We start from the raw sequence: 57,671 nt of genomic DNA on the forward strand, positions 1-57,671 counted from the left end.
TTTCATCTTTTCTTTTATATTGGGGGGTGCTGTTTTTTTGGGGTGGGTTTTGTGGGTCATTTGCCCTGAGTTTGTCAGGGGGCGGGGCCGTGCCCCCGCGGATTCCCGCGGGGCCCGGCCCTTCCCTCTTCACGGTGATGCGGAGAAGCGTCACGCGTACTGCGCGAGGAGGCTCTTCGGCCGGATGTCCGTCCAGTTCAGCTCGACGTAGGCGAGCGCGTCCTCACGGCCGACCGCCTCAAGGACGACCTCCCAGCCTGCGGGAACGTCCGCGAACGTCGGCCACAGGGCGTGCTGGCCCTCGTCGTTCACCACGACGTGGAAGGTGCCCTCGGTGTCGTCGAAGGGGTTCGTCATCTCGGTCTCCTTGAATTCTGCGAATGTGTGCGGGAGTCTTCTGGCTTTTTCGGCCGGAATTTCAGTGCGTGTGCGAAATACTGAACGAATCGAGCTTCCTGGCGAGCGTACGGCCTATCGCCCGCAGCGCTTCGGGTTCCGTCATGGCGAGATGGGTGGAATCCACGGACTGGTTCTCCAGCGGCCCTTCGAGGAAAGGGCGCCAGGAATCCGCGAGTTCACCCGGGGCCTCGCCGGCCCGGTGCGCGGTGAAGAAGACCGTGTCCGTGACGGCCCGCCGGGGCACGTAGCGGCTCATCAGCTCCCCGTGAGTGCGGGAGGCGCCCGCCACCGCCCGAAGCTCCGCGTCGGTGAACCCGGCGAGCACCGGATCCTCCCGGCGCAGCGCCTCGATCGCGGCGGCGACCGCCACCGGGTCCGACAGGTCGGGACCGCCGGCCGCGTCCGCGAGGGCGCGGGCGTGCCCGGGGGTGCCGGGGCCGGTCCGGTGGACGTCCATCAGGGCGAGCAGTTCCACCCGCTCGCCGAGCTCCGCGAGCCGTACGGCCATGGCGTGCGCCACCGTGCCGCCGAAGGACCAGCCGAGCAGCCGGTACGGACCCCAGGGCTGCACGAGCCGGATCCGCTCCACGTACTCCTCGGCCATCTCCTCCACGCTCCCCGGCGCGTACCCCGGTTCGCCCAGGGCGCGGGCCTGGAGCGCGTACAGCGGCTGGTCGTCGCCGAGGTGCCGGGCGAGGCCCGCGTACGACCAGCCCACCCCCGTCCCCGGGTGCACGCAGAACAGCGGCCGGCGGCGGCCCCGCGTGCTCAGCGGCAGCAGCACCCCCATGGCACCGCCGTCGGCGCCCTCCTCCTCGTGCGCCCGGAGCAGCCCGGCGACGGTCGGGGTGCGGAAGAGGTCGCGGACCCCGCGCTCCACACCGAGGACGGTCCGCATCCGGCTCACCAGCCGCACCCCGAGGAGCGAATGGCCGCCCAGGGTGAAGAAGTTGTCGTCGATGCCGACTTCCGGCACACCGAGGATCTCCGCGAACAGGCCGCACAGGACCTCCTCGCGGGCGCTCCGGGGGCGCCGTCCGGCGGTCGTCGCGGCGCGCCGCTCCGGCGCCGGGAGGGCCCGGCGGTCCGGCTTGCCGTTGACGGTCAGCGGTACGGCGTCGAGGACGACGACCGCGGAGGGCACCAGATGCGCGGGCAGTTCGGCGGCGGCCACCGCCAGGACCTCGGCCCCGGTGACCGTACCGCCGGCGCGGGGGACCACGTAGCCGACGAGTTCCTTCTCGCCCGGCCGGTCCTCGCGGACGACGACCACGGCCTGTCCGACGGCGGGGTGGCGGGCGAGCGCCTCCTCGGTCTCCCCGGGCTCGATGCGGAAGCCGCGCAGCTTCACCTGGCCGTCGGCGCGGCCGAGGAACCGCAGCTCGCCCTCGGGAGTCCAGCAGACCAGGTCGCCGGTGCGGTACATCCGCTCACCCGCGCCGTACGCGTCCGGCACGAAACGCTCGGCCGTGAGCGCCGGGCGTCCCACGTACCCCCGGGCCACATGGGAACCCGCGACGTACAGCTCTCCCGGCACCCCCGGCGGCACGGGACGCAGCCGCTCGTCCAGGACGTAGCCGCGGGTGTTGTCCATCGGGCGACCGAGGTACACCCCGGGCAGCTCCCGGTCCGCCGTGCCGAAGCGCTGGTTGTGCGAGGCGAAGGTGGTCTCCGTCGGGCCGTAGGAGTGGACGACGACGGTGTCCGGGCAGTGCGCGAGGACCCGGCGCAGCGCGCTCGGGGAGGCCGTGTCCCCGCCCGTCCAGACCTCCTTGAGCAGGCGCAGGGTGTCCAGGCCCTCGTCGGCCATCACATGGAACAGGCCCATCGTGAAGTAGGCGGCGGTGACCCCGTGGGCCCGGACCGTGCGGTCGAGTTCGGCCAGGTCGGCGCCGTCGCCGGGGGCGATCACCAGCTCGCCGCCGCGCAGCAGCGGCACCCACAGCTCGTACGTGGAGGCGTCGAAGCCGATCGCCGAGTGCACCAGCATCCGGGCGTGATGGGCGACGTTCCACTCGCGGTCGGCGGCGAGCGCGGTCACGTTGGCGTGGGTGACCCCGACGCCCTTGGGCCGGCCGGTGGAACCCGAGGTGAACATGATGTACATGAGGTCGTCGGCGGCGACCGGGACACCGGGAGCGCCCGGCACGTGAGCCGCCTCGCCGTGGGCGTCGGCCACCACGACCGGCAGCCCCGCCGCCACGGAGGCCGAGTCCTCCCGCGAGGAGTCCGTGATCAGCGCGCGGGCCCCCGAGTCGGCGAGCATCATCGCGATCCGGGCATCCGGCAGCGCAGGGTCCAACGGGACGTACGCCGCACCGGACTTGAGGGCGGCGAGCGCCGCCACGATCAGCAGCGGGCCGCGCTCCAGGAGCACACCCACGGCCGGGCGCGGACCGGGGGCGGCGGCGATCAGCCGGTGCGCCAGGGCGTCGGCCCGGGCGTCGAGCTCCGCATAGGTGAGGGTCTCCGCGCCGAAGGTCACGGCGGGGGCGTCCGGCGTACGGCGGGCCCGCTCGGTGAGCAGGACGTGCACCGGCCCCGGACCGAACGGCCCCTCGGCGGCGGTGTCATGGGCCGTGTCGTTGTGCTCCTCGACCAGCAGCCGCCGCTCCTCGGGCGTCAGCCGACCCAACTCGGCCACCCGCAGCCCGGAATCGGCCGCCACCGCCTCCAGGGTCGCCCCGATCCGGCGGGCTAGCAGACCGGCCGTCGCCGCGTCGTACAGGTCGGTGGCGTACTCCAGACCGCCGGAGAGACCGGCGGGGGCGCCGTCCGCGCCGTGCGTCTCCCACAGGGCGAGCGTCATGTCGAACTTGGTGGAACCGTTCTCCACCGGAACCGGGGTGCCGGCGAGCGCCGCGTCCCCGAGCCCGGCCGTGTAGTCCTGGTGGAGCTGCACGATCACCTGCACCAGCGGGTGATGGGCGGTGGAACGGCGCGGGTTGAGCTGCTCGACCAGCCGGTCGAAGGGCAGCTCCTGATGGGCGTACGCGGCGAGGTCGGTGTCCCGGACCCGGCCGAGCAGCTCCCGGAACGACGGGTCGCCCGAGGTGTCGGTGCGCAGCACCAGGGTGTTGACGAAGAAGCCGACGAGCCCGCCGAGCGCCTCGTCCTCCCGTCCCGCGGCCATCGTGCCCAGCGGCAGGTCGGTGCCCGCGCCGTGCCGGGTGAGGGTCGCGGCGAGCGCCGCCTGCACCACCATGAACAGGGTGGTGCCGGTCTCCCTGGCCAGCCGCGTCAGCGCGGCGTGCACCCCCGGCCCGACGTCCACCGGGACACGGGCGCCCCGGTGGGTGGCCTCGGCCGGCCGGGTGCGGGCGACGGGCAGTTCGAGGACCGGCGGCATCCCTGCCAACTGGCGCTCCCAGAAGGTGAGATCCCGCTCGCTGCGGCCGTCGAGCGCCGCGTCGAGCTGCCAGAGCGTGTAGTCGGCGTACTGGACCGGCAGCGGCTCCCAGCCGGGGTCCCGGCCGGCCAGCCGGGCCGCGTAGGCCAGCGACAGGTCGGCGAGCAGCGGCCCGGTGGACCAGCCGTCACCCGCGATGTGGTGCAGCAGCAGCACGAGCACCTGGCCGCTGCCGTCGTCGGGGGTGATCAGCCAGGCTCGCAGGGGCACGTCCCGTGCCAGGTCGAAGACATGCCGGGCGGCCGAGGCCAGCGCCTCGTCCAGCTCCGCCGAGGGTACGTCCGCGACCTCCAGGACGGGCCGGACGCCCTCCAGGACGTGCTGGTACGGCTCGCCCTCGACGGCCGGGTATACGGTCCGCAGCACCTCGTGCCGGGCGGCGACGTCCGCGAGCGCGGCGTCGAGCGCGGAGGGATCCAGGGGGCGGGCCGGCCGGAGCACGATCGGGATGTTGTACGAGGGACCGGCCCCCTCCAGCTCGTTCACGAACCACAGACGGCGCTGCGCGTACGACAGCGGCAGACGCTCGGGTCGCCGGGAGGCCCGGACGAGCGGGCTGCGGCGCAGTCCCGTACGTCCGGCGGCCGTGCCCTCGGGAGCGGCCCCGTGCCCGCCGTCCGAACCGGAGGCGTCCGTGTCCTGGGCCGTCGCGCCGGAGGCGGGCGATCCTTCCGTACCGTCCGAGCCTTCCCCGCCCTCCGCGATGCGGCGGGCCAGCCGGGCCGGGCTCGGCGCGAGGAACAGGTCACGGATGCGGACCTCGACGCCGAGGAGCGCACGGATGCGGTTGCAGAGCCGCACCCCCGACATGGAGTGACCGCCGATGGAGAAGAAGTCCTCGTCCGCGCCCACCCGTTCGATGCCGAGCACCTCGGCGAACAGCCCCTGAAGGGCCTCCTGGTGCGCGGCGGCGGCCGGTCCGGAGCCGTCCGCGGCGCTCCGCGCCTCAGCCGCCTCGCGGGCTGCGGTCAGCTCGGCGACGGCCGTACGGCGCGCTTCGAGTCCGGCCGTGTCCTGCGGTGACAGCAGCGACAGCGCGGCGGGACGGGTGGCGGGGTCGGCGGCGCAGGCGCGCAGCACCCGCTCGAACACGTCCAGCAGCAGCCGGGCGGTCGGCCCGTCGAAGAGGTCGGTCGCGTACTGGAGCCAGATCTCCAGCCCGTCCGCCGTTCCCGCCTCGTCCCGGCCGTCGAAGCAGGAGGCCATCAGATCGAACTTGGCGACCCGCAGACCACTGTCCGCGAAGCGCCCGCCCAGCCCCCCGAGGGCGAACGCGCGCTCCCCTCCCGGAGCGCCGCCCTGCACGGTCAGCATCACCTGGAACAGCGGGTGCCGGCCGAGGGAGCGCTCGGGGTTGAGCTGCTCCACCAGGGCGTCGAAGGGGAGTTCCTGATGGGCGTACGCGGCGAGGTCGGCGTCCCGGACCCGGTCGATCAGCTCCCCGAAGGTCGGCTCGCCGGAGGTGTCGGTGCGCAGGACCAGCGTGTTGACGAAGAAGCCCACCAGATCGCCCAGGGCCTCGTCGGAGCGGCCCGCCACCGGGGTGCCGAGCGGGATGTCGCTGCCGGAGCCGGTGGCGGCCAGGGTCACGGCGAGCGCCGCCTGGAGCACCATCAGCATGCTGGCGCCGTGCTCGGCCGCGACCCGGGCCAGCCGGTCCTGGATGTCGGCGTCGAGCCGGGCGGTGACCGTGGCCCCGTCGTGGGAGGGCTCGGCGGGGCGCGGCCGGTCGACGGGCAGCCGCATGGCGGCCGGGATCCCGGCCAAAGCGCCCTGCCAGTAGGCGAGCTGACGAGACATCAGGCTCTCGGGGTCGTCGGCCTCGCCGAGGAGTTCGTGCTGCCAGAGGGTGTAGTCGGCGTACTGGACGGGCAGGGGCTCCCGGTCGGGGGCCCGACCCGCGAGACGGGCCGTGTAGGCCTCCGCCAGGTCGCGGAGGAGCGGCTCGACCGACCAGCCGTCGCCGGCCACGTGGTGCAGCAGGAGGACGAGCGTGGACCGGCCGTCGCCGCCGTCGAGGAGGCGGGCCCGGAAGGGCCGCTCGCGGGTGAGGTCGAAGGGCTCGGCGGTCCGCGCGGCGACCCGCCCGGCCAGCTCCTCCGGGGCGCACCGCTCGACGGTGAAGACCGGTGCGGCGGCGTCCAGGACGTGCTGGTACGGCTCGCCGTCGGCGGCCGGGAACACCGTCCGCAGCACCTCGTGGCGCTCGACGAGATCCGTGAGCGCGGCGGCCAGCGCGGCAGTGTCCGGCAGCCCTTCCAGCTCCACCACGACGGGCATGTTGTACGTCGCCGAGGGGCCCTCCATACGGCCGAGGAGCCACAGACGGCGCTGCGCGGCCGACAGCGGAACCCGGTCGGCCTCGTCGAGGAGGACCAGCGTCGGACAGGGATCGGTGGTCCGCAGCACCTTCCTGGCGATCTTCCCCGAACTCGTCCGGGGCAGCTCGGGCACCAGCGCGACCGTGCTCGGCACGGCGGCGGCCGGCATCGACTCCCGCACCAGAGCGCGGAGTTCCTCGGCCCCGACCCCCGGCTCGACCACGGCGAAGGCGACGAGCCGCTTCACACCGGCCTCCGCCTCCTGGGCGACGACGGCGACCTCCCGGACCCCCGGGTGGCCGGAGAGCACCGACTCCACCGAGGCCGGGTCGATCCGCTGGCCGCCGATCTTCACCTCGTCGTCGACACGGCCGTGGTAGTCGATCTGGCCGTCGGCGCGGAAGCTCGCCACGTCCCCGGTCCGGTAGGCGCGCTGGCCGCCCAGGGTGGTGAACCGACGGGCGTTCAGCTCGGGACGCCCCAGGTAGCCCAGCGTCAGACCACCGCCGAGCAGCCAGAGTTCGCCCTCGACGAGGGCGCCCCGCACACCGGGCAGCGGCCGGCCGATCGGCACCGGACCGCCGTCGTAGGCGGACAGGTCGGCGACCGTGGCGACGACGGTGGTCTCCGTCGGCCCGTACACGTTGAGGAGACGGACCCGGTCGCGCACCGTCCGGCACCACTGCGCCACCCGCTCGGGCAGCGCGGCCTCGCCGTAGATCAGGACCGTGCGCAGGCAGTCCGGAAGGGTGACGAGACCTGCTTCGAGGGCGTAGACCAGCTCGTGCCAGTACGCGGCCGGCAGGTCGAGGACGCTCACCTCGTGGGTGGCGCAGCCCGCGAGCAGCTCCCGTACGTCGAGCATGTCGTCGGTGCGGAGCACCAGGACGCCGCCGCCGCCGAGGGTGCAGAAGATCTCCTGCACGCTGGCGTCGAAGTGCAGCGGGCTGAACTGGAGTACCCGGGCCTCGCCGTCGATCCCGTACGCGGGGGTCGCCCCGGCCACGAAGTGGGCCAGCGAACCGTGCCCGACGACCACGCCGTTGGGCGTCCCGGTCGAGCCCGAGGTGTAGATGACGTACGCCGCGTCGTCGGGGGCGCCCGGGCCGCCGAGCACCAGCTCGCCCCGCGCGGCGACCTCCGCCGGCTCGGGCGCTTCGGCCCCGCAGGCGTCGGAGAGGATCGCGGCGTTGCGGGCGTCCGGGGCCTGGATGTCCAGGGGCAGATACGCCGCGCCGGTCCGCAGCACCGCGAGCAGACCGACGATCGCCCGCGGACCGCGCGGCCGGTGCACCGCGACCAGCCGGCCGGGGCACGCGCCCTGCGCGGCCAGCTCGGAGGCCCGTTCGGCCACCGCGACGGCCAGCTCGCCGTACGTCAGCCGCTCGTCGCCGTGCACGAGGGCGAGCCGCCCGGGGTCCGCCGCGACCCGCGCGTCGATCAGGTCGAGCACGCGCGGCGCGGGCCGCACCGCGGGGCCGCCGTCGAGGAAGATCGGCTCGGGTGCGGGCATCGTGAATCCTCCAGGCGGGAACGGGATGGGGGCGGGGCCGGGGGCGTCGTCCGTGCCACTCGCCTCCGTGCCTCCACGCTAGGCGCGGCCCACCGGGGGAGCGGGCAGTCCTCGCGGCAGAATCGAGGGGCGATACTGCCGCCGGAGCGGTGGTTGCCGCCGGACCAGGACCCGCCGGACCAGGACCCGCCGGAGCCGGTCCGGTACGGATTGCCCGGAGCCCGGAGCCCGGAGCCCGGAGCCCGGAGCCCGGAGCCCGGAGCCCGGAGCCTGGAGCCCGACCGTGCTCTCCCCCTGTCGGGGTCAGCCCTCGTCCCTGCCCAGCACCTCGTCCAGCCCCACCGCCGGGCAGCCCAGCGCGTCCGTCAGTGCCCGGCGCTGGCGCTCCGTCAGTGCCGGCAGGAACACCGCCGCGTCGGCGGCGGTCCGTGCACAGGCCTCGGAGACCTCGCGGACCTTCCCGAGCCGCAGCAGCGTCCGCGAGGAGAACGGCAGCGCCATCCTCGCGGCCCCGCCGTCCGAGACACCGCGCCGCTGGGTGAACCGGCCCACGACCCGTGCTCCGCGCGCGGTCAACGCCTTCGCGGCGGCCTCCATCAGCGCCCCGAAGCCCTTCTCCTTCGCGGAGAAGTACCCGACCAGCACGACCCGGGCACCCGCGACCTCCGGCGGCCCGGACGGAAACGGGACCGGCGCCCGGCCCGCTCGGCGGGCCGGGCGCCGATCCCGCCGACGACCGTGCTGCATGAACCCAGGTTAGGGGGACACTCCCTGTCAGGCGGTGGGCACCCGCGCCCCGCCCCGCGTACGGCGCCGCAGCGCCGGCGTCTTCGGCGGGGTCTGCGCGGCCGGCTGGGCGAGGCGCGCGGCCAGCGCCGCCACCGTGGGGTGCCGGAACACCTCGCGCAGGGTGATCTCGCGGCCGAGGTCCGCCCGTACCCGGTTCACCAGCTGCACCGCGAGCAGCGAATGCCCGCCCACGCGGAAGAAGTTGTCGTCCGGGCCGACCGCGCGCCCGTCGAGCAGCTCCGTGAACAGCGCGCCCACCTGCTCCTCCCACGGCGCCCCGCCCGTGGCGGCCTTCGCGGCCGGCTCGTGTCCGGGTTCCGGGAGGGCGTCGACATCGGTACGGCCGTCCGGGGTCAGCGGCAGCTCGGGCAGAGTCACCACCGAGGCCGGGACCAGGTACTCCGGCAGCCGCTCGGCCACCCAGGCCCGCAGCGCGGGCCCGTCGGCCGCCACGGCGCCGGGCCGCCCGACCACGTAGGCGAGCAGCCGGTCCTCGCGGACGGTGGTGACGGCCTCCGACACCGCGGGATGCGCGGCGAGGGCCGCCTCCACCCGCCCGGGCTCGACGACGTAACCGCCCACCGTGGTGTCGCCGAGCACGCGCAGGACACCGTCGGTGCCGCGTACGCCCCGCCGTCCCGTCGGCAGCGGCACCGCGCCGCGCTCGTGCAGCTCGCCCGGCACTCCGACCGGAACCTGCCGCAGCCGCCGGTCGAGAAGAAGGCCGCCGGTGGCGTCGTCGCCGCCCGCCGGGTCGCCGTACACCAGGTCCTCCACCCGCTGCTCGGGGTCGGCCGCGACCGCCGTAAGGGTCGCGACCAGCCGCTCCGTGAGCAGCGCGGCCGTCTCCGGGCCGAAGAGGTCCGTCGCGTACTCCAGTACGCCGGTCAGTTCCCCGGGCTCGCCGGACCGGTCGCGGCCCGCCGTCAGCGCGAAGGTCAGGTCCGTCTTCGCGGTGTGTGCCCCGAACGGGACCGGTGTGCCCGACAGGGCCGTGTCCGCCGCCGCGCCGCCGGCCGTGTGCACCTGGAGCATCACCTGCACCAGCGGGTGGTGGGCGGAGGACCGGTGCGGGTTCAGATGCTCCACCAGCCGGTCGAAGGGCACGTCCTGGTGGCCGAAGGCCGTCAGGTCGGCCTCCCTGACCCGGCCCAGCAGCTCGGTGAAGCGCGGATCGCCGTCGGCGGAGGTCCGCAGCACCAGCGTGTTCACGAAGAAGCCGGCGAGCCGGTTCAGGGCGTCGTCGCCCCGCCCGGCGACCGTGGTGCCCACGGCGACGTCGGGTCCGGCCCCGTGGCGGCTCAGCAGCGCCACGAGCGCGGCCTGCACCACCATGAACAGGGTCGTCCCGGTGGCGAGCGCCGTGCGCGCCAGGGCCCGATGGGTCTCCGCGTCCAGCCGGAAGGGGGCGAGGGCGCCCCGGTGGGTGGGCTCGGCGGGGCGCGGCCGGTCGGTGGGCAGCGCGATCAGCGGCGGAAGTCCTTCCAACGCCAGCTTCCAGTAAGCCAGTTGGTCAGCGAGAAGGCCTTCGCCTTCGCCAGGCTCGGAGCCCTCGCCGTCGCCGAGGAGTTCGCGCTGCCAGAGCGTGTAGTCCGCGTACTGGACCGGCAGCGGCTCCCAGCCCGGGGCGCGGCCCGCGAGCCGCGCCCCGTACGCCTCGGAGAGGTCGGCCAGCAGCCGGTCGGTGGACCAGCCGTCCCCGGCGATGTGGTGCACGAGCAGCACCAGGACCTGGCCGCCGTCCTCCGCGCAGTCGATCAGGGTGGCCCGGAAGGGGATCTCCTTCGCCAGGTCGAAGACGTGCCCGGCCGCCGCGTCCACCTCGGCAGCCAGCCCCGCCGCGTCCCCCGCCCGTACGAGGCCGAGGACGGGCCGTACACCGGTCAGGATCTCCTGGTACGGCTCTCCCGCCACCGTCGGACAGACCGTGCGCAGCACCTCGTGGCGCTCCGCCACGTCCGCCAGCGCCGCCGCGAACGCCCCCGGCACGAGCGGTCGTTCCAGTCGGCGGACCAGCGGGATGTTGTACGTGGCGCTGCGTCCCTCCAGCTGCCCCACGAACCACAGGCTCCGCTGGGCGTACGAGAGCGGCAGCCGCTCGGGCCGCTCGGCGGCCGGGACCGGACGCAACGCCGGACGCTTTCCCGCGCCGCCGCCCCGCTCCTCCATGCGGCGGGCCAGACCGGCGGGCGTCGGCGCCAGGAACAGGTCACGGATGCCCGCCTCCCTGCCGAGGACCGCGCGCACCCGGTTCATCAGCTTGCCGGCGAGCAGCGAATGCCCGCCCGACCGGAAGAAGTTGTCGTCCGCGCCGAGCCGTTCGAGGCCGAGCACCTCCGCGAACAGTCCGCACAGGATCTCCCCGAGCGGGCTGACGGCCGCACCGTCACCCGATGCGGCCCCCGCCCCGGCTCCCGTACGCGACTCGGCGGCGCGCCGCTCCGCCTCGGCTGCGGCCAGCCGCTCGTGCCGGGCGGTGAGCGCCGCCCTCTCCTCCCCGTCGACCAGGGCGAGTTCACCCAGCCGGGCGCCCGGACGGCCGGCGAAGGCCGTGAGCGCGCGGACGTACAGATCGAGGAGGAGACGCGCGGTCCCCTCGTCGAACAGGTCCGTCGCGTACTGCACGCCGACCTCCAGACCGTCGGGGTCGCCCGCCGGCCCCTGCCGCTCGGCGCACACCACCGTCAGGTCGAACTTGGCCGCCGCCAGGTCCGAGGTCTCCACCGTCCCCATGACCGGGCCGAGCGCCGTCAGCGCCGGGGCGTCGGCGCTCTGCATGCTCAACATCACCTGGAAGAAGGGATGATGGGACAGCGCCCGGTCGGGATTGAGGTGTTCCACGAGGAGGTCGAACGGCAGCTCCTCGTTCGCGTACGCCGCCAGGTCGGTGTCCCGCACCCGCGCCACCAGCTCCGCGACCGTGGGATCACCGGACAGTTCCGTCCGCAGGGCCAGGGAGTTCACGAAGAACCCCACCAGGTCGTACAGATCCTCCTCGGGCCGCCCCGCGACCGGCGTCCCGATCGCGATGTCCTCGCCCGCGCCCGCCGCCGCGAGCGCCGCCGCGAGCGCCGCCCTGACCACCATGAACAGGCTCGCCCCCGTCTCCCTGGCCAGTCCCAGCAGTCCCCGGTGCTCCTCGGCGCCGACCTCCGCGGTGACCGTCCCGCCCCGGTGGCTGGGCTCCGTGGGCCGCGGCCGGTCCGCCGGAAGCGGCGTCACCGGCGGCAGCCCCTCCAGGGCCGCCGCCCAGTGGTCCAGCTGCTCGCGGGCCAGACTGTCCGGGTCGGCCGGGTCCCCGAGGACCTCGTGCTGCCACAGCGTGTAGTCGGTGTACCGGACCGGCAGCTCCTCCTGCTCGGGCGCCGCCCCAGCGAGCCGGGCCGCGTACGCCTCCGTCAGGTCCCGCAGCAGCGGTCGGAGCGACCACCCGTCCGTGGCCACGTGATGGAGCAGCAGGACCAGCACCGAACCGGGCCCGCCCTCGGGCATGAACAGTGCGGCACGGAAGGGAAGCTGGGTGCCGATGTCGAAGGACTCCCGGCCGAAGCCGGCCACCAGCTCCTCCAGGGACGCCGCCGGGCACTCCCGTACCGCGAGGGTGATGTCCGGCTCCGCCACGACCTCCTGGTACGGCTCACCGTCCGGACCGGCCGGGAACACCGTGCGGAGCACCTCGTGCCGCCGGGCGAGATCCCCGAGCGCCGCCCGGAGCGCCGGAAGCTCCGGGACCCCGTCGAGCCGCAGCACGACCGGCGCGTTGTACGTGGAGGACGGGCCGTCGAGCCGGTTCAGGAACCACAGACGGCGCTGGGCGAAGGACAGGGGGATCACGGTCATCCTCGGGGGTGAAGGAGCGGCTACGGGAAAGGGGAGGGAGGGGATGGCGGTCGCAACGCGGGCCGGGGCCGGGCGGGGGCTCAGATCCCAGCGGGCGGGCCCACGGCCCGGCGACGGCTCAGGCGTCCTCGGTGGTGGCGAGCAGTTCCTCGATGTACCCCGCCAGGTCGCGCAGGCGCGGGTTCGCGTAGACGGCCTTCACGGGAAGCGCCACCTTCAGCTCGGCCCGTACCCGCGACACCAGCTTGATCGCGAGCAGCGAATGCCCGCCCAGCTTGAAGAAGTTGTCCTCGGGGCCGATCCGCGAGGCGCCCAGCACCGTCGCCCACACCCCGCCGATCAGCCGCTCGACCGTCCCCGACAGCTCGTCCATGGCGGCGGCGTCGGCAGGCGCGGCCGTCCCGGGCGTCGGAGCGGGCAGCGCGGCCCGGTCCAGCTTGCCGTTCTGGGTCGTCGGGAAGCGGTCCATCGCCACGAACGTCGACGGCACCATGTACGCGGGCAGTTCGGCCGCGAGCAGTTCGCGCAGCCCCTCCGCCGACACCTCCGCGCCGCCGGCCGGGCGGTAGTACGCGACCAGGCCAGGAGTGCCGGCCGGGTCCTCCCGTACGATCACGGCGGCCTCGGCAACCCCGGCGAAGCGCGTCAACGCGGTTTCGATCTCGGGGAGTTCGATCCGGTGGCCGCGCAGCTTCACCTGGCCGTCGGCGCGCCCCAGGTACACGAGGCTGCCGTCCGGGAGCATCCGGCACAGGTCGCCGGTCCGGTACATCCGGCCGCCGCCCGCCGGGTCCTCGACGTCCGGGACGAACCGGTCCGCCGTGAGGGCCGGGCGCCGCCGGTAGCCGCGGGCCACCCGGGGCCCGGCGAGGTACAGCTCCCCGGTCGCGCCCTCGGCCACCGGCCGGAGCCGTTCGTCGAGGAGCCGCATGCGCAGGCCTGGCAGGACCGTCCCGATGTGCGGCTGCCGTCCCGGCCCCTCGATCCATCCGGCGGTGGAGTCGACCGTGCACTCGGTGGGCCCGTACAGGTTCACCGCCCGTATCGTTCCGTCCGCACTCCGTCCGGCGATCCGGTCCCACAGCGCGGGGGGAACCGCCTCCCCGCCCACGAGGAGGGTGAGCGGGCGCGGCCCGCCGTCGGCGGTGAGCAGGTCGAGCAGGGGGTCGGCGTGCGAGGGCGTGAGGTCCAGGTCCGTGAGCGCCTGAGTGTCCACGAACGCGGCGAGCAGCGCCGGGTCCCGCCGGGTCTCCTCGTCGATCATCACCAGGGCGTCGCCACGGCACAGCCGGACCCACTGCTGCACGGAGGCGTCGAAGGACGGGGACGCGTTCCAGCCCACCCGGCCGCCGTCGGTGACGGCGATGCCCGCCTCCTCCAGCTCCGTGAGCAGCGCGGCGGCGGCGGCCCTGCCGACCTCCACACCCTTGGGGCGCCCGGTCGAGCCGGAGGTGTAGATGACGTAGGCGAGCGCGTCGGCGGGCACCGGAACCGGCCGGAAGACGTCGGAACCGGCCGTGGGCGCGCCCAGCTCGGCGGCCGTCAGATGCGGCACGCCCTCGGTGAGCGGCTCGGCTCCGGCCCCGGCCGTCACGACGAGGTCGGCGCGGGCGTCCTCGACCAGGTAGCGGCGCCGGTCAACGGGCAGGTTCGGGTCGACGGGCAGATAGGCGGCCCCGGCGGTGAGGGTGCCGATCAGCGCGGCGACGAGGTCCGCGCCGCGCGGCAGGCACAGCGCGACCACGCTCTCCGGGCCGACGCCGAGGCCGGCGAGCCGGCCGGCGATACGGGCGGCCTCGGCGCGCAGCCCGGCGAAGTCCAGCTCGCGGTCGGCGGCGACCACGGCGGTACGCCCACCGGGAACGGCGGCGAGCCGGGTGAGCAGATCGGCGGGGAGGGCGGCAGCGGCCGGTGCGGGGGAGGCGGTGACGGGGGAAGCGGTCACGGCGCTGGGCGCGGCGGCGGCGCTCGCGGGCAGAACGGTGGTCATCTCGGGCTCACTCCCCGTACAGGGCGGTCGAAGGGGCGGTCTCCGGGCGGCAGTCGGCCAGCGCGACCGGCTCGCCCATGGCGACGAGGATCTTCCGGTCGCCCGCGTAGGCCTCGCGGCCGTGGGCGCAGAGGATGTTGTCGACGAGCATCAGGTCGCCGCGCTGCCAGGTCTCGCGCACGGTGACGCGGTCGTACACGTCGTTGATCGTGTCGACCTCGGCGTCGGTCAGCGCCGTCCCGTCACCCAGATAGGTGGAGAACGGCAGGCCGTCCTCGCCGTACGTGTCGAGCAGGACCTCACGGACGTCCTCGTCGAGGGTGCGGCCGTTCCAGAACGCGAAGTGGTTGAACCAGACCTTCTCGCCGGTCACCGGATGGGTGACGATGGCCGAGCGGCGCTGCGTGGTCCGCATCGAGTCGTCGTCCAGCCACTCGTACCCGACGGTGTTCTCGCGGCAGTACGCCTCGGCCACGGACCTGTCCTCGGTGGCGAAGGTCTTGTACCAGGGGAGACCGGCCAGCTCGGAGTAGTTGCGCACCAGGAGCCAGCCGGCCCGCGCGAACCGCTCGGCCAGCTCCGGCGGGAGCAGCCGCAGGGCCTCGCGCATGTCGCCGACCGTGGTGGCCCCGCCCTCGGCGGGCGCGGTGACGCAGCCGAAGAGGAGGACACCGGGGAAGTCCAGGGTGTAGCTGTTCTCGTTGTGCAGCCGGATCGGCTGGACGGCCGGCAGGTCGGTGGAGGAGAACACACCCTCGCCGAAGTCGGTGCGCGGGGTGGCCTTCTCCTTGTACCCGGCGCGCTCACGGATCAGGGCGTCCCGGGCACGGGCGAAGTCGGCCGCGTCGGTGACGGGCAGCCCGCGCAGCAGAACGGCGCCGGAGCGGTGCAGCTCGGCCTGTACGTCGTCCCGCCGGCTGTCGAGCCAGGCGGCTGCCTCGGCCATGGAGCCGAAGGAGGGGGTGTGGACGACGACGGGCCTGCCGGGTTCGCGGACGACGTCGAGCGTCGGCGCCGTGGTCGATTCGGCGTAGGTGGTCATGGGAGTCCTCGGATCGGTGGGTGCGGAAGGAACGCGGGGGAGGGGGTGCGGCGCACGGGCGAGAACGCGGACGCGTACTCAGACCGCGCTGGGGGCCGGGGCCGGGGCGACGGCGGCGTCGAGCACCGGGTTCACCAGGGCGAAGAACGCGTCCAGCTGCTGCTGGAAGTAGAAGTGACCGCCGGGCAGCACCTCCGTCGTGAAGGCGTGCTCGGTGACCTCGCCCCAGTGACGCAGGTTCTCCGCCGGCGCCACCGGATCGGCGTCACCGCCGATGACGGTGACCGGGCAGTCCACCCGGGCCGCCGGGTCGGCGCAGCGGTACACGTCGTCGATGGCGAAGTCCGCGCGGATCGACGGCAGCACGATCTCCCGCAGCTCCGGCTCGTCGAGGATCGAGTCGTCGGTGCCGCCGCGCTCCTTGATGGCCGCCACCAGGGCGTCGTCGTCGAGGAGTTCGGGATGCACGGCGCACGGGTTCGCCAGGAACGGGGCCCGGCAGGCCGAGGCGATCAGGGCACGAGGGGTACGGCCGGCCGCCTGGAGGGCGCGGACGACCTCGAACGCGACCAGGGAGCCCATGCTGTGGCCGAGCACCACCAGCTCACCCGCGTCGGCCGGCAGCGCCTCCACCACCGGCCCGGACAGGTCGTCCACCGACTCCGGCAGATCCTCGGAGAAGCGCGCCCCGCGGCCCGGGTACTGGCCGATGAGCAGGCGTACGTCCGCCGGCAGGTGCGCCCGCCACTCGGCGTACGCGTGGGCGTTGCCGCCCGCGTGGGGGAGGACCAGGAGCGACAGCCGGTGCGGCCCGCTGCCGGGCAGGTCCCAGACGACGTCCTCGGGCGCGGGGCGCGGGTCGTGGTTCATGAACTTCTCCGATCGGTGTGGGTGTCGCCGGGGGTACGGCGGCGCAGCGCGGGCCTGGCCCGCTTGGCCGGAGCGGCGCTCCGGGCCGCCACGTGCGCGGCGAGGGCCGCGGGAGTGGGGTGCAGGAAGACGTCGCGGGTGGTGAGCCGGGTGGTGAGGACGGAGTCGAGCGCGGTCGCGATGCGGCCGGTGAGGCGGGCGGCGAGGAGGGAGTGCCCGCCGAGGTCGAAGAAGTTGTCGTCGGCGGAGACCGGGCCCGCCGCGTCGAGCACGTCCGCGAACAGGGCGCACAGGGTCCGCTCGACCGGCGTGCGCGGGGCGCGGCCCTCACCCGCGGCGCGGGACGGGGCGTCGACCCGGGGCAGGGCCCGCTTGTCGATCTTGCCGTTGGCGGTGAGCGGCAGCCGTTCGAGGACGGCGATCCTGGCGGGCACGAGGTGCTCGGGAAGGACACCGCGCAGCCGCTCCCGCAGCGCGAGCGGGTCGAGGGCGGGGCCCGCCGGGTCGGCGACGACGTACCCGACGAGGATCTTCTCGCCCGGCCCGACGCCCGGCCCGTCGCCCGGCCCGCTGTTCTGTCCGCCGCCGGGCCGGCGCGGGCCGCCGTCCGTGCGGACCAGGACCGTCGCCTGGGCGACGGACTCGTCCCCGAGGAGGGCCGCCTCGACCTCTCCGGGCTCGACGCGGAAGCCGCGTATCTTCACCTGCTCGTCGGCGCGCCCGAGGTATTCGAGGGCGCCGTCCGCCCTGCGCCTGACCAGGTCTCCGGTGCGGTAGAGGCGGGTGCCGGGGGGTCCGTAGGGGTTGGGGGTGAAGTGGGTGGCGGTGGTGGTGGGTTGGTGGTGGTAGCCGTGGGCGAGTCCGTGTCCGGTGAGGTAGAGCTCGCCGGTGGTGCCGGGGGGTGTGGGGTTGAGGTGGGTGTCGAGGATGTAGGTGTGTTTGTTGGTGAGGGGGGTGCCGATGGGGTGGGTGGGGGGGGGTGTGGTGGTGGGTTGGATGGTGTGGGTGGTGGTGAAGCCGAGGGATTCGGCGGGGCCGTAGCCGTTGGTGATGGTGAGGTGGGGGTGGTGGGTGTGGAGTTTGTGGGTGTGGGTGGGGCTGGCGGGTTCGCCGCCGGTGTAGGTGGTGTGGGTGGTGTTGAAGGTGTGGGGGTGTTCGTCGGTGAGGTAGTTGAAGAGGCTGGAGGAGAGTTGGAGCATGGTGATGGGGTGTTGGTGGGTGAGTTCGGTGATGTGGGTGGGGTCGGGGCGTTGTCCGGGTTGGAGGATGGTGGTGCCGCCGTGGAGGAGGGCGCCCCAGTATTCGAGGCTGAAGGCGTCCCAGGAGACGGGTGAGCATTGGAGGAAGGTTTCGGTGGGTCCGAAGGTGCAGTAGGTCTGGTGGGTGAGGGTGGAGACGAGGTTGCGGTGGGAGGAGAGGATGCCCTTGGGGCGTCCGGTGGATCCCGAGGTGAACATCACGCAGGCCACGTCGTCGGTCGTCACCACCGTCTCAGGGTTGCTCGTCGGCCGTGCGCCGATCGCGTCCGCCTCCCGGTCCACCAGGACCGTGTGCCACGCACCCGTCAGGCGGCCGGCCTGCCGGCCGTCGCTGACCAGCACGGCGATCCGGGCGTCCGACGCCGTGTTCGCCAGTCGTTCGTCGGGGAACTCGGGGTCCAGGAGGGCGTATCCGGCGCCGGTCTTGATGACGGCGAGTACCGCGACGGCGAAGGCGTTGCTCCGTTCGAGCAGGACACCGGCGAGGTCTCCCCGGCGCAGCCCGGCCGCCGTCAGGTGATGCGCGAGCCGGTTCGCCCGCTCGTTCAACTCGCGGTAGCTCAGGGTCTCTTCACCGAAGACGACGGCCGGGTGATCGGGCCGAAGCCGGGCCTGCTCCTCGAAGAGCTCCGCGAGCGTCCCGTCCCCGATCTCGGCCTCGACGCCCCGGCCTTCCGCGAGGAGTCGCCGCCGCTCGGCCCCGTCCATCAGCTCGAACCGGCTGAGCCGCTGCCCCGGGTCGGCCACCGCCTGCTCCAGGACCCGCCGCAGCATCGAGGCCGTCCGTTCGACGGTGGAGGCGTCGAAGAGGTCCGTGGCGTACACCAAGGCGCCGGTCAGACCCGTTTCGTCGTCCCCCGAGAGCAGGAACTCCAGGTCGAACTTGGCCGAGCCGTTGGACACCGGCGCGGTTCGCAGGGTCCGCGCCCCAGCGAGCACCGGCCCCGGCGTCGCACCGCTCTCCAGCGCGAGGCACACCTGGAACAGCGGGTGCCGGGCCAGCGAACGCACCGGGTTCACCGCCTCCAGGACCAGGTCGAAAGGCGTGTCCTGATGGGCGTACGCGTCCAGGTCGGCCGCCCGGACCCGGCCGAGGAGTTCACGGAAGCTCGGGTCGCGGGAGGTGTCGGTGCGCAGCACCAGTGTGTTCACGAAGAAGCCCACCAGGCGCGCCAGTTGCTCGTCCGGACGGCCGGCGACCGGGGCGCCGAGCGCCAGGTCCGTGCCAGCGCCGAGCCGGGTGAGCGTCGCCGCGAGGGCGGCGTGCACCACCATGAAGGGCGTGCACCGCTCCCGGCGCGCCAGCGCCGTGATCCCCGCGTAGAGGTCGGGTCCGAAGTCGACCGGCACGAGGCCGCCCCGGTGGGTGGCCACCGCGGGCCGGGGCCGGTCGTGGAGCGGCCCCAGCTCCTCAGGAAGTCCGTCGAGGGCGCGGCGCCAGTGCGCGAGGTCCCGGCCCAGTGGGCTCTCCGCGTCCCCGGGATCACCGAGCACCCGCCGCTGCCAGTGCGCGAAGTCGGCGTATCTGACCGGCAGTTCATTCGCCCACTCGGGGGCGGCGCCCGCCCGCCGGGCCGCGTAGGCCGTGGACAGGTCCGCGAAGAGCGGGGCGAGCGACTGGCCGTCCGTCGCGATGTGGTGCAGCAGCACGAGCAGCTCGTACCGGTCCGCCCCGAGATCGAACAGCGTCACCCGCAGCGGGCACTCCACGGCCAGGTCGAAGGCGTGACCGGCCGCCTCCGTCACGGCCTCGTCGAGCCCCGCCGGGTCCACCTGACGGCACTCGAACACCAACCGCTCCGCATCGGCCGGCAGGACGCGCTGCCGGGGCTCGCCGTCCACCCGTACGAACACCGTCCGCAGCGGTTCGTGGCGTGCCGACAGATCCGCGAACGCGGACCGCAGCGCCCCGGTGTCCATCTCGCCTTCGAGCCGTACGGTCATCGGCACGTTGTACGAGGTGCCGCCCTGCTCCATGTCGGAGATCAGCCACAGTCGCTGCTGGGCGAAGGAGAGCGGCGGCAGCTCGCAGATGCGCTGCTCGGCGGTGAGCGGCGGCAGGGCCGGACGGCCGCCCCGGTCGGCGAGCCGTGACGCGAGCGCGGCGGGCGTCGGATGCTGGAAGACGTCCCGGATCGTGAGCCGGGCGTCGAGCGTCGTCGCGATGCGGCCGGTGAGGCGGGCGGCGAGGAGGGAGTGCCCGCCGAGGTCGAAGAAGTTGTCGTCGGCTGTCAGTGACCGGGGAACGTCGAGCACCTCGGCGAACAGCCCGCAGAGGATCTCCTCCACCGGGGTGCGCGGAGCCCGGCCCCCGTCGGCGGTGACGGCGGTGTCGAGCGCGGGGGCGGGCAGGGCCCGCTTGTCGATCTTGCCGTTGGCCGTCAGTGGCAGCCGGTCCATGACCACGACCACCGCCGGGACCATGTGCTCGGGCAGCAGCGTCCGCGACCAGGCGCGCACCTCCTGCGGTCCGGGCGCCGGCCCGTCGGTGCCGCTGCCGGTGCCCGTGCCGGCGCCCGTCGGCTCGACCGTGACGTAGGCGACGAGCTGCGGGGCCCCGTGCCGGTCCGGGTGGGTGAGGACCGCCGCACGGGAGATCCCGGGGTGCCCGGTGAGGACCGTCTCGATCTCGGTGGGCTCGACGCGGAAGCCGCGGACCTTGACCTGGGCGTCGGTGCGGCCGGCGTAGTGGAGACGGCCTTCGGAGTCCCAGTACGCCAGGTCTCCGGTGCGGTAGAGGCGGGTGCCGGGGGGTCCGTAGGGGTTGGGGGTGAAGTGGGTGGCGGTGGTGGTGGGTTGGTGGTGGTAGCCGTGGGCGAGTCCGTGTCCGGTGAGGTAGAGCTCGCCGGTGGTGCCGGGGGGTGTGGGGTTGAGGTGGGTGTCGAGGATGTAGGTGTGTTTGTTGGTGAGGGGGGTGCCGATGGGGTGGGTGGTGGGGGGTGTGGTGGTGGGTTGGATGGTGTGGGTGGTGGTGAAGCCGAGGGATTCGGCGGGGCCGTAGCCGTTGGTGATGGTGAGGTGGGGGTGGTGGGTGTGGAGTTTGTGGGTGTGGGTGGGGCTGGCGGGTTCGCCGCCGGTGTAGGTGGTGTGGGTGGTGTTGAAGGTGTGGGGGTGTTCGTCGGTGAGGTAGTTGAAGAGGCTGGAGGAGAGTTGGAGCATGGTGATGGGGTGTTGGTGGGTGAGTTCGGTGATGTGGGTGGGGTCGGGGCGTTGTCCGGGTTGGAGGATGGTGGTGCCGCCGTGGAGGAGGGCGCCCCAGTATTCGAGGCTGAAGGCGTCCCAGGAGACGGGTGAGCATTGGAGGAAGGTTTCGGTGGGTCCGAAGGTGCAGTAGGTCTGGTGGGTGAGGGTGGAGACGAGGTTGCGGTGGGAGGAGAGGATGCCCTTGGGGCGTCCGGTGGATCCCGAGGTGAACATCACGCAGGCCACGTCGTCGGTCGTCACCACCGTCTCAGGGTTGCTCGTCGGCCGTGCGCCGATCGCGTCCGCCTCCCGGTCCACCAGGACCGTGTGCCACGCACCCGTCAGGCGGCCGGCCTGCCGGCCGTCGCTGACCAGCACGGCGATCCGGGCGTCCGACGCCGTGTTCGCCAGTCGTTCGTCGGGGAACTCGGGGTCCAGGAGGGCGTATCCGGCGCCGGTCTTGATGACGGCGAGTACCGCGACGGCGAAGGCGTTGCTCCGTTCGAGCAGGACACCGGCGAGGTCTCCCCGGCGCAGCCCGGCCGCCGTCAGGTGATGCGCGAGCCGGTTCGCCCGCTCGTTCAACTCGCGGTAGCTCAGGGTCTCTTCACCGAAGACGACGGCCGGGTGATCGGGCCGAAGCCGGGCCTGCTCCTCGAAGAGCTCCGCGAGCGTCCCGTCCCCGATCTCGACCGTGACACCCGCCCGCTCCTCAAGCAGCAGCCGACGCTCGGCGGGTTCGAGCAGGTCCAACTCCCTTACCGTGCCGTCCATTCGGTCCAGCGCCGTATCCACGAAGCGCAGGAAGCGGTCCTGGTGATCGGCCACGGCCGCGAGGTCGCAGACCTCCGGTGCCGCGTCGAAGTCGACCCGCACACCCACCTCAGGCCCCCGGTCGTACACCCCGATCGCGAGGTCCTCCACCGGTCCGTTGCTCAGGTTGTGCGTCAGCGTCGGCTGCCCCCCGAAGTCCAGCTCGGGCGCGAAGGCCATGATGTTGACCAGGGGCGCGGTCAGGCGCCGTGCCCCTTCGCCCAGGCCCAGGTCGCGGCACATGTCCTCGTACCGGGTCCGCTGGTGCTTCAGCCCGTGCCGTGACTCCGCCACCACCGACCGCACCAGCGCGGAGAGCGATCCGCCCGGATCCACCGTCAGCCGCAGCGGCACCACGTTCGACGCCATCCCCGGGGTCCGGCGCGAGAGTTCGGTGGTCCGCCCCGTCACCGGAAGGCCCAGCATCAGATCCGTACGCCCGCTGATCCGGTGGACGTACGCGGCGACCAGCGTCACCATCAGCATCGGCCAGCGGGTGCGGTGCGCGCGAGCCACCTCGCGCAGCCGCTCCGCGCGCTCGGGGTCGAGCACCGCACTCCGGCGCACGAACGGCACCCCGTCGTCCGGCACGCCCGTCGTACGGCCCTCGGCGATCCGAGGGGTCTCCGGGGCGCCGGCCAGGTGCTCCGCCCAGTGGGCGCGCTCGGCCGCCGCCTCCGGCGAGGACCGGTGGGCGGAGTCCTCGGCGAGCAGCTCGGGCAGCGCCCCGAACGGCGTCGGGCCCCAGGGCTCCCCGGCCAGCGCCTTCCCGTACAGCTCGGTGATCCGCTGGTCGAGCAGGGACGACGCCATCCCGTCGAGCACGACGTGGTGGTAGCACTTGACGTAGAGGAAGTGCTCCTCGCCGAGCTTGACGAGCGCGTGGCGGGTCAGTTCACCGGCGGCCAGGTCGTAGGGGGCGGCGAGACAGCGCCTGACCCACGTACGGCCCTCCGCCTCCGGGTCGGCGGCGCCGCTGAGGTCCACCGACTCGATGCGCCGGTCACCCGGCTCGGCGTCCAGGATCTGCCAGACGCCCTCCTCGTCCGCCTCGGTCCTGCGGATCCGGAGCACGTCCGCCTCGCGGACCAGCTGGTACCAGGCGGCGGCGAACAGCTCCTCGTCCACCGCGCCCCGGATCTCGTGGTACTCGCCGATGTTGTAGCGGCGACCGGTGGGGTCGAGGTGGTGCGCCATCCAGATGTCGTGCTGCGCTGCCGACAGCGGCAGCCGCACGGCTGTCGCACCGGGGGCGGTACCAGCATCGGACGCCATGAGCGAGCTCCTTGTGAGAGACGGGGGTGCGAGGGCCGGCCGACTCCGGGGCGTTCCGCGCACCAACCGGCCGATGTCATCCAAACCCGGGGGCCCCGCCACGGGCGGCAGTTGCCCCGGCACTCCGGCAGCAGCTCAGTGCGTGGCGGCAGCCATAGCGGCGGGCCCGGCACCTTCGACCCCGGCGCGGTCGCCCACCGCGCCCACCCCGTGAGCCTCATCGGCCCCACCAGCCCCGATGGCCCCGTCGGTCGCACGGTGGAACGCGCGGACCAGTTGCAGCACCCGGAACCGGGACCGGCCGGCCTCGTGGCTGGGCCGGATCACCCCGCTGATCAGCAGGTCCCTCACCATGCGCCCGCACTCCGGCAGCCCGAGCCCGGTCAGCCGGACGATCTCTTCGAGCCCGAACTCGCCCTCGTCGTCACCACCGCCCGCCCCCGGCGTCCTCGCGCACAGCGTGGCGAGCAGCTCCCGGTGTCCGGCGGGGAGCCGGACCAGAGCACGGCGCAGCGCGGCCCGGAACCGCAGTCCGCCGTCGCCGCCCGCGAGGTGGTCGAGCAGCGGCGCGGGGTCCCCGTCCACGCTCGCCCGGAGCGTCGCGAGGTCGCAGACCGCCAGCCACGAGGCCGCCGCACCCAGCGCCATCGGATGTCCGTCGAGCCGACGGCAGATCAGAGCCACCTCGGCCAGATCTGAGCCCTGGAGCACGAACTCCGGCCGCACCCGGCGTACATGGTCGAGGAACAGCCTCACCGAGGGAGAGGCGATCGCCCCCGACGGCTCCGTCGAACCGGGCGAAGGCGCGGTGGGAACCTCCAGCGGGCCCAGCAGGAAAGGGCGTTCACCCGGCACCTGCCACGGCTGCTCGGAGGTCACGAGGAGTCTGAGACCCGGGCACTCCCGCATCAGCCCGGTGAGCCGGTCGAAGCGGGATGCCCGCTCCGGAGCGCCGTCGAACACCAGCAACACGGCCCGGTCCCCGACCAGTTCGGAAAGCGTCTCCCCCTGCCCGGCCTGCCCCTCGCCCTCGCCCCGGTCCCTGCCCTCCGGCGCGCCGAAGAGGTGCTCCACGGCCGCGCGGACCAGCCGGTCCGCCCGCCCGGCACCCGCCGCCTCCAGATAGTCCCGGGGCGCACCCGGGAAGGCGTACCAGAGCACCGGAAGCCCCGCCGCGTACAGCCGGTTCGCCACCTCGAGGGCCACCCGGGTCTTGCCCACCCCGCTCAGCCCCACCACGTTGACCAGACGCTCCGCCGAGGTGGACAGCTCCCTCACCATCGCCTCCGTCTCCGCGTCCCGGCCCGTGAGCCCGTGCAGCGCGGTCGGCGGGGCCGGCGGCTCGGCGTCCAGGAAGCTCCCGGCGGACCCGGTGGAGCACCGCCCCTGCTGGGCCGCCGCCTCCAGCGCGGTCCGGGCGCGGGAACCGAGCCGCAGCGCGTCCGCTATCAGCCGTACGGTGTCGGTGCGCGGACGCCGGGCCTTGCCCTGCTCCAGGTCGCGGATGGCCCGCACGCTGATCGTGGACAGGTCGGCCAGCTCCCGCTGGGTGAGGCCGATCCGCAGCCGGTGGCTCCTGATGAGGGCGCCGAGGCGGGCGCTCCCTTGCGTGGTGGAGGGGCCTGCGGCTGCCGCGGTGGACGGGCCGGTCATGCTCATCTGCGCTCCCGCGAGTCGTGGTGGGGAACCCCCTGGGCAGGTGCTGGCCGGTGCCCCTCCTCGTGGGGGCGGTCACCGTCCGGTTCCTGTTCCCATCGTTCGACTCGCGCTATCGGCGGAACATCACCCCGGCAATGGAGCGGGGAAAGCGGTCGCTATCACGGCATCACGCCGGTCCGTGCCGTGATAACGCGGGGATAGGGGCGGGGGCGGTACGGGGATTCCGGCGCTTCCTAGTGTGGTGCCCACAGAGAACGAAGCACGAAGCGGAAACAAGAACCAGGCACCGCACCCACACTGGAAGGGACCACTCAGATGAGCCTCACCAAGGCCCTCCGTACCGCTCTCCTCACCGCCGCCGTCGCCGGCGTGGCCGTCCTCGGCACCCAGGCGGCACACGCCGAGGACGTCACCACCCCCTCGGGTACGACGCAGACCGTCCCGGACGCCCCGCTCGGCGGTGCCGCCGAGCCGACGCCGACCCCCACCCCGAGCGCCACGAACAACGACCCCTGGGACTGACCCGGCCGGCCGACAGGCCACCGGTCCGGACCGACAGTCGACCTGCCGGCCCGACAGCCATCCGGGCGGCCCCCCGGCCGCCGCGTTCAACGTCCGAGGAGCAGTTCCGTCTCCCGCAGTTCCGGGCCCATGTTCCGGTCCCGGAAGGTCTGGGCGGCGCTCTCCAGAAGTCCCCTCGACCGGTCCCGCTCGCCCGAACGGGCAAGCACCCGTGCCAGGTCGAGCCGTACCAGCGCCGATCCGCCCTGGTCCATGATCTGTTCGCGCACCGTCAGCGAACGGTCGTAGAAGTCCCGCGCGAGACGGTCCAGGCCCATGGCCGCGTGCGCCTGGCCCAGGTCCCGCAGCAGATGCCCCTCGCCGATCACGTCACCGCGCTCACGGCACAGTTCCAGCACCTCGCTGAAGGTGCGGACCGCCTGCTCGTGCTCGCCCCGCCCGTACAGGAGCTGCCCCACCCGGCGCAGCGTCCGTGCCTGACCGCCCGTGTAGCCCACCGAGCGGTAGATGCCCAGGGCCTCGTCCAACTGGGACTGGGCGGTGGAGTCCTGGCCGCGCCGCATCCAGATGTGCGCGCTGTGGGTGAGGACGTTCGCCCGCCCCACCGGGTCCTCGGCCCGGTCGAAGTCCGCGAGCGCCAGCCCGTAGAGGTCGAGCGCCCGGTCGTCGGCGCCGCGCAGCCGGTCCAGGAGGGCGAGGTCGCGGCGGCACAGGGCGCGCCCGTGCGCGTCGTCGAGCTCCGCGAACAGACCCAGCGCGGTGGTCAGGTCCTGCCGGGCCTCCTCGTGCTGGCTGCGGCTGAGGTGCAGCGAGCCCATCGAACTCAACAGGGCAGCCGTGCCACGGGTGTTGTCCGCCAGTCTGACCGCGGCGAGCGCCTGCTCGTGGCTCTGCTCCCACAGGTCGTGATGGCCGCGCACCTCGAACAGCGTCACGAGCGTCGTCGCGAGGTCCCAGCTCAGCTCGTCCATCCCCTCCCGGGCGGCGTGCTCCACCGCCTGGCACAGGTTGGCCTGTTCGCTGTCCAGCCACTCCAGCGGATCGACGAGCAGTTCGTCGACGACCGTGCGCGGCGGCTGCCAGCGGGGCGCCCGGCCGTGCAGAAGGGTGAAGTCCCCTCCGTAGATCCGCCGGTGGGCCTCTTCGGCGAGCGCCATCCAGCCGCCCATCATGCGACCGAGCGCGGTCGACTGGGCGGCCGGCTCGTCGTGGGCCGCGAGCTGCTCGCGCGCGAACACCCGGATGATCTCGTGGAACCGGTACCGGAAGCCGCCGGTCGACTCGACGCCCACCACATCGAGCATCTGCACGTCGACGAGGGGTTCGAGCAGGTCGGAGGGGAAGGGACGGCCGTCGTCGAGGAGGGCGCCGGCCAGCCAGCCCGGCAGGGTGGGCCCCTGGGCGAGGCTGAGCAGCCGCAGCAGCTTCCGCTCCTCCGCGCCCAGTCCGTCGTGGGTGAGCGACAGGCTGGCCCGCATGGTCATCTCGCCGTGGGTCAGCTCGTCGAGCCGGTGACGTTCGTTGGCCAGCCGGTGGACCATCGAGGCCAGCGTCCAGTGCGGGCGCGCCGCCAGCCGGGCCGCCACGATCCGCAGCGCGAGCGGCAGCCCGCCCACCGTCCTGATCAGCGCCTCGGCGGCCACCGACTCCCTGGTCACCCGGTCGGGACCGATGACCCGGACGAGGAGTTCCAGGGCGCGCTCGGTGTCGAGGACGTCCAGCTCCACGCGGTACGCGCCGGGCAGCCCCGTGATCCGCAGTCGGCTGGTCACCAGGACCGCGCAGCTGCGGGTGCCCGGAAGCAGCGGCCGGACTTGGCTCTCCGAGGCCGCGTCGTCGAGGACGACGAGCACGCGCCGGGTGGCGAGCAGCGTCCGGTACATCTCGGCCCGCTCGTCGAGCGACTCGGGGATCACCGGGCCGGGGATGCCGAGGGCCCGGAGGAAACGGCCGAGCACCTCCGCCGCCGTGGCGGGAGCGGCCGTGGTGCCGCGCAGGTCGCAGTACAGCTGACCGTCGGGGAAACGATTCTCCCCGATGCGGTGCGCGATGTGGGTGGCCAGGGTGGACTTGCCGGTGCCGGGCTTGCCGACGATCACGGCGACCCCCACCGCCCGCCGCTGCCCGTCACCGATCAGGGCGCGCTCGATCGCGCCCATCTGCTCCTCGTCACCGACGAAGTCGGCGGTGTCGGCCTGGAGCTGGCGCGGAATCTCCTCGCCCGCCCCGGCCACGGCCACCGGGGCCGTACGCGACGGGGGAGCCGCGAGGGTTTCCGGAGCCTCCGTGGCCGGCGCGGCGGACGCTCCCGACGCGGGTCCGGCTGCCGATCCCGCACGGGCGGCGTCGATACCGGGGGTGCCCACGGTGCCCGAGAGCCCGGTGCTGCCCACGAGGCCGCTGGTGCCCAGGCCGCCGGTGCCACCGGCGTGACCCGCGATGCCGCCACGCGTCCCACCGCTCGTGATGCCGGATCCCGACCCCGTACCGCCGTACGTCTCCGCGCCGGGAGACGACTCCGCGCCCGGGTACCGTCCGGACCCCGAACCGGCGCCGGGTCCGACGCCCGACCCCGATCCCGCCCCCATCCCCGTCCCCGACCCCGTCCCCGATCCCGTACGGCCGTCCCATCGGCCGTCGTCGGCGGTGCCGTCCGCACGCCGTCCGGACAGCCGGTCGGCATCGCGCCCCGCGCCCGCGAGTCCGTTTCCGGTGGCGGTGTGGCCGGGGGGTGTCGATCCGATCCGGTCCTCGGCACCGGCCGAACGCAGCGAAGGATCCCCGGAGAGGATCGCGGCTTCCAGCCCGCGCAGTTCCTCGCCGGGTTCGAGGCCGAGTTCCTCCACGAGGAGTTCCCGGCCGATCCGGTACGCCTCAAGGGCCTCGGCCTGACGCCCGGAGCGGTACAGGGCCAGCATCAGCTGGCCGCGCAGCCGCTCGCGCAGTGCGTGCTTCCGTACCAAGAGCTGGATCTCGCCGACCAGTTGGTGATGGCGCCCGAGGTCGAGTTCCAGATGGATACGGGTCTCCACGGCCGTCAGCCGTTCCTCGTCCAACTGGAGGGCCTTGCTGCGGAGGGTGTCGCACGTGACCCCGTCGAGGCCCGACCCCTGCCACAACTCCTCAGCGGCCCGCAGTCGTTCGACGGCCTCGGCCGGACGGCCGGACCGGAGCAGCGCACGCGCCTCCGCCACCTCGCGGGCGAAGAGAGCCGAGTCCACGCTCTCGCCGTCGGTCTTGAGCACGTACCCCGGCGGCCGGGTGGTGATGGCGGCGTCCAGTCCGGCCCCCGCGAACAGCTTCCGCAGCCGGGACACACAGATCTGCACCTGCGTACGGGCGGTGTCCGGCGGCTCGTCGTCCCAGATCAGATCGACGAGATAGTCGGTGCTGACCACCCGGTTGGCCTCCAACAGGAGGGCGGCCAGGATGACTTCCTGCCGGCCGGGCGGCACACGGACCGGCCCTCGCGGACCGGTGACCTGTAACGGCCCCAGGATGCGGAAGACCGGGCCTTCAGAAGCGGGGCGTACTCCGCTGACGGAGTCGGGCATACGTCTCCCAGGTCGGGGTCCGGCGCTCGGAGAGGGGTGATCGAGGCGACTGCCGGGTCAGTCTCCTGGAACCGAACGGCTTTTGTCCATGCCGTGGAGTTTCCGTGGGGAGCGTGTCGCTGCTGTCCGGTGATAGCCCTGCGATAGTTCGGGGTTGCACGGCCGGAGCAGAGTGTCCGAGGACGCACGAAAGGACACGGCCGGTGAGCAGCAGCGAAGACAGTGAGCGGGGCGGCGGGCGCGAGGTGGGCGGCATGGTCACAGCGGCCGGGGTCGACCACGTACGGCTCGCCTATCACTACCTCGACGACGGCGATGTGGACGGATTCGGATCGCTTCTCCACGAGGACGTGGAGCTGCGCCGGCCGGACGCCCCGCCGGGGCAGGGCCGCGCCGAGGTGCTGCGGATGCACCGGGAGGGCCTGGTGCCGCCCGCCCGTCACACCCTCGACCGGATCGTGGCCGAGGGGGACAGCGTGGTGGTGATGGGCCGGGTCGGTGAGCTTCCCTTCGTCGACGTGTTCACCCTGTCGCCGGAGGCCATGCTGCGCGGCTGTCGCCGCTACTACCACGTGGCGCCCTGAGGGGGCCGTGACCGGTCCGCCGCCGGGGAGAGGTCTGTCACCGGCGGCGTGACCTCGGTGGCGGCGACGCCGTCGGCACCGGGGCGTCAGGGATGCGTGAACACACCCGCCATCCGTGTGTCCGGATTGCTACTCATCCCGACGATCGCACCCCCGTCGGCGCGGTTGGCACGCGCGTGCGCGCCCGCGTAGCCCTCGTCGGTGAGGAAGATGCCGATCGCCGCGATCCAGTCGTCGACGGCGCCCGTCGCCGGGTCGTGGACCGGCTCGGGGTGCGGAACGACGCGTTCCTGCGCCACATAGCCGCCGCGCTCCACGGCGACCCGCAGCGCCTCGGCCCACTCGGCATCGGTGGACTCCCAGCCGACGCACGTGTCGAGACCGCCGTACCCGGCCCCCGGCTTGAGGATGAGCCGCTCCCGCCGCTCCCGGCAGAGATCCACCAGATCGCCGTCCCCGGAGCCGTACCCGGAGCCAGGGCCGGGACCAGAACCGCCCCCGCCCAGCGCCCGGCTCCACGGCAGGACCCGTTCGACGAGCGCCCGCTCCGCCGCGTCGAAGGAATCGCTCCAGCGCGGGTCCGTCAGCAGCGCGAGCGCGCTCTTGTTCGCGTAGTAGCCGCTCTCCAGGGACGTGAAGAGCACGGTCCGGCCCGCCTCGTGAGCCCGGAAGAACGGTTCCGCGGCCTCCGGGCCCTCCGGATCCGCCAGCAGCTGACCGGCGGCGAAGTTCCGCAGCACGAGGTCCAGCGGAGTGCCGTCGAGGGTGAGTTTCCCGTCCGCCCGGGTGCGTACGTCCCCGATCTCCCCGATCCGCAGGTCGAGACCCTGCTCGGCCATCGCCTCCACCGTGGCCCGCATCAGCCTCCCGTACGGGGCGACACCGCCGCGTCCCTCGATCAGCCCGATCACCGGCTCCGCGCCACCGGACAGCGCCGGCCTCGCCCGGTCCCGCAGGACGGCCGCCGTGCGCGCGGCGATGTCGACGTGGCCGAGCCCGTGCTCGCGCGCGAAGGCACCGAACTCGGGGACCCCGAGCAGCCCTCGGTTGAACACGGCCATGTCGAGACCGCCGACCTCGCTGCCGAGGTTGAACTCCAGGAGCTTGTACGCCGTGCCGTCGTGGTAGGCGTCGGCGCGGCCCAGCTTCGCGGGGACCCCGGACCCGCCCCGGCGGAGCAGCGCCGCGAGCGCGGGACCGATCCCGATCTCCGCCGCGTACCGGTCGAGATCACCGTCGAAGAGCCGCAGCGGCAACGACACCAGGAGGTCGAAAAGGCCGTCCAGGTCCCGGGCGAAGGCCACCGTCTCGGCGGCGCTCACGAACCACGGCCGGGGCAGCAGATGCGCGCGCCAGGCCTCGTCGAAGGCCGGCGGCAGTTCGGCCCGCGCGACGGCCTCGGCGAGTCCGCCGTCCTCGCGCAGGCACGCGTCCACGTAGATGCGGCTCAGCTTGCTCATGTACGTCGCTCGCCTCACTGGAGAGATCGGGTACGTGTGCGGAAGTCGAGCAGACTACCGGAGGCGCGGTGCGCGCTCCCGGCTCAGTACCCGACGCGCACCCCCGAGACCGCATGACGGTCGGTCAGGCCGCCCGTGGCGCCGGAGAATCCGACGAGCACGTTCCGGGGCAGCGTGACCGCCACGTCGATGACCTGGGTGCCGTCCACGAGGACCAGGAGGCGCCCGGCGGCGGTGACGTCGACGTCGATCACATGGCTGCCCGTCCGCAGGGCCGGTACGGCCGTCGACGTCGCCGCGTACCGCAGGGCCGAGCCCGTTCCCCCGGTGGCGACCGCCACGAAGTTCGCCGAAGGATCCCCGGGATTGCGGTAGGTGTCCAGGGTGACCGCCACGCCGGGCAGACCGCTGAAGCCGAGCCCGCCGCCCCCGCCGCCCAGCGCCCTGGGCGTCGTGCGCGACGCGTCGAGCAGCAGCAGGGCCATGCCGTCGGCACCCGTGCCGCCCGAGAGGGTGGCGGTGAAGCGGGCCCTCAGCCGCGCCGAGGGCACGGCGGTCGCCTGGACCGCCGAACCCGTCAGAGCGGGCTGGGCGGGGGTGAGGAGGAGGGAGGTGCCGGACACGGCTGCGCTGCCGTTGTACGTCCACCCGTTGGGGCCCGGCGGCGGCAGCGCGTACGAGGTGGCGGTGATCGCCGCACCCCGTACCGCGTGGATGTCGGTCACGCCGCCGGTCCCGCCCGTGAAGGCGAGCAGCGCCGTCGGCGGCAGCGCGGCGACCGTGGTCCGCAGCCGCTGGACGCCGTCGACGGAGACGGTGACCGTCTTCCCGGTGACGCCGACCGCGACCGTGTGGGTGCCCGACCGCAGGTTCGGCACGCTCGACGTCGTCGCCGCGTACGTCAGGGTCGAGCCGGTGCCGCCGGTGGCGACCCCGACGAAGTTGGCGGAGGGGTCACCGGGGTTGCGGTACGTGTCGAAGGCTACGGCCACGCCCGGGAGCCCGCTGTAGGCGAGGCCGCCACCCACGCCGCCGAGCGCGGCCGACGTGGTCCGGGCCGGGTCCAGCAGCGAGAAGGTGAGCCCGTCGGCGCCGGTTCCACCGCCGATGACCGTGGTGAAGGAGGCCTTGAGCCCGTCGGTGAGCACCGGCACGGGCCAGACCGCCGAACCCCGCTGGGACGCGGTCGCCTGGGTGAGCTGGAGGTCGTTCCCGGAGATCCGCGACGAGCCGTTCAGCTTCCAGCCGCCGGCGCCCGGCGACGGCACGGTGACCACCGCCCCGGCGGCGCCGGAGCCCTTGAGCGACTCGTTCTGCGGGCCGCGCCCGTCGTTCGAGGTCAGCTCGTAGGCGGCGGTCACCGCCCCGATCGAGGTGGGGGAGAAGGTGACGGCCTGGTGCACCACGTCCTCGGGCCCGAGGACCTGACCCTCGCTGATCGGATTGGTCACATGGAACGGCGCCGCCGGCGGCTTGGCCTTGGTGATGGTGAGCGGGATGTTCCCGGTGTTGCTGATGTCGAAGGTCCGGGTCACGGACTCCCCGACCTTCACCGCCCCGAAGTCCGTGGACGTGGGCGTGACCGTGAGCTGCGCCCGCCCGGTCACCGCCTCACCGGTCAGCGCGACCGACGCCGTGCCGTTCGGCCCCGTGACGGCGAGCGTCCCGGTGTTCTGTCCGGAGGACGTCGGCGCGTACGCCACCTGCACCATGACGGACTGCCGGGGCGGCACGACCGTACCGGCGGGCGGTGGGTCGGACGCCGAGAACGGAGCGCCGGGGAGCGAAACCCCGGAGACCGTCTCGTCCGCCGTCCCGGTGTTGGTGAACGTCACCCCCAGCGCCTTGCGGGTCGTCGTCGCCACCGTCCCGAAGTCCAGCGTGCCCGGCGACGCGACCAGACCCGGCTTCGTCCCGTACCCGGTCAGCCCGAGCGCACTGTCACCGAGGTCCGTCGTGAACGTCAGGGCCGAGGTGTCGGGTCCGGGAACCGTCGGCGAGAACGCCACCCGGACGGTGTACGACTCGCCCGCCCGCAGCGTGCGCGGCAGCGCGTCGGCCGAGGCCGAGAACGCGCTGCCCGCGGGCGTGCCCACCCCCGTGATCGTCACGTCACGGGACGCCGTGACCGTCGCCGTCACCGAGCCCGTCCCGCCGACCGCGACCTCGCCGGCGTCCACCGGCTCACCCGTCAGAGCCGTGTTGGCCGGCCGCCCGAAGGCCTTCACCTGGCCGTCCCGGGTGCCCACGTAGATCCGCCCGCCGTCCGCGACCGGCACCGAGAACTTCGCCGCCACCCCGATCGGCGCCGACCAGCGCAGCCGCAGCGCCCCGTTCACGGGCACCGCGTCGTAGGCGCGCAGCTGCCCGTTGGCACCGTTCGCGCCGTCCGCCGCGACGGCCCACACCAGCGCCGAACCCGGATTCGTGCCCGTGGACGTCACGATCGGAGACCCGGAGGTGTAGCCGAACAGCGCCGCGCTGCTCCCCGTGTCGCTGAGCGCGGGCAGCCCGGAACCGGTGAGCCCGTACGCGAAGGCGCGCAGCGGCGCCCGGCTCCCGACGGTGTACACGTAACCGCCCTGGCCGCCGTACGCCGCGGGATGCCCCCAGACGCCCTCGTACGGCCCGAACGTGCCGAGCACCTTGTCGGTGCCTCCCGCGCCCTGGCTCCGGCCGCCGAGGTCGTCCCGGTCGAGGAGGAACAGCCGCCCGTCCTTGCCGATCTGGACCAGCAGCCGCGGATTCCGGCTCGTACCGAAGGCGGGTCCCGGCAGGGCCACCGGACCGCCCGAACCCAGGTCCGTGTCGTTCTGGTCGAGCAGCGGCGCGTCGGAGGGGCTGAAGAAGTCCTGCGCCGACATCGTGCCGTCGCTGTTCACGCCGAGCCGGACCACCGACTCCGCGAGCTGCCCCGGCGGCCGGTTGCCCGGACCCGGCGCGGGGGAGACACCGTTCCCCGTCGAGAACAGGATGCGGCCGGGACCGTCCGAGACCAGCCCGCCCCCGCTCATCCAGATGCCAGCCATCCCGTTCGCGGACGAGTCCTCGGTCGCCCAGAGCGTCGTCCGGCGCGTCGTGGTGCTGACACCCAGGACGTACCCGACGTACGGGCCCCGGTCGCAGTGCGAGGCGAAGGCCGCGTACACCGAACCGCCCATCAGGAGCAGCCCCGGACGCTGGGCCGCCGTGTACGGGTTGAACGCCCGGCCCGGATCGTTGACGGGCGCGCCCGCCACCTTCACCGGCCAGCCCGACCGCTCGGCGCCCGTCGCCGGGTCGAGGGCGTGCACGTACCAGCTCGGGTGTTGGACGTCGGGGCCGTCGTTCACCTTCGCCGTCAGATACACGGCGTTGCTCGCCGGGTCGTACACCGGGGTCGAGGTGACCCCGACGTTCGGTACGAGGTCCCCGCAGTTGACCGCCGAAGCGGGCCAGGGCGCGCCGAAGTCCTTCGTCCAGCCGATCCTGCCGGTCGCCGCGTCGATCCCGTACACCTTGTTGTTCTCCGTCGCCGCCACCAGCGTGTGGCCCACGACCAGCGGCTGCGCGTACACCTGGCCGTCGACGGTGGTGGAGAACTGCTGCCCGAAGTCCGAGGCGGACACCTGCTCGGGGGCGAGCCCCGGCTCGTCCGGGTCCCACCCGGTGCGCAGGTCGTCATGGGAGATCGTCGTCCGGTCGGCGGCCGGGGCCTGCGCGAGCGCGGGCGCCACCGGACGCGGCACCGGGGCGCGCGCCACGACGGCGGCGGCGGGCCGCACACCCGCCGTGCCCACGGTCGCGGCAGCCAGGGCCAGTGTCAGGAACTGGGCGATCGCCCTGCGTCGGCCGGCCATCTGTCCACCTTCGGGCTCGAGGCTCCGCGAGAGCACGCGTGCGTGCATGAGGGTTCACGAGAACACGCGCGGGCGTACGGGGCTTTACGGGAAGAACACGAGTCGGCGCACGGGGACGAGGAGCAGCGGCCCCGACGGCCCATCGTGAACCGGTCCGCCCGGCGTGCCCACACTCGTGACCGGCCGCATCCGCGAGGTCCACCCGAACGGAGGCCGCCGCCTACCGCGTTAGCGGAACGTGAGTGAGACGTGAGTGACGGCCGGGACACTGATCCCCGACGTCCGGTCCGGGACCGGTGCCCGCCCCACGGCCGTGGCGCCGGTGCTCGACGTCCGCACAGACCGGATCCGGGGCGGGCCGTGGGGGCCCGCCCCGGATCCCTTCCGTTCGGCCCCGGGGCGGTCAGGGGCTCCCCGCCGGGGCCCCCGCCCCGGCGCCGACGCACCGCCCGCGTAACACCCCCCTCCAGGAGGCAGCATGCAGCGACGGACGTTCCTCAAGGGCTCCCTGATCGGCGCGGCGGTCACCGCCGTCCCCCTCGACGCACTCCTCGCGGCCGGCGCGTCCGCCGCCGCGCCGACGGACCCGGTCACCTCGCTGAGCGCGCTCCAGAGCGCGATCGACAAGGCCGTCCCCGGCGACCGGATCGTCCTGGCCAACGGCACCTACACCGTCCCGGCGGGCGGCGTCATCAAGGTGACCGGCCGGCACGGCACCACCACCGCGCCGATCACCATCGTCGCGCAGTCCCGCGGCGGCGCCGTACTGCGCGGCGAGCGGAGCTTCGTCTTCGACGACTCCAGCAACATCACCGTCAGCGGCTTCTCCCTGCGCCAGAGCGGGACCCTGACGATCCCCGTGAACAGCACCGGCATCCGGCTCACCCGCAACGACTTCCAGTTCGCCGAGGTGACCCCCGTCGACTGGGTCCTCGTGGAGGGCGACGACGCCAAGCTCGACCGGAACCACTTCCACGACAAGACCACCGAGGGCATCTTCGTCGTCATCGACGGCCCCGGCACCACGGAGATCGCCCAGCGCACCCAGATCCTCAGGAACTACTTCTCCGACCACAGCTACGCCGGAGCCAACGGCGGCGAGTCGATCCGGCTCGGCGTGAGCAGCCGCGCGCTGTCCGACGCGGACGCCAAGGTGGAGTACAACCTGTTCGAACGGTGCGACGGAGACCCCGAGGCGATCTCGGTGAAGTCCTCAGGCAACACCATCCGCTACAACACGATCCGGTCCAGCCGCGGCGGCATCGTGCTGCGCCACGGCAACGGCACGACGGTGGACGGCAACTACCTGATCGGTGGCAAGGAAGGCATCCGCCTCTACGGCAACGACCACGTGATCGTCAACAACTACCTCGCCGACCTGACGGTCCGCGCCCTCGTCATCGGCAGCGGCACCACCCGCGACCACACCTCCGGGGAGACCACCGACGAGCGGCGCGGCAACGACGCCTGCGACCGTGCGGTGATCGTGCACAACACCCTCCGCAACAACAAGAGTTCACTCTCGGGCGAGACCCGGACGTACGAACCCCGGGACGTCGTCGTCGCCGACAACCTCCTCGTCGGTGACTCCGGCAGCCTGGTCGCCATGGGGGCGACGACCCACTTCACCTGGCAGAGCAACATCCTGTGGGGCGCCGCCACCGCCGGCACGATCCCGGCCTCCGGCTACACCCGGATCGACCCCCGCCTCACCGCCTCCTCGGACGGCGTGTACCGCCTCGCCGCGGGCAGCCCCGCGATCGACGCCGCCACGCTGACCGGCACGTCCGTCCCGGAGGACATCGACGGGCACGTACGCGGCACCGCACGCGACATCGGCGCCGACGAGTACTCGACCCTGGCGCCGACCCGCCGTCCGCTCACCCCGGCGGACGTGGGGCCGAACGCGGCCTGAGGTAAGCGGACTCGGCGTCCGAGGCTCCGAGGGGCGAAGACCGGTACCGGGTGCGGCCCGCGTGGGCGCGTGTTCCGGCTTCGGTCCGGACCTCTCGGGGTGGGGGCGTCAAGCTCTGCGTATGGACCTGGAGCTGAGGCATCTGAAGACGATCCGGGCCATCGCGGACGCGGGGAGTCCCACCCGCGCCGCCACCGTCCTCGGACTCGCGCAACCGGCGCTCAGTGCCCAGCTCAAGAGGATCGAACGGGCCCTGGGCGGCGTCCTGTTCGAGCGCGGACGGGGGGCGTACGGATCACCGCCCTCGGGGGCCTGGTCCTCGACCGGGCCCGGGTCGTGCTCCCCGCCGTCCGCGAACCGCACGGAAGAAGCCGTGCGGTTCGCACGGGAGGGCGCCGAGGGGTACCCACTTCGGCGGCACCCACGGACCGCTCCTCGGCAGCCTGGTCGACCGGATCGCCCGCACCGACCCGGGGGCCCCGGCCTCCACGTACACCTCGTGGTCGGAGCGGGAGATCGCCTGCGGAGTCGTCGCCGGACGGCTGGACTTCGCCCTCGTCGGGGTCTGCGGCGAGAGCGGCCCGCCCGAGGCCGGCCGGCTCGCCTGGACGGAGGTCGCCCGCGATCCGGTGTACGTGATGCTCGCCGCCGACCATCCGCTGGCACCCCGTGCCGAGACCGACCTCGCCGAACTGGCCGCCGAGGCCTGGACCGACGTACCCGGCGACGGCTGCTTCGGCGACTGCTTCGCCGCCGCCTGCGTCCGCGCGGGTTCACCAGGCCCAGCCCGGCTGGGAGCCGTCGAACGTCCCGGCCCTGTGGCAGCGCCTCTGACGGCCACCGGTCGCCGACCGGGGTGCCGCGAGCCCGAGGGGGGTGTCGCGGCACCCCTTCCGTGTCCCCCGTATGATCACGCGATCATGATCAACACGGGTGCTTCGCGGGGGAGTCGGCGTATGAGCGGGTTTCGGAAGGCAGTGGCCGCGGCCGTCCTGGTGACGGCTGTCGCGGGATGCGGATCCGGCGCGTCCCCGGGCGGTACGCAGACGGCGGGTACGACCTCGGGCGGTGAGGCCGCGGCCGGCGGGCCCTCGGCCGGAGGGGCGAAGGCCGCCGGCGCCGGGCCGGCGGGCGAGAAGCTCGCCGCCGACCCCGGCACCCGCTACAAGGCAGTCGCCGTACCGGAACTCGAAGGCCTCGTCTGCGACGAGGGCGACGGCGGCTTCCACTACGGCAGCGACCTCGACATGAGCGTCACCGGCGACGAGGACCTCAAGGAGATCGAGGGCGACAGCCAGGACATCGCCGACGAGGTGTCCTGCTTCGGCGGCCGGAGGAACGTCCTCAGCAAGGGCACGATCTCGGCCGCGGCGCCCATGTTCACGGCCAGGACCCATCTCTACGAGAACGTGCCGGACCCGGCCGCCGCGCTGAAGAGGATCTTCGACGCCTCCACGGAACTCGCCACGGGCTACGGCCGCAACTTCACCGGCAAGGTCAGGACCGCCACGAGCCCCACCCTCGTCGTGAAGTGCCGTCAGAACGTCACCGACACCTTCCCCATGACCACCTGCTTCTGGGCGAACTACGGGGCGGCCGGCGTCGTCGACTTCTTCCCGGCGGACGGGCAGTACCTCCCGATCGACTCCGCCGTCCCCTGGACCCGGGACTTCGTCGCCGGCGCCCTGCGCACGTGACCCCAGGGGCGTACGACTCGGCCGTACGCCCCTCGGCTCAACCCCCAGCCGCCCGGGGCGATGTCAGTGGCCCGTGCCAGGATCGGATCATGATCGCCTCGCTGGAATCCCTGGTACCCGTCAACGGCAGGGCGCACGTCTCGACCGCGTACGCCGACTGGGTCGCCGCCCACGACCCGGGGGCGGCCTCGGTCGCGCGCGAGCTGATCGAGGACATGGGAGCCGAACTCAGCCGGTCCTGGACCAAGCCCGGCGCCTTCGTCGGCGCCATGGCCGCACGGGCGCGACGGCTGCCGCCCGCCCACCTGCCGTGGTTCTGGGACACCGTGGGACACCGGCTGATCGGGTACGGGAGCCGGCCGGGCGGCAGGGCGTACGTGGCGGCCCGAGCCGCCGAGGCCCAGCACGGGCTGCCCGTGGATCCCGCCTACCGCCGCGCCAACGGGCTGCTGTTCGCCACCGGCGGGGCCATGCCGGCGAAGGAGTTCGGGGCCCATCAGCGCTTCCTCGCGGACACCCTGGAACCGGTCGGGGCACACGCGGCACTGGACGCCTTCCTGCGCGCGTGGGCCGGGTCGAAGGCCGACCTCCCGGCAGACCTGGTGCGCCGGGTACGGGCCTCCGCGAAGGCGGCCGGGCACGGCGAGGAGGAGGTCGCCCGACTGGTCGGAGCCATCGTCTCGGTCACCCGTGAGAAGTCGGTGCCCGACGCACTCCTCACCGCCGCAGAAACGGTCCTGACAGCCCATCCGCCGACCGACGAGGTCGCGGCAGGGCTCCTCGGCGTCTTCCCGGAGAGCGTCACCGACGGCGGGCCGTGGCTGCGGATGCTGATCGCCTGCGGGGCGACGGACGCGCTCGAAGCCGGCCGGGTGGTCCCGGAGGGCGGACTGCACCACTGGGTCGGCCGGTTCGTCCACATGTACCAGTACGCGCGACAGTCCGGCGGCGGCGTCGGACGGCAGCCGCTGCCGCCGGAGTTCCTCGACCTGGTCGGCCGGCTGGGCCCACGCCTGCGGGCGGCGGGCGAGCCGGTGACCGTGCACACCACCCGGCACTACTACCAGGGCTTCGACGCCGACGTCCTCGACGCCTGCCTCGCCGCAGGCGCCACGGTCGTCGACCCCGGGCCCGAGGTCCGGATGCGCTTCTGGGGCGAGCGGTCCCGGCGCGACCTCGCCGCCCTCGCCGGCGACCCGGTGTTCGGCCCCCGGCTCGAAGGGACCGTGCACGCGGACCTGAGGTGCGACCGGTTCGGCACGCGCGTACGCAAGCCCGGCTCGGCGGTGACGCTGCTCCCGGGCAACGAGGGCATCGCCCACGAAGTGGCAGGCCGGGTCGGCAAGCTCGTCGAGACGGTCGGCGGCGGGGGCCTCGCGGGCGCGGAGGAGGCCGTGGCCGAACTGGAAACGGTCCTGGACCGCCCCACCGTGACGGCCCTCGGCGGAATCGCCGAGGCCCTCTCGGAAGCGGACGCGGCGGGCGCGCTGCGACGCTCCCTCGCGGCGGGCCTGCCGGAGGAACTGGCTTGGCCGGCCCTGGAGGCGGTGTACGCGGAGTTCGCGGCGGATGCGGCGGATCTGGCGGACGCGGCGCGGGCGGACTCGGCGGACGGCTCGGGGGAGACCTTGGCGGACAGCCCGGTGGACGGCGTCGGGGCCGCCGGTCTGCCCGGTGTGGCCGGGGTGACCTCCACCTGGCCGGTGCTGACCGTGTTCGGTCGGGACCGCGCGGTCGCCGTGGCCCCGGACGGGGTGCGGGGCTCCTGCGCGTTCACCGTCCCGGAGGCCTCGACCATGTTCGCCGTCCACTACGTGGGCGGCTCCTTCCTGGTCGGCTGGACCCTCAAGGAGAACCCGCACCACTGCGACACCGCCGTCTGGGCCGACCGACCCGACGAGCCGTTCACGCCGGACGAGGTGGGGGGCCTCGTGCCCTTCGGCGGCAAGCTGCACGGGGCGTACGGCTTCCAGTTCGAGACCGCCGACGGCGGCGGCCGGCACGGCGGTCTGCGCGCGCTGAGGCCGGGTGGCACGGGCGGGATCGACCGGTATGAGCTGCAGGTCGGTGACGGATCGCGGATCTGGACCAACGGCGTGTACGAGAAGAGCCCGTGGCGGGCCGTGGACGCGGTCGGCGGCGAGCCCCGGGAGGGCATCGACCCGCCTGAGTTCCCCGGCCACGAACAGGCAGTGGCACCCTCCCAGGAGGGGATGGCCCTCGCGCCGGGAGCGCTCCACCTGGCCCCGCTCCCTGCGGGCCTCACCGATTCGCCCCTGGGCAGCCGGGACGGCCTGGTGGGGACCCGCGTGCTGTTCCGCACCCGGCACCGCGACCCCGCACCCGACCACTACCTCCTCGAGAGCATCGACGGGCGCTCCGCCGGCTTCGGCATCGACCGGCAGGGCCAGCGGCCCTGGGGCCTCTGGGCGCCGCCGGAGAGCAAGGCGGCAGGCACGACCCCCGGCGGCCCGGCGGCGGAAGACGTGACCGCGCGCGTGGCGCACGGCACGGAAGTGGGCGGCGGCGCGGTGGACGCGTCGGAGCGTCCGGCGGACGTCGTGGTCCTCGCCGAGGCGGAGACGCCGACCGGCGTGCGCGCGTACACCTCCGACGGCGTACTCCTCTGGGAGCTGGACGGCCACCACTCGCCCGCGCACCCCCGGGTGCGGCCCGCCCGGCGCGTCACCGTCTCCGGCGGCGTCGCCCTGCCACCCGCCTTCTGGTACCTGCTGCGGACCCGTGACGCCGCCGGATCCCGCGCCCTGAGGACCGTACGGAGGCAGACGGCGGACAACCTGCTCGCGGCGGCACGCCACGGAGCGGAGGCGCTGCGCACGGCCGTCGCGCGCGAGCTGCCGCAGATCACCGAACCGGTCCTGGTCGACGCCGTGGCGGCGGTCGCCGGGCGGGCCGCGCGCGTGGAGGAACGCCGCCTGGCCCTGCACCGGCGGGTCACCCTCCTCGCGGAGGCGCCTCCGGCCCTGCCGCGCGGGTCCGCCCCGGACACCGAGCTGGTGCCCGCGCTGTTCGGCCTCGCCGCGAGCGGGGAGCGCGACACCTGGCGGCGGACCCCGGACACGGCGCTGCCGGCGACACTGAGCGCGCTGGCCGCCGACGGCGCCTGCCTGGCCGGGACGATCGGGGAGGAGGTCCGGCGCCTCTCACCGCCCGCGCCGCCGCACGACTGGTCGCAGCTGCTCGGGACGATCGACGCCGTGGCCTGGCGGGCGGCCGTGGCGCCGACCTCCGACAACGACCGGGCGGCGCTGCTCGCGCTCCTGGACACCTGGGCCGACCAGCCGTTCGCCCGCCCGGGCAGCGGATGGTGGGCGGGCCGTACCTCCGACGCCGAGGCACTGGAACGGCTGCGGGAGAGCGGGACACCGGTCGCGTCCGCCGCCGCATGGGACGGCGGATCGGTGAACTGGTTCGTGGCACCCGCCACGGAACAGGGCGGTGATCCGGTGCCCACGGCCTGCGCCGGGGCGCGGCTCGTCCGCGTGGAGCGGGACGACGCCACCAGACTGCGGCAGCTGATCACGGCGATCGAGACGCACGGCCCGCTCCCGCTGCCGGAGTCGTCGGCCGCGCGGTTCGCCGAACTGACCGGTGTACGCCGCTCCCTGGCCCGGCTGGTGCTCGCGGGTCTCGTCGGCCGGGACGACCGGGACGAGGACCGGACCCTGGCGCGCAAAGCCCCGTACAAGGCGACGCCCCTGACGGTGGAGGCGTACGAGGAACTGCGCGGACGGCTCGGCTACGCGGGCCGTAGGGCCGTCCTGGCCGCCGCGATGCCGGAGGACCCGGCCGAGCTGTGGCGTCCCGGCGGGAGGGAGGCGGCCGTGGCCCGGATGGCCGGGGCATGGTGCGAACGGGTCGGCACGCTGCCCGCCGTCCACGACGAGGCGGCCGACGCACTCGAATCCGACCTGGGCCTCCCGGAGGTGTGGGCACGGCGCCTGGCCGGCGGTTACGAGGCGGCCCGGGACGCGACGGTGCCCGCCGCCGACTGGGACCTCGCGGCACCCTCGTACGGCCTCGGCGTCGAGGTGCGGGCCCTGCCGCCGGAGGGCGTCGAAGCGCCCTACGGCACCCGGGTCGGGCTGTCGCTCGGCGAGACAGCGAGCGCCCTCGTCTGGGCGTGGACCGACCGGCCCGCCGGTGATCCCGCGACAGCGGGCGCGACCGCCCTCCACGAGCGGCTGCGGGCCGAACTGGCACGCCCGGAACTGCTCCTCGAACTGCCCAGGGTCTGGGTCAGGGACGCCTCGGAGCGGATCGCCGAGCGCTTCGGGCCCGGACGGCTCCCGGTGTCGATGGACCGGCGCAAGGACAAGGGCGAACGGCCCTCCATGACCGCGTACGACTCCGGGCCCCTCGTCGTGTGCGCACCCGGCGGCACCTCCTTCCTCCGCCCCGCGCGGTGCGCCGACCCCGAGGTGTGGCGGCGGGTCCGGGAGGTCACCGACCTCGGCGAGGAGCTCGACCGGGTGGCACTCCTCCTCGAAGGCGGCGGACTCGACAGGATGATGCGCCGGGCCCGCTCGGGCGCGGTCCCGGACGGCGCCTATGAGGCGGACCCCCGCCGTTCCTGCCCGGAACTCGTCGCCCGCGCGGCCGAGGAGTTCGGCGTCGGTACGGACGCCGCCGCGCTCTACCTCCAGATCGCGACGCTCGCCGCACCCACCGACCGGAACGTGCGGAGGTGGAACGGCTGGACGACCAAACGGCACGCGGAGGTGCGCGCGGAACTCCTCACCACCGGCGCGGTGACGGAGGCCAAACGGGCACGGGCGGGCCGGACGGTCTTCCTGCCCGGCGAGTGGACGGAACTGAAGGCCCCGCACCTGCCCCTGGAGACGGTCAAACTGGCGAGCCACCAGGTGAGACCGCTGTGGGGCAACCAGATCGAGGCCCCGTTCGTACGGATACTGCCGACGGCACCGCTGCACGAGATGTTCGCCGAGGCGTGGAAGCGCGGTGGGGAGGGGCGGACCTGAGCAGGGGGACGACGGGCGACGGGGTTGAGCCCGACGCCCGGCGCCCGGCGCCCGGCGCCCGGCGCCTTGAGCACGGCTTCCTCGGCGGCGAACCGTACGGCGTACCGCTCGGCTGAGTCGGTCACGCGAAAGACGGCCACCGGTCGGCGGCCCAGTCCCGCCGGCTCGCCCAGCCGGAGGGCGGCCCGACTCCCTCGCGGCCTTCCAGCTCCGGCGCGTCGGGCTCCTCGAAGAGGGCCCGCGCGTGCCGGAAGTCGGTCTCGGCCATCGGGAGCGCCCCCTCGGGTGCGAGGGCCCGGCGACGGGTGATCCGGGTGCGTTGGGTCTCCTCGTCCACCGACACCCGGATCGTGTCAAGTGGGCCGGGCCTACGACCACCGCATTCTCCCCCAGACCTCGGCCGGGATCCGCGCTGGCTATGCTGCCGATCATGACCAGCGGTGCATCCCCTGAGCGGCTCGCCGTCCTCGACGCCATGGCGTTGACCTCCGATCCGGGGCTGGAGGCCGCCTTCCCGGAGTCGGCCCACCGGATCCTGGCGGATCTCGTCAGCGGCGGTGCCGCACTGGGCTGGGTCGAGCCACCCTCGCGGGACGAGGTCGAGGAACTCCTCCGCCATGTCCTCTCCGCGGTACGGGCCGGAGACGCGGCCCTGCGCACCGCCTACCTCGGCCGCCGGCTGGTCGGGCTGGGCTACTGGCAGCGCTACGCCCGACCGACCCATCGGCCCCACGCCGATCTGGAGAAGATCGCGGTGGACGCGGCTGCCCACGGTCGCGGTGTCGGCCGGGCGCTGACCGCCGCCTTGGTCGCCGACGCCAGGGAGGCGGACATCGAGGTCCTCACCCTGGACGCCCGGGGCGACAACACCCACGCCCTGCACCTCTACCGGACACTGGGCTTCACCGAGTACGGCCGCCTCCCCGACTTCGTCGCCGTGGGCGAAAGCCGTTACGACAAGGTCTTCTGCGTACTGGACCTCCGCCGCGAGGGCTGACCGCACACGAGGGCGCGGCGACACCCCCGGCACTGTGTGATCCCGCATACGAGGCGGTCCTGGCGTGTGTGGCGGAGACGGACCGTTCGGGGCCGCGCCGACCGGAACGAAGCGGTGAGGTGCGGCGGAGCTTGCGTCTCCCGTAAGGGGAGACATCAGGGTGAGGGGCATGGACGGCGAGACGCTCTACTCGATCGGCGATCTGGCTCGGCGTACGGGCCTGACGGTGAAGGCCATCAGGTTCTACGCCGATTCCGGGATCGTGCCACCGGCAGACCGCACCCCTGCGGGCTATCGCCGCTTCCCTTCCGATGCCATCGCCCGCATCAGCCTCGTACGCACCCTGCGTGAGCTGGGCGTCGACCTGACCACGATCCGCAAGATCATGGAGCGGGAGATCGCGCTCGCGGACGTCGCGGCGACGCATGCCGAGGCCCTGGAGCTACAGATCCGGGTCCTGCGGCAGCACCTCGCCGTGCTGACGGCGGTGGCCAGACGCGGTTCGACTCCCCAGGAGATGACGCTCATGCACAAGCTCGCACGACTGTCCGAGGCCGAACGGCAGCGCTTGATCGACGACTTCCTCGGCTCGGTGTTCGACGGCCTGCGTGACCATCCCGTGCTCGGGGCGGTCACCCGCTCGCTGGTTCCCGAGATGTCCGACGATGCCACGCCCGAACAGATAGAGGCATGGGTCGAGTTGGCCGAACTGCTCCAGGACGAGGACTTCCGTGCGTCGATGCACGGCATGGCCCAGGACCTGGTGGCCGACCGGGCCCCGCACGACACCACGGGCCTGATCCGGATCCTCGCCGAAGCCGTTCGGGCTCAGGTGACGCCGGCGCTCAAGGCCGGCGTCGAACCGGACTCACCCGAGGCGGAGCCGATCGTCACGGTGCTGGCGGCGCACTGCGCGGACATCCTGGGCAGTCCGCCCCCGTCGGGCCCCGGCGATCTCCACCTGCGTCTCGCAGCGCGGCTGGACCAGATGAACGATCCCCGCCGGGACCGGTACCTCTCCTTGCTGGCCGTCGTCAACGGCTGGCCGGCGCCGGAATGCCTGACACCCGCGTTCGCCTGGTCCGCCACGGCGCTTCGCGCCCGGCCGGGCGCTGCCCCGAGGGGGTTCGGTCGCCGTTGCTGAGGCTGCCGGCCACCGCGGTCGGTCGGTTCGTCGCGTGAGCCACGCCGAGTCCCTCCATGGAGTCGCGGACATGCACGATCCGCCCGTCCCGGACACGGGTCACGAGAGACCGGGGAACTCGAAGGGCCGGCCGGCCGGTCGTGGTGACGGCGCCGGAATCGACCTGCTCGCCGACGATCACCTCCGGGTCGGTGCTCCCGTGCACGGCGACCTTGCGGATCTCCCGCGGCTGCGCCGGGCTCGCGCCCCAGAGCGCTCGAAAGCCCGTAAGGACCTCTTCGCGCCCCTCGTAGCGCTCGGGCGCCGGGGAAGAGGAAGGGGAACTCGTGGACGGCGTCGACCGCGTACAGATCGGCCAGGACGTGTATGCCGAATGGTCAACGACACCCGTGCGGCCTGAGGTGTGCGCGGGGCGGGTTCAGTGGCGACGTGGTGGCTTCGGCTGTGCGCCTGGCCCGCGGAGGGCCGTGCGGGCCGTTCTGTACGCGGCGGCCGGGTCGGGGTTCGGTGGGCCGGCCGGGTGCCACGTGTCGTAGCGCTCGACGTACGGGTGCCAGCGGTTGTCGGGCCCGTAACGGAGCTGGACGCGGGCGGGGGCATCGGTCAGGTGGTTGTGGTGGCGCTCGACGGGTGCGGTGGGGGAGGGGCGCAGCGGCTGGACCGCGTGCTCGGCGGCGGCGAGTACCTCGGGATCGGCGTGCCGTGGCGCGAGGCACGTGGCGACGGCCGCCCGGCCGCCGTGGCGATGGGCGGTCGCGAGCCGCCGCATTTCCCCGAGGCTGATCCCTAGGTGAGCTGCGGCGGCGCCCGTATGGGTGTCGTCCCCGCTCTGTGCGACGAAGCGGGCGATGTCGGCGGCGACTTCGTCGATGCCGTAGCCGCCGCCGTCGTCGACGTCACTGATGGATTCGCCGCCCAGGGGCACCAGGAGAGCAGCCGCACGATGCGCCGCGTCGGCGACGAGCGCCCGGAGCGCGTCCAGGGCGGGGAGCGGCGGCGGGGGAGGAGCCGTCACCCTGTCCAGTACGGGAACGACATCCCTCCTGCGCTCGACCCCGGCCCCGTCCCCGCGTTCGCGTCCGGACGTCTCCCGGGTCACGACGGGCCTCCCAGCGCGACGAGTTCCGCGAGTTCGCGGTCGCCCAGTCGGGCCACCCCCGACTCGCCCGATCCGAGAACCGTGTCCTGCAAGGCCCTCTTATGGGTGAGGAGTTGGTCGATCCGATCCTCGATCGTTCCCCTCGTGACGAGTCGGTGGACGGTGACGGTCCGGCGCTGCCCGATCCGGTGCGCGCGGTCGGACGCCTGGTCCTCGACGGCGGCGTTCCAGCTGCGGTCGAAGTGGACGACATGACTCGCCCTGGTCAGCGTGAGGCCGGTGCCACCCGCCTTCACGGAGAGGACGAACACCGGTGCACCGCCCGCCTGGAAGGCGTCGACCAACTCCTGCCGTTGCCGCGTGTCCAGACCGCCGTGCAGGAACAGGGGGCGGTGGCCGAGGTGTGTGAGGTGCTCGGTGAGGAGACGGCCCATGGTGACGTAGCTGGTGAACACGAGCATCGCCTCGCCGCGCCCGGTGATCGACTCCACCAGCTCGCCCAGGGCTTCGAGCTTCGCCGACCGGGCGGCGAACTCCCCCGTCCGGGACGGGCCCGGGTGCCGCTCGCCCCAGTAGTGCGCGGGATGGTTGGTGATCTGCTTCAAGGCCGTGATCAGCTTGAAGACGAGACCGGACCGTGCGAGGGACGGCGACTGGGCGATCTGTTCCATCGTCTCGCGGACGACGGCCTCGTACAGGGCGACCTGCTCTGCGGTGAGCTCGACGATCCGCCGGGTCTCGACCTTCGCGGGCAGCTCGGGGGCGACACACGGGTCCGTCTTGCGCCGGCGCAGCAGGAAGGGGGAGATCAGCCGGGCGAGCGCCTGCGCGGCCGGACCGTCCGGCTCGCGTTCGGCGGCAGCCGCGTACCGGGAGCGGAAGGTCCTGAGCGGGCCGAAGAGCCCCGGGTTCGCCCAGTTGAGCAGCGACCACAGCTCGGACAGGTTGTTCTCCACCGGAGTTCCGGACAGGGCCAGCCGCGTCGTGGAGTCCAGCGCCCGCAGCCGGTGGGCGGTGGCGGAGCCGTGGTTCTTGGCGTGCTGGGCCTCGTCCGCGATGACCAGATCCCAGCCATGCGAGGTGAGTTCGTCGTCACGGCGGAGTACGCCGTACGTGGTGAGAACGACGGTCCGGTCGCCGACGGCGTCGAGACCGCGCCGCGTACCGTGATGGACCACCACGTCGAGGTGCGGCGCGAACCGGCTGAACTCCCGCTCCCAGTTGGTCACCAGCGAGGACGGACAGACCACGAGGACCGGGCCGCGATGCCCGTTCTCGTAGCGGTGCAGGGTGTACGCGATGGCCGTGAGCGTCTTGCCCAGGCCCATGTCGTCCGCGAGGACCGCGCCGAACCCGATCCCCCCGGTGTGCGCCAGCCAGGCCAACGCCCTTTCCTGGTAGGCGCGCAGCCGCGCGTGGAGTCCGGTGGGCGCGGGCACCGGGGTGGTGTGCTCGCCGCGCCGCAGCACGTCCACGACGACGGCGAGGCCGCCACCCGCCCGGCACGGCACGGTCCGGCCGTCGACGGCGACGGTGCCGGTGAGGGCCGCGGAGAGCGCGTCGACCCCGGAGAGCCGGCCGATCTCCCGGTGGCGTACGCGCGCTGCCATCACGGGATCGAGCAGCACCCAACGGTCCCGGACCCGCACGAGAGGGCGGGTGGCTTCGGCGAGTTCATCGAGCTCGGCCTCGCTCAGCACGTCCTCCCCGAGCGCGAACTGCCAGCGGAAGTCGAGCAGCGCCCGGAGGCTGAACCGAGGCGCACCGCCCTCGGGGCGGGGGCGGAGCGGGACCCCGGGAGCGGGGGTGGCGTGACAGGGTGCGCCATCGAAGGCGCCCACGGCATGGATCTCGACGTCGAGACCCTTGTCGTCGTCGGCGTTCTCGTACGGGTCCGCTCCGACGACCGTGCCGGCGGACAGCAGGTCGCGCAGGGCGGGCGGCCACCGAAGCGCCAACCCCACTTCTTGCAGGGCTTGTTCGGCATCGAGTAGCTGCCCGATTCCCGCCGAGTCCAGTACGAACCGGGCGGGCAGGGCGAGCAGCCCGTCGAGCGCACCGGCGCATTGCCTGGTCGCGCGCTCCAGCCGGCGCCGCACTCGCGCGCGCAGGTGGTGCGGCTCGACGCCCCCGACAGGGTCCGGACCGCGCAGCGCGTCGGCGGCCACCTCCTCGTCCGGCCGGGCGGGGTCGACGGCCACGAGCAGCCGGGCCGTCAGCCGTCCGGCAGTGGCCTCCGCTTCGGAGGGCTCGGTGAACTCGACGACGAGCCCGGGAGGCGGGCCGTCGTCGAGCCCGTCCTCCATGCCGTCCAACCACGGCCGTACGGCCACGACATCCGCTTCCGGCAGCGGGCCGCCGGTGGTTCCGAGGAACGGTCCGCTGCCGAAGAGGGCAGCCGCCGGGGTACGGAGCATGCCGTCCGCCAGGGCATCGAGGAACGCCGGTACGGCGTCCTCCCCGGCCGCCCCGGCGCCGTCGACCGCCACGGCGTGGGCGTACGGAGCCATCCGGCGGACCAGTTCCCCCATGGCCCTGACGGTGGCGGCGGGCAGCGGCCCGAACCGCCACCGGTCCACCCCATCGGCAGTGAGCGCCGGGTGGACGAGCCCGGCGGAAACGGCCCCGAGTCCGAGTCGGGCCGCCTCCGCCCACCCCGCCGCCGTGGGATGCCACGCGGCCTCCCGGTCCCGGCGCAGGAGTACGGGTACGGCGTGGGCCAGCGGCACCCGCCACCCCGAGACGCGGGTACACCTCGGGGCGGGGACAGGGATCGGGTGGGGAGTCCGCGGCGGGAGCAGCGTGCAGTGCGTGACGGCGAGAGGGGCCGGAGGAGGGCTTCCCGGCATCGGCGCACCGTCGGCCCGGTGGAGGAGGAGCCCGGCGGGCTCGCCGTCGGCGGGGAGGAAGGCGAGCGCGCATCCGGCGGCAAGCGCCCTCGCGACAGCCGCTCGGCCCTTCTCCACCGGCCCGAAGGAGGCCGCCGGGGCCATTTCGACGGCTTCGGCAGGCTCAGCAGGATCGCCCGGCGTGACGAGCTCAACGGCTCGGACCGCCGGGACCGCAGCGATTCGAGCGACCGGTGGGAGCTGAGAGATCTCGCGGACCTCGGATTCCTCACGTACCTCCGGTGCATGCGGTGAGTCCGACACCGAGCGGCCCGCCCCCGTCGCCTGCGGCGGTACGGCAACGGAAGCACTGGTCTCGGCGTCGAGCGCGGCCAGCTCCGCCAGCAGGGCGGAGGCGGCGGCACGGCGGGCATCCGCCCTCGTCCTCTCCCGACGACTCGCCGAGACCTCCGCCCCGGTGCGTACGAGGGTGCAGGTGTACGAGCAGAGGACGCTCTTCGGAGCTTTGGTGAAGGTCGAACCCGGCTTGGAGATCATGTCCAACTGGGTGTACTTGTTCAGGTACTTCACCGGATCCTGCCCGGCGGGGACGGGCCGGATGCGCGGAGTCCGGCGGACCGCCCCGGTCTCCTCGTCAGCCCGCCGTTGCTCGGGTTCGGGCAGGCCCGTCAGTTCGGCGAGGAGCGCGACCGCGCCCCGGTGAACGGCCTCCCGGTGATCGCGCGCGGTGCGCTCGGCGCCGTCGACCGTACGCCCGTCGCCAGCGTCCCAGCTCCAGCGGCAGGAGAACGCCCCGCCGGCCGCGACGACGGTGTTCCGAAGCTCCGCGCCTCGGGCGTCCGCGTGCCGCCGCAACAGTGCGGCGGGCGCCGTCGGCTCGCCCGCCGCGAGACGGAGGACGAGTACGCGCGGCTCCCGCCAGGCGGGCCCCCGGGCATCGAGAAGGACGAGCTGAATGTCCGGCTGTCGCAGCTGTGCGGAGTCGGCCCGGCGGGCGATCTCCGCGAGCAACTCCGCTCCTGGTGCCCGTCCTTCCGATACGCGGGAGTGGAGCAGCGCCTCGAAGACCTCCGTGCTCAGCCCTCGGAGCGTCAGCCGCCCCTGCCCCTGTTCGGAGCGTCCGGGTGCGAGGTCGCCCGGCTCGACACCGGCGAGCCGGTGGAGCAGGGCGTGGGCGGCGGACCGGCGGGCCTGTGCCGCCGTCGGACCGCTCCGGGCCGGGCCGGTCACCGGTCCGTCGGGCGGCCCGAGCCGGACCGCCGCCGTGTGCCGCACGCGCCCGTCGGGCTGGTGACTCGCGGATTCCTCGTACGCGACGGGCGGCCAGTGCTCGATCTGCGCGTGCGCGGAGAGCACCTGCTGCGGCACTTCCGGGGTGTCCCGCAGCCCCTGGAGGGCGAGCCTCCGGGCCGGGAGCCACCCGGGATGGTCGTCGGTCACCAGAAGGAGCACGCGCAGATCCCGCCGCGTCAACAGGCCCGCCCGCGCGAGTCCTTCGGCCTCGGTCACGAGGTCGGCGTCGTACAGGCCGGCCACGACGCCGTCCCCGGCTCGTTCGTGCCAGGGCGGTCGTGGCGCGGTGTCCGCGAGACCTCCGACGCGCCGGATCTCGTCGGTCGGCTGAGCGCGACCACCCAAGAGGGAACCCTCCGCATGCAGAACGTGATGGTACGTGTGCGCTCAGTATATGGAGGTGGGGTGGGGGAGAGATGCGGATCGGCCAACCCTCGCCGATATGGACATAGTTGTCGGGAACGTGGCACCGCCCCGAGCGCCGGGGGCGTTCGGGGCGGTGCTTCGGATGTGGCTGGATCGTCGGCTGTCCTGCCGTCCAGTCGTTCTGTCCGTCGGTGGTCAGTCCGCGAGGGGTGCCGTGAGCGGAGCGGCGGCAGCCGTCCGTTCCGTCAGCGCCTTCTGGGCGAGGGCGCCGAAGACCACTCCGAACACGGCCCACAGCACCAGTTGGATGGCCAGCGAGGCCAACCTGAACTCCCAGAGCAGCGCGGCGGGGAAGCTCGCCTGGACCGCGTCGTCGTTCGCCGGGAGTACGGCGAAGGCGACGGCGGTCACGACGACGAACCCGGCACCGGCGGCCAGGCTCGCGTTCCAGTTGCCGAGACGCGGTGCGAGCCGTCGGCCCGCGATCACGGCCGCGACGCCGAGGAGCACGCTGAGCAGGATCATCAGGAAGAACAGGGTGGTGCGCTTCCCGATGGTGTCGGGGTTGCCGACGGCCGGCGGAGTCGCCGGATACTTCAGGAACGGAACCAGATACACGGTCGTGAACGCCGCTCCGGCCGTCAGCGCGGCCGTCGCCCTGGGGCTGAACCGGCCGATCCGGCCCAGCGCGAAGGAGAAGGCGAGCGCGGCGATGCCGCCCAGCGCCACACCGTAGACGAGAACGCCCGTGGCGAGACCCAGGGTCGACTGGACGGGACGGCTCACCGCCGGGTCCTCCTGCCCCTCGTGCGTGTGTCCGGCCGCAGAGGACTCCCCGGACCCCACGGACTCCGCGACCGTGGTGTCGCCATGACCGGAGTGCGGCGCCTGCGCGGACTGGGCCTCCTCCACCGCGATGGCACCGTTCACGGACGGCTCGCCCACCACGTAGGCGACGGCGAAGGCGAAGAGTCCGGCGATCAGGCCCGCGAGCATCCCCCGGACCAGCAGCGATCTGACTGTTGAGGCGTGCATGCGCGTATTGCCTCTCAGTGGCAGGGGAAGCCGAGCAGATGGCGTCCGTCGTGCACCCACTCGTGCACGTCGGAGCCCGCGATCAGCGAGGTGGCGCCCTGCTCGGCACCCACGAAGTACAGCGCGACGAGCGCGAGAAGGCCGACGAAGAAGGCCCAGGGAAGGACGGCCCGGACGGGCAGCGGAGCCGGAACGGCTACGGAAGGGGTGGATACGGCAGCGGACACGACGGCCTCGGCCATGACGGAACCTCCTGCGGGAACTCGCGTCCCGATCGGTGGTGCAGGACGACGGTCCACGGGTCTGACTCGCCGTGACCCCACCTCGGGAGGGGGAGCCCCGGCATACAGTGGCGCGACCGTACCGGGTTCTCACCGGACTTCCGTCTCGCCGTCGTCACGTTCTTCACATGTCGCCCGACGGTACCGCGCACCGCGTCCGCCGCCAAGGGCGTGAGGCATGGATCACCCGCCCCGCCCCGGCCCGTACGCTCCCCCCCCCGCACGCCCCAACACGCCCCCACCGCACCCCACGCCCCCTCACCTCGCCCGCCCCCTCGCCGACAGAGAAGGACCCCCGATGACCGTCCGGCTGACGCTGATCTCCCCCGGAACGAGCGGAGCGCTGCGCGACGTCCGCTTCGACGACGACAGCCCGCTGGACGACGAGGGCATCGTGCGCGCCGAGTCCGTCGCCGCCGCCGTGGCCGCCTCCACGCGCGCGTACTGCTCGCCGTCCGCGCGCTGCCGGCGCACCGCCCAGGCCCTCGGGCTCGCTCCCGAGGCGGTGGCCGAACTCGCCGGCTGCTCCATGGGACGGTGGCGCGGCCGGTCCCTCGCGGCCGTCGCCGCCGCCGAGGAACCCGCCGTCGCCGCCTGGTTGTCCGACCCGACGGCGGCACCCCACGGCGGGGAGTCCCTGCGCGACCTCCGCGTACGGGTCGGCGGCTGGCTCGACGCCCTCCAGGCCGGCTCCGGACGCGTCACCGTCGTCGCCGAACCCGACGTGATCCGCGCCGCGACGGTCCACGCCCTCGCGGCCCCGGACGAGGCCGCCCTGCGACTCGACGTCCGCCCCTTGACCGCCGTCCACTTCAGTGGCCGTGCCGGGCGCTGGAACCTGCGCGTCGGCGAGACCTTCCGCCCCGAATTCGAGTAGAACCACCGACGGCCCTCTCCATCGGCCGTGAACGGAGACGGCGTACGGCTCGGATCGAGACGACCCGGGGCCGTACGCCTGACTTCCTGCGCCTCGCTGGCTACGCCTCACCGCCCGCGTCACGCGGGCCGCTTCCACTCCCTCAGCAGGAGATAGCCCAGGTACGTGCCCCCGAGGGCCATCGTGTACAGACCGACCGGCAGGTTGTCGAACAGCGGCAGCTGCTGCGCCGTGAGGTCGGCCAGGACCAGGAGCAGGGCCCCCAGCAGGGTCGACATGACCAGGTGCGGGCCGCCGCTGCGCGTGACGCGCTTGGCGATCTGCGGCGCCGTCAGGGAGACGAACGCGACGGGTCCCGCCACGCTGACGGCCGCCGCCGAGAGCACGATCGACAGCGCGACCGCCGCGGTGGCCGTCCTGCCCGGCCGGGCACCGAGGCCGGTGGCGAGGTCGTCGCCCATCTCACCGACGGACAGGGGCCGCGCGAGGAGCGCCGCGAACGGCAGGGAGAGCAGCAGCACCGTCCAGATGGTCGTCGCGTCGTCCCAGGAACGGGCGGAGAGGCTGCCGTTGATGTACGCGGTCAGCGCGCTGGCCTTGTCGCGCTCGACGGAGTAGACGACGTACTGGGTCAGCGCCGTCGCCATCGCGGCCACGCCGATACCGGCGACCACGAGCCGTCCGGGGCTGCGGAACCCGGTCCCGGTGGCGAGGAACACGACCACCATCGCGATCACCGCGCCGAGCAGCGCCCCGACGGGCACCGGCAGCACATCGGGCAGGAACAGGGCCGCCGCCGCGGCCCCCGCACCGGCACCGGCGCCGAGCCCGATCACGTCCGGGCTGCCCAGCGGGTTGCGGGTGACGGACTGGAACAGTGCCCCGGACAGCCCGAAGGCCGCGCCGGTGGCGATGGCCACCACGAGCCTGGGCCCGCGCAGCCGGTTGAGGACGAACGCGTTCTTGCCCGTCGCCTCGCCCGCGAGGGCGGACGGCAGGTCGGCGAGGCCGATGCCCAGCCGCCCCATCGACAGGGTGGCCACGGCCGCCCCGGCGAGCAGCACGAGCGTCACCGCGGCGGCGATCACGGAGGTACGGCGTACGGGCACGGCGATCCACGGACCGATCCGCAGGACGCCGCGCGCGGGGGACCGCTGCCCGCCGCCCGCAGCGGAGCCCGTACCAGTACCCGTACCGGAGCCCGTACCCGTACCCGTACCGGAGCCCGTACCCGTATAGGAGCCCCCGTCCGTCCCCGTATCCCGGTCGGCGGAAGCGTCCGGACGCCCGACCCGGTCGGCGGCGGTCTTCATGAAGCCCCCCTCATACGGCGAACGGCGAAGAGCAGGGCCGGCGCACCGACGAAGGCGGTGACGACGCCGACCATGAGTTCCTGGGGGCGCAGCAGGACCCTGCCGATGACATCGGCGAAGAGCAGCAGCGTGGGGCCCGCGAGGGAGGTGAGGACGATCTGGGCGCGGAAGTCGGCGCCCACGAGCGCCCGGACCATGTGCGGGACGGCGAGGCCGACGAAGGCGATGGGGCCGACGGCCGCCGTCGCGGCGGCGGCCAGCAGGGTCGCCGCGAGCAGCCCGGCGCCCTTGACGCGGGCCGGGCTGATGCCGAGGGACGCGGCCTTGTCGTCGCCCATGGCCATGGCGTTGAGGCCGGGCGCGAGCAGCAGGGCGAGGACGAAGCCGACCGCCGCGAACGGCAGGACCGCCCAGAACGCGTCATAGCCGCGCCCGCCGAGCGCGCCCACCACCCAGTAGCGGTAGGTGTCGAAGACCTGGGGCCTCGACAGCGCGACGGCCTGGATGAACGCGGCGAGGACGGCGGAGAGGACCGCGCCCGCGAGGACCAGCCGCACCGGGCCGCCGCCTCCGCCTGCGGTGCCGAGGAGATGGACGACGACACCGATCGCGAGCGCGCCGGCGAGAGCCCACCAGACGGTCTCCCGTTGCCCGGAGGCGCCGAGGAACGCGGTGGCGGCGACGATGCTCGCCGAGGCGCCGGCGTTGATTCCGAGAAGCCCCGGCTCGGCGAGCGGATTGCGCGTGATGCCCTGCATCAGGGTGCCGGCGACGGCGAGGCAGAGCCCCGCGAGCACTCCGAGGACGGTGCGGGGGTAGCGGCTCTCGACGACGGTACGGGTGTAGCCGTCGGCGTCACCGGTGATGACCCGCAGGACGTCGCCGAAGGACGTCGGCTTGCTGCCGAACATCACGCTGGCGAACAGGGCCAGGGCGAGCAGGACCAGGCACAGGACGGCGGCGATGACATGCCGGCCGAGGCCCCGCCGTACGACGGCGGGGCCCTGGCCGATCCGGGAGATGGTGGTCACGCTGGGGACCTGTGGTTACTTCCCGGCCTTGGCGACGGCCTTGTCGATCATCGGCAGGTAGCGCTCGATGCTGTACGGCACCGTCAGCGGGTTGATCATCGACGAGGCGGTGACGAACGGCTGGTCGTCGCTGTAGACGAGCGCGCCCTTCTTCACGGCCGGGATCGCCGCGTACAGGGGCTGGGCCTCGATCTCCTTGCGGGACTTGTCGTCCATGTAGAAAGTGAAGGCGATGTCGCTGGCGGACAGCTTGTTGGCGTTCTCCAGGCCGATCAGGGCCGAGTCGGTACCGTCGGTCTCCTTGAACGTGTCGACGATCGGGTCGACCTGCAGACCGAGCTTGGACACCATCGACACGCGCTGCTCCTCGGGCTTGAAGATGCCGAGGGTGCCGGGGCCGGTGTTGTAGATGTACGAGAACGTGACGTTCTTGTACTGGGGGCGGCTCGCGGCGGCGTCGGTGAGCTGCTTGTCGATCTTCGACGTCAGCTCCTCGGCCTTCTCCGGCTGACCGAGCGCCTTCGAGATGATCTCGATCTGCTGGTCCCAGTTCGTGCTCCACGCCTTGTCCGGGTAGGCGACGGTGGGCGCGATGTCCTTGAGGAGGTCGTACTGCTTCTGCGTGATGCCCGACCACGGGGCGAGGATGACGTCGGGCTCCAGCTCGGTGATGGCCTCGATGTCGAGCTCCTCGCCACCGTCGAACTGCTTGGGCAGCGTCGCGCCGGACTTCTTCACGGCGTCGTGGATCCAGGGCAGGTAGCCGGTCTTGTCGCTGCCCCACGGGTAGCTCTCGATGCCGACCGGGACGTTGCCCAGCGCGATCGCGGTCTCCGCGGAGCCCTGACCGAGGGTCACCACGCGCTTCGGCTTCTCCTTGATGACGGCCTCGCCGAGCGCGCTCTTGATGGTCACGGGGAAAGCGCCCGCCGGGGCCTTGGCCGCAGAGCCCGCGGCGTCGTCCTTTTTGTCGTCCGAGCCGCACCCGGTCACCATGAGGCCGAGCGAGACCGCGGCGGCACCCGCCACGAGGACGCGGCGGCGAACGGGGGTGAACACAGAAGGCATGGTGGATCCTTGTCTCCGGGCAGGGGTGTACTGCCGCCCCGCCTGACACCCCCACAGACAGGTGTGTGCGGGGGCAGCGGCCAATGCGAGGCGCTTGTTAGGTGAGCCTAACCTATCCTTGGCTGGGATTGGGCGCCAGGGGGCGGGGCCGGAGAGCGGGCGGTGCCGGGGTCGGTAGGGGTGCTGGTGCTGGTCCTCGTACGGGTGTGGGTAGGGGTGTCGGGGGCCCTGCCCGTACGGGTACGGGTCCGGGTGTCGCGCCCGTCAGGCGGCGGTTGAGCCGTCGGAGGTATCGGAGACGCCGGAGCTGTCCGAGTCGTCCGTCGCCGGGTCGGGCAGGACCGTGGTGCCCGGGTTCTCCTCGGTGAGTACGCCCCGGAGCACCGCGTGCGGGACCCGCCCGTCGAGGACATGGACGCGCCCGACGCCCGAACGGACGGCGCGCAGACAGCCCTCCATCTTCGGCAGCATTCCACCGGCGAGGCCGGGGAGCAGCGCGTCCAGTTCACCGGCCGTCAGGCGCGGGACGACCTCGGTGCTGCGCGGCCAGTCCGCGTACAGCCCGGGGACGTCCGTGAGCATCACGAGCCGGTCGGCGCCGAGGGCGACGGCGAGGGCCGAGGCCGCCAGATCGGCGTTCACGTTGTAGACCCGACCGTCCTTGCCGCGCGCGACGGGGGAGACCACCGGGACGCGCCCGTCGGCGAGCAGGTTCCTGACGGTGTCCGGAGCCACGGCCACGACATCGCCGACCAGACCGATGTCCACGGGGCGCCCGTCCACCCGCGCCGGGCGGCGCTCCGCCGTCAGCGTGTGCGCGTCCTCCCCGGACATGCCCACGGCGAAGGGCCCGTGGGCGTTGATGGCGCCGACCAGGTCACGCTGGACCTGGCCGGTCAGGACCATGCGGACCACGTCCATGGTCTCCGGAGTGGTCACCCGCATGCCCGCCTCGAACCGGACCTCCAGGGCGAGCCGGTCGAGCATCGCGCTGATCTGCGGACCGCCGCCGTGCACCACCACCGGGTGGAGCCCCGCGCGCCGCAGCTCGACGACGTCCTGTGCGAACGAGTGCCGGAGGGAGGCGTTCACGAGGGTGCTGCCGCCGCACTTGACGACGACGGTCCGGCCCCGGGGCACCACGGTGGACGCCATCATGCCGTCCATCCCGGCGGTGAGGAGTCCACGGGCGGCGGTCACGGTGACGGTCACGGAGCCACTCCATTCACGGGCGGGCCAGGCCCTTCGGGCGAGGGCCGGGGGAAGCGGAGTGGCGGGCGTTCGTGTCGACGGCCACTCCGCACGTGCACCGTGCGGGACCCGGGTACCGCGACCGTGGACGGACCCTTGCCCCGTGGTGGCAGACGGAAGAACGATTCGAC

Annotated in this window: 29 protein-coding genes and 1 pseudogene; 9 read left to right on the forward strand and 21 right to left on the reverse strand. The window is 73.6% G+C overall.

Annotated features, from left to right (window positions below; genetic code table 11):
• Nucleotides 1–150: 150 nt before the first annotated feature.
• From ABT154_RS22100 to ABT154_RS22140, 9 genes are all read right to left on the reverse strand, one after another.
• Nucleotides 151–357: an MbtH family protein gene (locus ABT154_RS22100; RefSeq protein WP_351858547.1), complete on the reverse strand. Its 207-nt coding sequence runs from the start codon at nucleotides 355–357 to the stop codon at nucleotides 151–153.
• Nucleotides 358–418: 61 nt separating this feature from the next.
• Nucleotides 419–7,642, reverse strand: a complete 7,224-nt coding sequence (locus ABT154_RS22105; RefSeq protein WP_351858548.1) for a non-ribosomal peptide synthetase — start codon at nucleotides 7,640–7,642, stop codon at nucleotides 419–421.
• Nucleotides 7,643–7,945: 303 nt separating this feature from the next.
• Nucleotides 7,946–8,287 carry a hypothetical protein gene (locus ABT154_RS22110; protein ID WP_351858549.1) on the reverse strand — a complete coding sequence of 114 codons (342 nt, stop codon included), beginning with the start codon at nucleotides 8,285–8,287 and terminating at the stop codon, nucleotides 7,946–7,948.
• A gap of 129 nt (nucleotides 8,288–8,416) precedes the next feature.
• A complete protein-coding gene (locus ABT154_RS22115) occupies nucleotides 8,417–12,271 on the reverse strand; it encodes a condensation domain-containing protein (RefSeq protein ID WP_351858550.1) in 3,855 nt (1,284 codons plus the stop codon).
• Nucleotides 12,272–12,389: 118 nt separating this feature from the next.
• Nucleotides 12,390–14,261 carry a non-ribosomal peptide synthetase gene (locus tag ABT154_RS22120; RefSeq protein WP_351858551.1) on the reverse strand — a complete coding sequence of 624 codons (1,872 nt, stop codon included), beginning with the start codon at nucleotides 14,259–14,261 and terminating at the stop codon, nucleotides 12,390–12,392.
• A 7-nt stretch (nucleotides 14,262–14,268) separates the two neighbouring features.
• Nucleotides 14,269–15,303 (reverse strand): TauD/TfdA family dioxygenase, encoded by a 1,035-nt coding sequence (locus ABT154_RS22125; RefSeq protein WP_351858552.1) that lies wholly within the window; start codon nucleotides 15,301–15,303, stop codon nucleotides 14,269–14,271.
• Between the two features lie 78 nt (nucleotides 15,304–15,381).
• The gene (locus ABT154_RS22130) at nucleotides 15,382–16,173 is read right to left on the reverse strand and encodes a thioesterase II family protein (RefSeq protein WP_351858553.1); all 792 of its coding nucleotides are present in this window, start codon (nucleotides 16,171–16,173) and stop codon (nucleotides 15,382–15,384) included.
• Entirely contained in the window at nucleotides 16,170–22,703 is a 6,534-nt protein-coding gene (locus ABT154_RS22135) for a non-ribosomal peptide synthetase (RefSeq protein WP_351858554.1), read from the reverse strand. The genes ABT154_RS22130 and ABT154_RS22135 overlap by 4 nt, the downstream gene beginning before the upstream one ends.
• Before the next feature lie 135 nt (nucleotides 22,704–22,838).
• Entirely contained in the window at nucleotides 22,839–24,362 is a 1,524-nt protein-coding gene (locus tag ABT154_RS22140) for a helix-turn-helix domain-containing protein (protein WP_351858555.1), read from the reverse strand.
• A gap of 315 nt (nucleotides 24,363–24,677) precedes the next feature.
• Between ABT154_RS22140 and ABT154_RS22145 the strand changes: the two genes are divergently transcribed.
• On the forward strand, nucleotides 24,678–24,884 hold the full coding sequence (locus tag ABT154_RS22145) for a hypothetical protein (RefSeq protein WP_351858556.1): 207 nt from the start codon (nucleotides 24,678–24,680) through the stop codon (nucleotides 24,882–24,884).
• Between the two features lie 86 nt (nucleotides 24,885–24,970).
• Here ABT154_RS22145 and ABT154_RS22150 read toward each other — a convergent pair whose 3' ends face one another.
• Complete coding sequence (locus ABT154_RS22150; protein WP_351858663.1) at nucleotides 24,971–28,384, reverse strand: AfsR/SARP family transcriptional regulator; 3,414 nt, start codon at nucleotides 28,382–28,384, stop codon at nucleotides 24,971–24,973.
• Nucleotides 28,385–28,641: 257 nt separating this feature from the next.
• On the opposite strand from ABT154_RS22150, the gene ABT154_RS22155 reads away from it, so the two are divergent.
• Complete coding sequence (locus ABT154_RS22155) at nucleotides 28,642–29,022, forward strand: nuclear transport factor 2 family protein (protein ID WP_242426965.1); 381 nt, start codon at nucleotides 28,642–28,644, stop codon at nucleotides 29,020–29,022.
• Between the two features lie 86 nt (nucleotides 29,023–29,108).
• Here ABT154_RS22155 and ABT154_RS22160 read toward each other — a convergent pair whose 3' ends face one another.
• Both ABT154_RS22160 and ABT154_RS22165 read right to left on the reverse strand, forming a co-directional pair.
• A complete protein-coding gene (locus tag ABT154_RS22160) occupies nucleotides 29,109–30,482 on the reverse strand; it encodes a hypothetical protein (RefSeq protein ID WP_351858557.1) in 1,374 nt (457 codons plus the stop codon).
• A gap of 83 nt (nucleotides 30,483–30,565) precedes the next feature.
• Nucleotides 30,566–34,321 (reverse strand): choice-of-anchor D domain-containing protein, encoded by a 3,756-nt coding sequence (locus ABT154_RS22165; protein WP_351858558.1) that lies wholly within the window; start codon nucleotides 34,319–34,321, stop codon nucleotides 30,566–30,568.
• Between the two features lie 478 nt (nucleotides 34,322–34,799).
• Between ABT154_RS22165 and ABT154_RS22170 the strand changes: the two genes are divergently transcribed.
• From ABT154_RS22170 to ABT154_RS22185, 4 genes and pseudogenes are all read left to right on the forward strand, one after another.
• On the forward strand, nucleotides 34,800–36,236 hold the full coding sequence (locus ABT154_RS22170) for a chondroitinase-B domain-containing protein (protein ID WP_351858559.1): 1,437 nt from the start codon (nucleotides 34,800–34,802) through the stop codon (nucleotides 36,234–36,236).
• A 121-nt stretch (nucleotides 36,237–36,357) separates the two neighbouring features.
• Nucleotides 36,358–37,009 (forward strand): annotated as a pseudogene (locus tag ABT154_RS22175) (LysR family transcriptional regulator); the annotation flags it as partial.
• Between the two features lie 183 nt (nucleotides 37,010–37,192).
• A complete protein-coding gene (locus tag ABT154_RS22180) occupies nucleotides 37,193–37,933 on the forward strand; it encodes a hypothetical protein (protein WP_351858673.1) in 741 nt (246 codons plus the stop codon).
• Nucleotides 37,934–38,022: 89 nt separating this feature from the next.
• Nucleotides 38,023–42,936 carry a hypothetical protein gene (locus ABT154_RS22185; RefSeq protein ID WP_351858560.1) on the forward strand — a complete coding sequence of 1,638 codons (4,914 nt, stop codon included), beginning with the start codon at nucleotides 38,023–38,025 and terminating at the stop codon, nucleotides 42,934–42,936.
• A 121-nt stretch (nucleotides 42,937–43,057) separates the two neighbouring features.
• Here the strand turns inward: ABT154_RS22185 and ABT154_RS22190 are convergent, their stop codons facing one another.
• Complete coding sequence (locus ABT154_RS22190; RefSeq protein WP_351858561.1) at nucleotides 43,058–43,273, reverse strand: hypothetical protein; 216 nt, start codon at nucleotides 43,271–43,273, stop codon at nucleotides 43,058–43,060.
• Between the two features lie 93 nt (nucleotides 43,274–43,366).
• Here ABT154_RS22190 and ABT154_RS22195 point away from each other — a divergent pair, with 93 nt between their 5' ends.
• Nucleotides 43,367–43,933, forward strand: a complete 567-nt coding sequence (locus tag ABT154_RS22195) for a GNAT family N-acetyltransferase (RefSeq protein ID WP_351858562.1) — start codon at nucleotides 43,367–43,369, stop codon at nucleotides 43,931–43,933.
• Between the two features lie 169 nt (nucleotides 43,934–44,102).
• Nucleotides 44,103–45,077: a MerR family transcriptional regulator gene (locus tag ABT154_RS22200; protein ID WP_351858563.1), complete on the forward strand. Its 975-nt coding sequence runs from the start codon at nucleotides 44,103–44,105 to the stop codon at nucleotides 45,075–45,077.
• A gap of 418 nt (nucleotides 45,078–45,495) precedes the next feature.
• Here ABT154_RS22200 and ABT154_RS22205 read toward each other — a convergent pair whose 3' ends face one another.
• The 4 genes from ABT154_RS22205 to ABT154_RS22220 all read right to left on the reverse strand — a co-directional run bounded on the left by ABT154_RS22205 (nucleotide 45,496) and on the right by ABT154_RS22220 (nucleotide 51,961).
• Entirely contained in the window at nucleotides 45,496–46,176 is a 681-nt protein-coding gene (locus ABT154_RS22205) for a hypothetical protein (RefSeq protein WP_351858564.1), read from the reverse strand.
• Nucleotides 46,173–50,663: an SNF2-related protein gene (locus ABT154_RS22210; RefSeq protein WP_351858565.1), complete on the reverse strand. Its 4,491-nt coding sequence runs from the start codon at nucleotides 50,661–50,663 to the stop codon at nucleotides 46,173–46,175. Before ABT154_RS22210 ends, ABT154_RS22205 begins: the two co-directional genes overlap by 4 nt.
• Nucleotides 50,664–50,879: 216 nt before the next feature.
• Complete coding sequence (locus tag ABT154_RS22215; RefSeq protein WP_351858566.1) at nucleotides 50,880–51,719, reverse strand: CbtA family protein; 840 nt, start codon at nucleotides 51,717–51,719, stop codon at nucleotides 50,880–50,882.
• Between the two features lie 14 nt (nucleotides 51,720–51,733).
• Nucleotides 51,734–51,961 carry a CbtB domain-containing protein gene (locus tag ABT154_RS22220; RefSeq protein ID WP_351858567.1) on the reverse strand — a complete coding sequence of 76 codons (228 nt, stop codon included), beginning with the start codon at nucleotides 51,959–51,961 and terminating at the stop codon, nucleotides 51,734–51,736.
• A gap of 337 nt (nucleotides 51,962–52,298) precedes the next feature.
• Between ABT154_RS22220 and ABT154_RS22225 the strand changes: the two genes are divergently transcribed.
• Nucleotides 52,299–52,877, forward strand: a complete 579-nt coding sequence (locus tag ABT154_RS22225; protein ID WP_351858568.1) for a histidine phosphatase family protein — start codon at nucleotides 52,299–52,301, stop codon at nucleotides 52,875–52,877.
• A gap of 119 nt (nucleotides 52,878–52,996) precedes the next feature.
• Here ABT154_RS22225 and ABT154_RS22230 read toward each other — a convergent pair whose 3' ends face one another.
• From ABT154_RS22230 to argB, 4 genes are all read right to left on the reverse strand, one after another.
• On the reverse strand, nucleotides 52,997–54,190 hold the full coding sequence (locus tag ABT154_RS22230; RefSeq protein ID WP_351858569.1) for a FecCD family ABC transporter permease: 1,194 nt from the start codon (nucleotides 54,188–54,190) through the stop codon (nucleotides 52,997–52,999).
• Complete coding sequence (locus ABT154_RS22235) at nucleotides 54,187–55,221, reverse strand: FecCD family ABC transporter permease (protein WP_502969562.1); 1,035 nt, start codon at nucleotides 55,219–55,221, stop codon at nucleotides 54,187–54,189. The genes ABT154_RS22230 and ABT154_RS22235 overlap by 4 nt, the downstream gene beginning before the upstream one ends.
• Before the next feature lie 15 nt (nucleotides 55,222–55,236).
• A complete protein-coding gene (locus ABT154_RS22240; RefSeq protein WP_351858570.1) occupies nucleotides 55,237–56,289 on the reverse strand; it encodes an iron-siderophore ABC transporter substrate-binding protein in 1,053 nt (350 codons plus the stop codon).
• Between the two features lie 264 nt (nucleotides 56,290–56,553).
• Nucleotides 56,554–57,456 (reverse strand): acetylglutamate kinase, encoded by a 903-nt coding sequence (gene argB, locus ABT154_RS22245; protein ID WP_351858665.1) that lies wholly within the window; start codon nucleotides 57,454–57,456, stop codon nucleotides 56,554–56,556.
• Between the last annotated feature and the right edge of the window lie 215 nt (nucleotides 57,457–57,671).

The sequence above is a fragment of the Streptomyces sp. NPDC001728 genome (assembly GCF_040297565.1).
Classification (GTDB): Bacteria; Actinomycetota; Actinomycetes; order Streptomycetales; family Streptomycetaceae; genus Streptomyces.

What these genes read in the sequence shown, in the direction of transcription:
- ABT154_RS22100 (WP_351858547.1), bottom strand. Translation starts at nt 357, where the DNA reads ATGACGAACCCCTTCGACGACACCGAGGGCACCTTCCACGTCGTGGTG.
- ABT154_RS22105 (WP_351858548.1), bottom strand. Translation starts at nt 7,642, where the DNA reads ATGCCCGCACCCGAGCCGATCTTCCTCGACGGCGGCCCCGCGGTGCGG.
- ABT154_RS22115 (WP_351858550.1), bottom strand. Translation starts at nt 12,271, where the DNA reads ATGACCGTGATCCCCCTGTCCTTCGCCCAGCGCCGTCTGTGGTTCCTG.
- ABT154_RS22120 (WP_351858551.1), bottom strand. Translation starts at nt 14,261, where the DNA reads ATGACCACCGTTCTGCCCGCGAGCGCCGCCGCCGCGCCCAGCGCCGTG.
- ABT154_RS22125 (WP_351858552.1), bottom strand. Translation starts at nt 15,303, where the DNA reads ATGACCACCTACGCCGAATCGACCACGGCGCCGACGCTCGACGTCGTC.
- ABT154_RS22130 (WP_351858553.1), bottom strand. Translation starts at nt 16,173, where the DNA reads ATGAACCACGACCCGCGCCCCGCGCCCGAGGACGTCGTCTGGGACCTG.
- ABT154_RS22135 (WP_351858554.1), bottom strand. Translation starts at nt 22,703, where the DNA reads ATGGCGTCCGATGCTGGTACCGCCCCCGGTGCGACAGCCGTGCGGCTG.
- ABT154_RS22140 (WP_351858555.1), bottom strand. Translation starts at nt 24,362, where the DNA reads ATGAGCATGACCGGCCCGTCCACCGCGGCAGCCGCAGGCCCCTCCACC.
- ABT154_RS22145 (WP_351858556.1), top strand. Translation starts at nt 24,678, where the DNA reads ATGAGCCTCACCAAGGCCCTCCGTACCGCTCTCCTCACCGCCGCCGTC.
- ABT154_RS22160 (WP_351858557.1), bottom strand. Translation starts at nt 30,482, where the DNA reads ATGAGCAAGCTGAGCCGCATCTACGTGGACGCGTGCCTGCGCGAGGAC.
- ABT154_RS22165 (WP_351858558.1), bottom strand. Translation starts at nt 34,321, where the DNA reads ATGGCCGGCCGACGCAGGGCGATCGCCCAGTTCCTGACACTGGCCCTG.
- ABT154_RS22170 (WP_351858559.1), top strand. Translation starts at nt 34,800, where the DNA reads ATGCAGCGACGGACGTTCCTCAAGGGCTCCCTGATCGGCGCGGCGGTC.
- ABT154_RS22180 (WP_351858673.1), top strand. Translation starts at nt 37,193, where the DNA reads ATGAGCGGGTTTCGGAAGGCAGTGGCCGCGGCCGTCCTGGTGACGGCT.
- ABT154_RS22185 (WP_351858560.1), top strand. Translation starts at nt 38,023, where the DNA reads ATGATCGCCTCGCTGGAATCCCTGGTACCCGTCAACGGCAGGGCGCAC.
- ABT154_RS22195 (WP_351858562.1), top strand. Translation starts at nt 43,367, where the DNA reads ATGACCAGCGGTGCATCCCCTGAGCGGCTCGCCGTCCTCGACGCCATG.
- ABT154_RS22200 (WP_351858563.1), top strand. Translation starts at nt 44,103, where the DNA reads ATGGACGGCGAGACGCTCTACTCGATCGGCGATCTGGCTCGGCGTACG.
- ABT154_RS22215 (WP_351858566.1), bottom strand. Translation starts at nt 51,719, where the DNA reads ATGCACGCCTCAACAGTCAGATCGCTGCTGGTCCGGGGGATGCTCGCG.
- ABT154_RS22220 (WP_351858567.1), bottom strand. Translation starts at nt 51,961, where the DNA reads ATGGCCGAGGCCGTCGTGTCCGCTGCCGTATCCACCCCTTCCGTAGCC.
- ABT154_RS22225 (WP_351858568.1), top strand. Translation starts at nt 52,299, where the DNA reads ATGACCGTCCGGCTGACGCTGATCTCCCCCGGAACGAGCGGAGCGCTG.
- ABT154_RS22230 (WP_351858569.1), bottom strand. Translation starts at nt 54,190, where the DNA reads ATGAAGACCGCCGCCGACCGGGTCGGGCGTCCGGACGCTTCCGCCGAC.
- ABT154_RS22240 (WP_351858570.1), bottom strand. Translation starts at nt 56,289, where the DNA reads ATGCCTTCTGTGTTCACCCCCGTTCGCCGCCGCGTCCTCGTGGCGGGT.
- argB (WP_351858665.1), bottom strand. Translation starts at nt 57,456, where the DNA reads ATGGACGGCATGATGGCGTCCACCGTGGTGCCCCGGGGCCGGACCGTC.